This window comes from Rhodococcus sp. WB9, from assembly GCF_007558985.1.
Lineage (GTDB): Bacteria > Actinomycetota > Actinomycetes > Mycobacteriales > Mycobacteriaceae > Rhodococcus_F > Rhodococcus_F opacus.
Genome location: NZ_CP041769.1, coordinates 4,039,398 through 4,096,821 on the forward strand (window position 1 = coordinate 4,039,398; position 57,424 = coordinate 4,096,821).

The following is a 57,424-nucleotide window of genomic DNA, read 5'->3' on the forward strand; positions in this document are numbered from 1 at the left end:
TCGTCGACAAGGAATCGCGGCTCGAGGAAGGCGAGGAGACACGCGCCGAGCAGTGGGGCCGGACACTCGCCCAACAGGTCAGTTCCACTCCCGCGTAGCATATTCCGCGTCGCCCGGGCTCGTTTATCGGCCCCGTGACTGCGACCGCGTTCGCCACCCGGGAGCTGAGACCATGGCACAGACTGCGATCGATCTGCGTCGGCACGATGCGGTGATCCTCGACCTCGACGTCGTGACGACCGAGTCCGCCGGGGCCGACACCACGATGGCACTCGTCCGTCGATTGCAGAGTCTCGGGGTGGCGACAGCGATCTTCTCGTCCGATCGCGACGTTCAGCCGATGCTCGACTCCGCTGGGATCGCCGAGGTGTTTCCCGTTCGGGTCGCAGGCGCGTCGCCGGCCGACGCCGCCGATCGGCTGGGGGCGCGTCCGGGCACTGCGGTGGTCGTCACGACCTCAGGCGCAACGGCAGCCGCGGCCTGTCGTGGCGGCTTCGCTCTCGTCATCGGGGTCGCTCCCGACCGTCGCGCCGACAGGCTGAGTCGATGTGGAGCAGACGTCGTCGTCGCCGACACCTCCGAGATCCAGGTCCGCGCAGGCGATCTCCGGTTGTCCGAGATTCCGGACGCGCTGACGTCTCGGCACGAACTCACTGCCTTCCTCCGTGTCCGCCGGCCCGCTGTGTTTCTCGACTTCGACGGCACCCTCTCGGATATCGTGTCCGATCCGTCGGCGGCCGTTCTGGTCGACGGTGTGGCCGCCGAGCTGGCCCGGTTGACACGCGAATGCCCGGTGGCCGTGATCAGCGGACGCGACCTCGCGGATGTGCAGGCACGGGTCGGCATGGCGGAGATCTGGTACGCGGGCAGCCACGGCTTCGAGTTGGCGGGGCCGCAGGGGCAGTACTACGAGAACCCTGACGCTCTCGCCGCGGTACCGGTACTGCATCACGCCACCCGCGCGCTCACCGACCGCCTCCGCGACGTGCCGGGCGTGTTGATCGAGCCCAAGAAGTACACCGTCGCCGTGCACTATCGCAATGTTGCCGCCGACCGGATAGACGAGGTCGTCGCCACGGTCCGTGACGTCGCCACGTCCGGGGAGGTCCGGCTCAGAGTCACCGGTGGGCGCAAAGTAGTCGAACTCCGTCCCGACGTCGATTGGGACAAGGGACGCGCACTGAACTGGGTCCTCGAGCACATCCACGACGCGAGATCCCTGCTTCCGATCTACGTCGGTGACGATCTCACCGACGAGGACGCATTCGACGCCGTGTCGGCGACCGGGGTGGGGATCGTGGTCCGCAGCAGTGAGATCGGGGATCGACGGTCGGCGGCAAGATTCGCCGTGAACGATCCGGCTCAGGTTCGCGAACTGTTGCAGCGGCTGGGGGATCTTCTCGGCCGCGACCCCGAGACCGCGTCCGCGGCCGATGCATGGATGCTGTTCTTCGACGGTTACGAACCCGCGACCGAGAAGCTACGGGAGGCCATCTGCACTCTGGGGAACGGCTACTTCGCCACTCGCGGGTGCGCCCCCGAAGCAACCGCCGGCACCGTCCACTACCCGGGCACGTATCTCGCGGGTGTGTACAACCGCTTGAGCGACGAGCGTGGCGGGATGGCGATCGTGAACGAAAGCATGGTGAATGCACCGAATTGGCTGACGACGACCTTTCGTATCGAGGGCGGGCCGTGGTTCGACGTCGATGCCGTCGACCTGCTCGAGTACCGCCAGTACCTCAATCTGCGTCGCGCCGTGCTCACCCGCCGGTTTCGGTACCGGGACGACGCCGGGCGCACGACGTCGGTCATCCAGCGGAGATTCGTTGCCATGCACTTACCCCACGTCTGTGCGCTGCAGACGACGATCATCGCGGAGAACTGGTCCGGCTCGTTCGAATTGCGTTCGGCTCTGGATGGTTCGGTGCGCAACACCCTCGTCGAGCGGTACCGTGATCTCGCCGCCGAACATCTCGTGCTACTCCGTTCCGGCGCGCTGTCGGCGGACTCCGTCCTGCTGGCGGTGCAGACCAATCAATCGGGCATACCCGTGGCCATGGCGGCACGAACCACGCTGTCGCCCCACGACCGACACCGCGCGTCCACGTACCGTCTGCTCGACCGCGACGGCCGCATAGGCCACGACATCACGGTAGACCTCGGCGAGGGTGAGTCCGTGACGTTCGAGAAGATGGTGACAGTGTTCACGGGGCGCGATCACGCGCTGTCCGAGCCGGCCGAGGAAGCAGCACGCTGGGTGCCGTCGATCGGCGGGTTCGAGGAAGTGCTGGACGGTCATGTACTGGCCTGGGAGCACCTGTGGGACCGTATCGGCATCACCCTCGGTGATTACCAGGACGTCCTGCGCATCGCCAGGCTCCATCAGATGCAACTGCTGCAGACGGTGTCGCCGAACACTGCCGACCTGGACGTCGGTGTGCCGGCCCGAGGACTGCACGGCGAGGCGTATCGGGGTCATGTCTTCTGGGACGAATTGTTTGTTTTCCCGGTCCTGAACCTGCGGGTGCCGACCTTGACCCGGTCGTTGCTGCGCTACCGGTACCGTCGCTTGCCGGAGGCCCGCCGCGCTGCGCGGGCGGCCGGCTACCGCGGCGCGATGTTCCCGTGGCAGTCGGGTAGCGACGGCCGGGAGGAAAGCCAGCAAGTGCATCTCAACCCGCGGTCCGGTCGCTGGCTCCCGGACCCGAGTTGGCGTCAACACCACATCGGCATCGCGATCGCCTATAACGTGTGGCACTACTACCAGGTCACCGGGGATCTGGAATTTCTCAGCGATTTCGGCGCCGAGATGCTGGTAGAGATAGCCCGATTCTTCGCCGGCCTCGCCTCCTACGAGGGGACCCGCGGTCGCTACACGATCCGCGGAGTGATGGGACCGGACGAGTTTCATTCCGGCTACCCCGAGGCACCGCACGAGGGAGTCGACAACAACGCGTATACCAACGTCATGGCCGTGTGGGTGATCCTCCGGGCGATCGAGGCGCTCGATGCGATTCCGACCCCGAACCGGTCCGATCTCGTCGACTCTCTGAGCTTGGATTCCCACGAGATGGCGCGGTGGGCGGACGTGAGCCGCCGAATGTTCGTTCCTTTCCACGATCGGGTGATCAGTCAGTTCGAGGGGTACGAACAGTTGGCGGAACTGGACTGGGCCGGCTACCGGGAGCGGTACGTCGACATTCAACGGCTCGACCGCATCCTCGAGGCGGAGGGGGATGACGTCAACCGGTACCGGGCGTCGAAGCAGGCCGACGTTCTGATGCTGTTCTACCTGCTGTCCGCCGACGAACTGCGAGATCTGTTCGAGCGACTCGGATATCAGTTCGAACCGGAGGCAATACCGCGCACCATCGATTACTACATCGCCCGGACCTCGCACGGTTCGACGCTGAGCGCGGTGGTGCATTCCTGGGTGCTGGCCCGCGCCAATCGTGACAAGGCCATGGAATTCTTCGAAAAGGTGCTCGCGTCCGACATCACGGACATCCAGGGAGGTACGACTTCCGAGGGGATCCACTTGGCAGCCATGGCGGGAAGCATCGACCTGCTTCAGCGCTGTTTCACCGGACTTGAAACGCGTGGTGATCGACTCGTCTTCAGCCCGGAATGGCCGAACGCGCTCGGTGCGCTGGAGTTTCCGATCGTCTATCGCGGGCACCAGTTGTGGCTGACGATTAATGGTCGACGCGTTCAGGTCAGCGCGGGCGCCGGAAATCGACGCGCGATCGAGATCTCGTGTCGTGACCAGATAGTCCGACTGGAGCCGGGGTGCACGGTGAGTCTGGGCTAGCGGCTGCGTAGCCCGTCCGGGGCCAGCGCATCACGATGTCAACTGACCGGCCATCCCGGTGTTCGGCCGAGATCCTTCCATTCTCGGTCCCACTGACGCATCCGGTTTCGTCCGTTCATCCACCGCACCCCTGAGTACAGCAGGAGGGAGCAGACCGCCGCGGCGACCCAGACCGTCAGTGCCGCGCTCACGGCGATCGCCGCGTTCTGCACCCCTGACCGGGGTTCGTCGACCACGTTGCCGTTCGTGTCCACCCACACGGTAACGGTGTCGCCGCTATGAGTGCCGGGTGTGGTTTCCACGGCGGTCGAGCGCAGGGTGCCGTCCGGTGCAGTCCACTGAGCCGTCGCACGGTCCTGCGTTTCCGGTGAGCGGCTGGGCGCGTCGGCGACCACCACTTGTCGCGGATCATCGATGAGAACGGCTGATTGTGCATGTCTGGTCTGGAGTTCGGCATGAGACCGTTCGTTCAGGCCGGTGTACGTCACGGTTCCGAACGCCGCGGCGAACGGGACCACGATCAGGACGAATGTGATCAGGACGGCCGCGACGACGGAGTCGCACCGGTCCGTGGCTCGCATGAGCGGATTTCGGCTCCAGGGCGCCAGCCGCCACCAGCGCAGTGCCTGATCAGTGGTCATCACAGCCTCCTCGGACCGTCCTTCTGTTTCCGAGTCTTCCGCGCACGGGGAGGACAGCCTAGGGCACAAGGTCATTGGCAGGGGTTGCCCTGTCCTGCAATGTCATTCTGCGATCTGCCGGTATCGAGGCGCGGCTTCGCTGCACGCCGGATGCCACACCATGCTTCGCCGTCCTCCCGCAGAGATCGACAGGAGTGACTTTCGGCCCTGGAATCGGGCGCTCCGTTATCGCACCGTTGTGGAAGAGGCCGACGCACACATCGGAACCACCCGTCGGCGAAGGAACGAGGACCTCATGTTCGAATGTCACTCCACTGCATCGCGGCTGCGCGACGACCGTCACCGGCCCGACGACGAACCCGGTGAGTTCCTGTACCTCCACCCCATCGGGTTGGTGCTGGCGCTGTTGTCGGGAGCACTGACCGCAGGCCTGGTCGTCCTGCTCGGCGCCTGGCTCGCAACCCCGCTCGTCGGGGTCGGCGCGGCCGCGACACTCGTCGCCACCGTCGGCCTGGCCGTGGCGATGTTGATGCCCCACCGACCACGTCGGCACGGGACGCGCCCGGTCCGTCCAGCTGCTCGATGAGCACCGGGGCCCCTCCCGGCCCGCTTCTGACGCCTGCCGCTCCCGGCGTAGTCTGATCTTCCGGAGCGATCACACAGCAAGACTGGAGGTTGCGGCATGATCAACGTCTTTCTCGTGGACGATCACGAGGTCGTCCGGCGCGGAATCGCCGATCTCCTCACCGCCGACCCCGATCTGACGGTCGTCGGTGAAGCCGCGTCCTACTCGCAGGCGATGGCACGAGTGCCGGCCTTGAAACCCGACGTCGCGGTCCTCGACGTCCGCCTCCCCGATGGCAACGGAATCGAACTGTGCCGCGAACTGCATTCGTTGATGCCGGAGTTGCACTGCCTCATCCTGACCTCGTTCACGGACGACCAGGCGATGCTCGACGCGATTCTCGCCGGGGCCAGTGGATACGTCGTGAAGGACATCCGGGGTATGGAACTGACCCGGGCGGTCCACGACGTCGGGGCAGGAAAGTCGCTCCTCGACAGTCGCGCCGCCGCCGCCCTGATGGTGAAGATCCGCGCGGACGCCAGTGAGAAGGACGGAGTTTTCGGGCACCTGACCAATCAGGAACGGACGCTCCTCGCCCTGCTCGGTGAAGGGCTGACCAACCGTCAGATCGCTGCACGGATGTTCCTCGCGGAGAAAACCGTCAAGAATTACGTCTCCCGGCTGCTGACCAAGCTCGGAGTCGAACGCCGGACTCAGGCAGCGGTACTTGCCACGAAGATGCCGTCGAGACCGTCCGACACCTCACAGGCGAATCCCCGAGCCCAGTAGCGGTTCCGCCCCGGCGCGCCTCCACGACGTGGGACAATACGTGTCGTGACCCGTCAACCCGATGAGCGGGACAGCGCACCTCGTCTCGGCAGCCTCTCCGAGCTCCGGCTCCGTGAACTCCTGACCGAGGTGCAGGAACGCATCGTGCAGATCGTCGATGCCCGGGAGCACGTCGACGGACTCCTCGAGGCGATGCTCTCGGTCACGTCTGGCCTCGACCTCGACAACACGCTCCGCACCATCGTCCACGCCGCGATCAATCTCGTGGATGCCCGGTACGGTGCGCTGGGGGTGGTCAGCCCGCGCGAGGGCTTGAGTGAGTTCGTCTTCGAGGGCATCGACGAGGAGACACGCGAACGTATCGGCGACCTGCCCCGCGGTCGCGGGGTCCTCGGTTTCCTCATCACCAATCCCAAGCCGGTCCGACTGAAGGACCTCTCCCATCACGCCGCCTCGGTAGGATTCCCCGACCACCATCCGCCGATGAAAACCTTTCTCGGCGTTCCTATTCAGATCCGGGACGAAGCGTTCGGGAATCTGTATCTCACCGAGAAGGCGAACGGTGCACAGTTCACCGAGGACGACGAGGTCCTTCTCCGCGCACTCGCGGCCGCCGCCGGGATCGCGATCGAGAACGCCCGCCTGTACGAGGAGTCCCGGACGAGGCAGGCGTGGCTCGAGGCGACGCGTGAGATAGCGACCGAACTACTCGCGGGCAGCGAGACCGCCGAGGTGCTGCAGGTGATCACCGACGACGCGCTCTCCCTCACCGATGCCGACAGCGCTTTTCTCGCGGTGCCGGAGGACCCCGACATCCCATCGGACGAGGTCACCGAACTCGTGGTCACCGCGTCCGCCGGAACGGTGTCGGCTCGCATCGGCCGAACGATTCCACTCGAAGGGTCGACGTCCGGCGAAGCCTTCCGTGAGCGGACACCGCTCCGCGTCAACGCTCTAGCCTTCGATCCCGGGTTCGAGACGGGAACCCGGTTCGGTCCGGCGCTGGCGCTGCCGCTGCGTGCAACGCAATCGGTGGCCGGTGTGCTGGTGGTGCTCCGTCATGCCGACGCAGCGCCGTTCACAGAGGACCAGCTGGCGTTGATGTCGGGGTTCGCCGATCAGGCGGCCGTCGCGCTGCAGCTCGCCAACAGTCAGCGCCGAATGCACGAATTGGACGTGCTGTCCGATCGGGATCGGATCGCGCGGGATCTCCACGACCACGTCATCCAGCGGCTCTTCGCGGTCGGCCTGTCGCTCCAGAGCACTCTGCAGAGGGCGAAGTCACCCGAGGTCAAGCAGCGACTCGTGCAGTCGGTCGACGATCTTCACGATATCGTGCGTGACATCCGTACCGCGATCTTCGACCTTCACGGCGGTTCGGGTGCCGTGACCCAGTTCCGGCGGCGGTTGCACGAGATCATCGCCGAGATCACCGCGGATTCAGGGCTGCGCACGACCGTGCACATGTCCGGGCCGCTGTCGGTCATCGATGCCGTGCTCGCCGAACATGCCGAGGCGGTCCTGCGTGAGGCACTGAGCAACGCGGTGCGCCACGCAGCGGCCGGCACGGTCACCGTCAGCATCTCCGTCTACGACGATCTCGTCATCGAGGTCGCGGACGACGGCAAAGGGTTTCCGGAGGGCGTCTCCCGAAGTGGCCTGGACAATCTGGCTGCCCGAGCGCAGGAAGTCAACGGGCGCTTCACCATCGACACCACCCCCGGCGGCGGAACCACTCTCCGGTGGTCGGCTCCACTGCCCTGAGCCGGGATCGGCTCGCCCGTCCGCCGAGGTGGGGACCTTCTCCCCTACGCCGGCGTCGGAGGCACCGTAACGATGAGAGGTAGCGGCAATTTCTGCCGCGCGTTGCCCCCGAGGAGAACACCATGACCGCCCGCCGCCCGATTGTTGTCGGAACAGACGGTTCACCGTCGTCCCTCCAGGCCGTCGCGTGGGCCGCACAGGAGGCGGCGTTGCGTAATGCCCCACTGTCGGTGGTCTCGACCACGTTCGTGCCCGGCGCCTACGGTGTCCCGATCGGCATGCCGGAGAGCTTCTTCGACGACGAGGAACGCAACGGGAAGAACCGGCTGGCCGCCGCGGCGGAAATCGCCGCCCGAGCGGTACCCGGGCATTCCCTCGACATTCACACCACGCTCTGCACCGGAACGCCGGCCGGTGAACTCCTCGAAAGATCGAAATCCGCCGCGATGGTCGTCGTCGGCTCGAACCGGCAGGGAATCATCGAGCGCGGCTTCCTGGGATCGGTCAGTGCCGCGGTCGCCACCCACGCACCGTGCCCGGTGGCGGTCATCCGCGGGCTTCCCGATTCCGAGGTCACCCGACTCGAGGGGCCCGTCGTCGTGGGTGTGGACGGGTCGGCACACAGCGAGCCCGCCATTTCGATGGCGTTCGAGGAGGCCGCCCTGCGGCAGTGCGAACTGGTGGCCGTTCACGCCTGGTCCGACGTCGACCTCCCCGTGCACCACGAGGGCGGCAGCGTCTCCGGATGGAAGCAGGTCGTCACCCAGGAAACGGCCCTCCTGTCGGAGAGTCTCGCCGGCCGGGCCGAGGATTTCCCGGACGTGAAGGTTCGGACGATGGTCGTGATGGACCGACCGGTGCGCAACCTGCGCGAACAAGCCGACAACGCGCGACTTCTCGTCGTGGGCAGCCGCGGACGCGGCGGCTTCACCAGTATGTTGTTGGGATCCACGAGCAGGGCCTTGATGCACTCCGTCCGCTGCCCGATCCTCGTCGTCCGGTAGCGCCGACGGCTGTCAGTGCTCGTCGTCGACTCTCGGGGCGAGGGCGAAGTAGTCCTCTTCCTCCTGGGCGAAATGCAAACGCAGCACCGCATACAGCCCGTACAGGCAGGCGAGAAGGTCGTCACGCTGGTCCGGGCGGACTTCGCCGTGCGCCTCGACCGCGCCGAGGTGAGTTCCCAGGCGCCGGCTGAGTCGATCGATCTCCGCATGAGCCCTACTCATCGGGGCGGTGGCCTCCGCCGTTCCGAAGGCGTCCGCCAGCGCGGGATACAGTTGGGTCTCCTCGGCACGTTCATGGGGCAGGACCTGCTCTACCAGGACGGTGTGTGCTCTACGCACCGCCGCCAGTGTCTCGGTTCCGGGTTCGGCGGTCACCCGCTCTGCAGCGTCACGTATCAGCGCCAGAGCTCCCCGCAGATCGTCGTGCTCACGATCGAAACGCTGCAGCAGCAGGCCGGTTTCTCGCGTCACCGTGAGTTCGGAGGACCGGCCGCCACGAAGGGCGCGCAGGGCGTTGAGGATGACCGCCACGTCGATTCCTTCCTGCAGCAGGGCGCCGGGCGCGGGAGCGATCCAGCCGAACGCCGCGGCGATCATCGCCAGCAGCGACAGCGTCATGCCGATCCCGGCACTCTGGATCGCGATCCGCCTCGACCGTCGTGCGATCTCCATCGCGTCCGCCAACCGGGCGAGGTGATCGGTCGTCAGCACGATATCGGCAGCCTCCGAACTGGCCGTGGCTCCCCGCGCCCCCATCGCCACTCCGACCGACGCCGCCGCCAGGGCGGGGGCGTCGTTGATCCCGTCCCCCACCATGATCGTGACAGCCTTGCGCTTCTCCGCCTGAACTGCTGCCACCTTGTCCATGGGAGTGTGCTCCGCGAGCACGGCGTCGAGTCCGACGATGGATCCGATTTCGAGTGCGGGCGCCCGGCGGTCTCCGGTCAGCATGATCAGTCGGTCCAGTCCGGCTGCCCGCAATCGCCGCAATGTGCGAGGCGCGTCTCGACGAAGAGGATCCCGCAGCAGGATCGCCCCTACCAGTGCGTCGTCGATCTGTACCCAGGCCACCGCCGCGCCGTCCAGGGCCGATCGCGTCGAGACGGCCTCCGCCCAGTCCGGCAACACGCCGTGATCCGAACCGACCTTCACCGCACGACCGTTCACGATGCCGGTGACCCCGGTCCCCGCCTGCTCGCTGACATCGGTGGGCAGTGGAAGCGGACAGCCCCGTGCCCTCGCGAAGCGGACGATCGACTCGGCGAGAACATGGGGTGACAGCTGGTCGACGGCTGCGGCGAGTTGGAGTACCTCGTCGGGATTGTGGCCGGGGGCGGTTGCGACGTCGAGTCCCGATGGCCTGCCGGTCGTCAGGGTTCCCGTCTTGTCCATCACCAGGGTCCGAGCTCGCCCAAGTGTTTCCAGTGCTCCACCACCGCGGATGACGACACCGATCCGTGAGGCGCGGGACAGCCCCGACACGATGGCGACAGGGGCGGCGAGCAGCAACGGACACGGGGTCGCGACCACGAGAACTGCGACCGCGCGCACGGCGGAACCGCTCAGCCACCATGCGACGGACGACACCAGGAGGGTCAGGGGAAGGAACCAGACGGCGAAGCGGTCCGCGATCCGTACGATCGGTGCCTTGTCGGCAGCGGCCTCCTGCGCCAGTCGGACGATGCCCGAATAGGTGCTGTCCGCGGCGCTCGCGGTGGCGCGCAGCTCGATCGTCGATCCGACGTTCACCACCCCACTGCGCACCGACTCCCCGACCTGTCGCTCGACGTGGAGAGACTCCCCGGTGAGCGCGGACTCGTCGAGGACGGCCGATCGGTCGGCGACGACGACGCCGTCGACGGGGACAACCTCTCCGGAGGCGACGACCAGCAGATCGGTGGGCTCGACCTCGTCCAAGGGGACGAGGACGACGTCGTGGCCGATCCGTTTGTGTGCTCGTCGTGGTGCGTGTTCGAGGAGGGCGCGCAGATCGCGTGACGCGCGCCGCTCCGCCGCGGATTCGAGCGTGCGCCCCGTCGCGAGCATGAACCCGATGAGGGCACCTGCCAGATACTCGCCGACCGCGAGTGTTCCCGCGAGGGCGAGCACGGCGATGAGGTCGACACCAGCTGTGCGCTGAAGGAGTGACACGACGACCCAGCCCACAGCGGGCGCCAGGGACACCACCGTGCCGATCGCCCAGCACGCGTCCGCGACGCTCGGCCGACCGAGCGAAGTGGCCACCACGCCGGACACGAGCGCCACCGACGTGGCTGCGAGCAGGGTGGGTGCCAACAGCCTCGTCAGGCGCGCATTCCACGTTTCGCGGGTTCGTGTGTCGTGCATATGCCTTCCCCCGTCGAGGGCCGACGCGTGAGGACGCGTGTCTCCATAGTCGCAGCCCGGACCCGGTTCGGGCTGCGTGCGACCGTAAGAGAGGACCAAGGTCCCTTTCCCCGCAACCGTCGATGGCGCACCGTCGGAGAAGAACCCCGCCGGGCCCGTCCCCCGTGATCCGTACCGGATCGACCCGACGACCAGGAGCGCGCGCTGGCGACGCCGACGAAGACAGCTCGCGTGGACCCTCAGGAGTCGACCGACCGGCTACTGCGTGACCTCCGCACCAGACGGGATGGACTGTCACGGAGGGAAGCGGAGCGACGAACACTCGTCTACGGGACCAATGAACTGATTCGGCATCGCGGTCGCACCTGGCCCCGGCAGTTACTGCGGCAATTCACGCATCCGTTGGCGCTGCTCTTGTGGATGGCTGCCGTACTCGCCGTCTTCAGCGGCTCAGCGCCGCTGGGTGTCGCGATTGTCATCGTGATCCTGCTCAACGCCGCGTTCGCGTTCGTGCAGGAACGACACGCCGAGCAGGCGGTCGAAGCACTGGCGGCGTTTCTGCCGACCAGGGCGCGCGTCGCCCGTCAGGGAACCACGGAGACGGTCGACGTCCGGTCGCTCGTGCCGGGCGACGTGATCTTCCTGACCGAAGGCGACCGCGTGTCCGCCGATGCGCGACTCCTGTCGGGATCGCTCGAGGTCGATCTGTCGACGCTCACCGGTGAGTCCGTACCGGTTTTGATCCGATTCGACGCCGGGTCGACGACGGGACCGTTGATCGAGGCCGCGGACATCGCCTTCAGCGGCACCAATGTGGTGGGCGGCGATGCCACCGCGGTCGTGTTCGCGAGAGGAATGCACACCGAACTCGGACGCATCGCGGCTCTGTCGCAACGCGTGGGCCATGAGGAAAGCCCCCTCGAAAAGCAGGTGAAACGCGTGGCCTGGCTGATCGCTGCGGTTGCGGTGGCGATGGGTCTGGCGTTCGTCCCGCTGGGGACGCTCATGGCGGGGTTGTCGCTCGACGATTCGGTGAATTTCGCAATCGGGCTCCTGGTCGCCAACGTGCCGGAGGGCCTACTGCCGACGATCACGTTGGCTCTGGCGGTGGGCGTGCGTACTCTCGCCAGACAGGGCGCCCTGGTCAAACGTCTCTCCGCTGTGGAAACACTCGGCTCCACCAGCGTCATCTGTACCGACAAGACCGGCACCCTGACCATGAATCGGATGCGTACCACCAGGTTGTGGACCCCGGACGGGGTCGTGACGTTCGACGGTGCCGTCCCCGTTCCGGCACCGGACGCTCCGGCAGGCCGGACGGCCCGGGCGGTCGTCGCGTGCTGTGGCGCGGAGATCCGCATCTCGAGTACCGGTGCCGAATCCGGTGATCCGACGGAGGTGGCATTGCTGCACGCAGCGCTGTCCTTGGGAGCCGCGACAGAAGACGCTGACGGAAACCGGGTGTCGCAGTTCCCTTTCGACTCGGAGCTGCGCCGGATGTCCACCGTCGATCGTATCGGCGACACGCTGCACATCCATGCCAAGGGAGCACCCGAAGAGATCTTCGACCGGTGTAAGCGAATCGCCGGTCCGGCTGGTGTGGACCCGGCCTTCACCAGTTCCGATCGGGAGTTCACCGCGAATCTCGTACGCGACTGGGCTCGCGAAGGTTTGCGTGTGCTCGCCGTCGCCGAGCGCGACATCGGCGCGGGCACTCCCCCGGGACTGACGCGGGAAGGGGCGGAGAGCGATCTCACCCTCCTCGGAATCGCGGCAATGCTCGATCCTTCGCGTCCGGAGGTAGGGGTCGCGGTAGTACTCGCCGAAAATCGGGCGGATATGCTCGCGTAGTCCTGGGGCGAGTGGGAACGGTGTGGACGGGTCAGGATGAGGTATCAGATTGTGCGGTATCGGCACGGCGGATGGCACGGTAGACGGTAGAGCGTGCGACATTGAACAGCTCGGCGAGTTCGCTTGTGGTGTGCCTGCCGGCGTGGTGCAGCTCGACCAGGTGCGCTTCCTGATGAGGACTGAGTTTGGGTTTCTTGCCGCGGAGCCGGCCTTTGGCTTTCGCGATGGCCATGCCTTCTCGGGTCCTGGCCCGGGCCAGATCGGCCTCGAACTCGGCGATCATCGACAGTGTCGTGAACAAGAGTCTGCCGATCGGATCGGTCGGGTCGTAGACGGATCCATCGATGTTGAGCTTGACCTTGCGGGCGGTGAGCTCGTCGGCGATCGCGCGAGCATCGGGCACCGAGCGAGCCAGACGATCGAGTTTGCTTACGACCAGCACATCGCCTTCGCGCACCGCTGCCAGGGCCTCACGCAGCCCGGGGCGGTCCCGGTTGGTGCCGGTGAGACCGTGGTCGACGTAGATCCGTTTGGTGTCGACCCCCAGGCGGGTCAGGGTGTCGATCTGCGCGGTGAGGTCTTGCGCATCGGTGCTGCAGCGGCAGTAGCCGACCAACAGTTCGAGCACCATGCAAGTGTAGCGTTTGACCCCCCTTGACCGGGCATTTTCGCGGGCGGGTCTTACGGGAATCCGCAGGTCATGCCTGATCTGCGGAAACGCGCCGGTGCTCGGTCGCTGCGTGCGTGTGCGGTGGGGGTTCGTTATACGACACCGCCAGCAGGCCGAACCACATCGCCCGTGAATCGGTCCCGGTACTGGATGAGTTTCCGCGGAGCAGGGTCATGCTGCCAGATCTGGAGTTGGAGGTGTATCCACGGCTGCGCAGACTTAGGTGGGTAAGAATCCCAGTATTCAGTGCGGCCACGGGCGAGCACGCGGATCCGGTAGCTGCCCGGCCCCGCCGTATCCATCGGACCGATGATGCTCCCTAATAGGCCGTCGAAGCAGATCTCGTCATCCTCAGTGGTGAACGACGCCTCACCGATGTCTTCCCACTCGTCGAGCAACGAGTCTGTGATTGGAGGAGCGGCGCCTCCGGTTGCGGCGACGGTCACGCGAATCAAGCCGCGCCCGCCCGTATGGATGACCACACGGCCGGGGCCACCGTTGACAAACCACGGTTCTTGGTTGAACCACTCCGTACCGAGAAGATCGCTATCGAACTCTGGCCGAAGGATCAGCGTGTTGTAGTCGACGTCGATCTCGAAGTCCATTGGCGCCAGCAATGTTCCCCCCGCCCGCGTTGTCGTATCCCGCATCGTTACACAGTGTGGCAAATAGGGCGGCGACCTGACCTTGAAGTCTTCGTCCTCATTACCGCATACCGATCCGCTTGCAGAACGACGGTCGACTGCCGCCCGACACGCGCTGGAACGCCACTTCGTCCCGGTGCAGGTTCGGGCAATAGATCCTCTTCCTCTTGCCCGACGACGTCACTACCGGGAGAGTCACGACGATGAGTGTTCCCGATCGTACCGAGCTCGATCGGCTCTTCATGCTGTGGAAAAACAGATTGTGGACTGCGTTTGGTGTCTCTGAAAACGAGGCAGCGAGCGGACGGGAGCTCTATCGCTTCAGGGTCACCGGGATCGATCGGCTCGACGAGAACTCTCTGGAGATCCACATCGTATTCGCGCCTGATGCCGTCTACGGCATTGAGCACGTGCCCGCCTCGAAGGCTGGCATTGTGATCGAGCTGTACTCACATGGCGAGGTGAACGCTCCACCCGGGATGGAGCATCTGCTGACCGAATTCATCACGTCCGGCGGGATCCACCCCGCCAACCTCGTAGGCACGGATGCCGACGGCAATCCTCGGGTCTTCTGGGACACAGCAGGATAGGAACAGCAGGCGAGTGTCCGTGCCGGGCACTCGTACATCTGATCATGGTGACAGATGCCACCAGACCAAGGGTGACCCGTTCCGTATGTGGATCGATGACCGGTCACTGATGGTGACCCGGTCGAGGACAGTCCGGTTATCTTTCGCGGTAGTACGGCTGGCCATTGACACGCTTGCGGGGAAGCCACGCCGCCAAGGTGCGGCCGAGGGTGGTGACGAGTCGTTCGCCAAACACGCACAGCGTGGGCTCCCACGGATGGCCGAAGGTTCCTTCGGTGAAGTCTTCCCGCAGGAAGATGTAGTAGTCGCCGTTCGGATAGACGGACACACGCCACTCCGAGTCCTCAGTAGCGGCGTGCTCCGCGGCGTCGAACCAGTACCCGGGATGCTGCCAGTCGAGAACGACGAACCGCGGATCGTCGGCGAACTCAGCAACGAAACACCGCAGCGCCTCGGCGTTGACCGCATCGAACCGCGCCCGCCAGGAAGCAATGGTGTCGGCGGTGTTGGTGAGATCGAAGGTTACCGATGGCGTCGGCTCTGCGATCGCCGGCCATGATTCGGGTTTCGTGCCCGGGCGAAACCCGAATCTTTCCTCGAACTCAGCCCAATAACGATCACGGTCGGGCAGGTCGGTCCAAGCCGGAGGCAAGGGAGAGCCGAAGTCGCGGGTGTATCGCATCCGAGCCGCACCTCCGTTCGTTCCTGGGCCTGACGATGCCACACCGGGTTTGTGCAGGATGAACGAACTTCAAGACTCCATGAGGAGAACCTCCACCAGCCTTCCCGATGGCGGATCCCCCATCGGTCGGCCGGACGCCGGTTGCCGACGGACATTATTCCTTGCCGAAGAAGTCCTGACGTGCGGCGTCGATGAGTTCGGGGTAGTCCATGCCGTAGGTTTTCGCGGCGTGCCAGAACGCTTCGATCGCTGATTCGAGTGGTGTGGCTTCCGGGTACATGCTGCGCGAGTAGGCGCGCAGTGCCTCGTATTGCTGGACGAGTTCACGGCTGGCGGGGAGACCGGAGACGATGCGGCGGGTGATCCGCGGGTCCTGATCGAGTCGGTTGCGGGCGGCGAAGCTGGCGATGAAGTCCTCGTTGACCGGTTTTCCGGCGTCCATCTCAGTGAGGACGTCTCGGAGCCAGTCGATGTCGGCGATTCCGGCGCGTTCGAAGGCGCGGTGGACGCACCAGCGGGCGAAGGCACGCTGCCGGTCGGGGGTTGCGGCGTCGATGCGGTCGATCAGGGGGCGGTCGAGGCCGGCGACGTAGCGGCTGGAGAACACTGCTTCGAGTGTGGGGGTGAGCGGCGTGCCGCCGAACTCGTTCAGGTGGGCGCGTACGGCGTTGGCTTCGGGGCCCTTGGGCGGCACTTTGACGACATCGCCTGAGTCGTTGCGGATGTAGACGTAGTCACGGGAGAGGCTGGATTCGTCGACCTGGGTCTGTAGTGACCATGCCCGGTCGGTCTTGTGGAGGGTGTGGACCGAGTTGTCGGCGGTGTGGGTGGGCCAGAGTTGGACGAGGTAGTCCTCGCAGGGTTCGGTGACGTCTTCGCCGTATCGGGTGTCGCGGCCGCGGGCATGTGCCCGCACCGTGTATCGGCCGGCGGGGACCGGTGTGAGGGTGGTGCTTTCGGTGCCGTCGAGCGTGGTCACCACGATGTCCGAGGTGGTGGTGATCGCGGCTTCTTCGATCACCTCCCACTCCTGCGTGCCCTCCGTCTCGGGGGCATGCTCGAGCAGGTCGAGGGCCAGACGAGCGGGGCCGTAGGTGATTCCGGTGAAGAACGAGACGAAACCGGCGCCGACCTCGATCAGGGTGCCCTCGTCTACCGGGTTCAGGGTTTCGGCGCCGGGTTCACCGAGGGCAAACTGATGATGATCAACTCGCACGAGCTCCCACTGCGTCACCACATCAGGCTAAACGCAACATCCGTAGTATTCGTTCGTTCGTTCGACGATCCCCAGCCGGAACGCGCGCCAACCGCTGCGGGCAGTGCTGGGCGCCGATCTCCTCTCGGTGAGGGGAGCGCTATTGCGTTTCCGGACTCTCACACGCACTGATATGCGGTCCGGGTACTTGGACTTGGATCTGGGAGGTTGGCGAGAACGGTCAAGATGCCGCAGACGTAGGCGCGGGATAGCTTCCATTCGTTGTTGGAACGCACGAAGGGGATTGGTCCGACCGGGTAAGGGGCCATGCGATCAAGGCGGCCCTGCCCAGTCGCGTTGATCATGTCTGGGCCGACAGGTTCCACGGTGGTGAACTGGATGTATTGGGGCATGGGCAGCGCGCCCCAGGCCCGCGCGATCCGCAGGGTCTGATCGCTGGGACCATCGAGAAGTCGCGCGCGGTCCTCCTCGCGTATCGAGTAGTTGGTGGTGGCGTTGTACAGGGCGGTCAGTTGATCGGGGGTAGGCACGAGATCGGTGATCGGCGCCGGCGGCGGTGCGAACTGTGTGGATTGGACGAAGACTGTCGGATCGCGCGATTCGGTGTCATCAGCGGACGAGCAGGAGCAGGTCGCGGTTGCGATCGCGACAAGAGCGCAGGCACCTATCGCAGTCTTCCTCACCCTCATGACCTAGGTATCGCGCCGAGTCCACGCAGCGTGACAACCCGTGCCGCACCGACTCCCTCGAGGCATCTCCCTCAGCGGTCGGGTGCCGGTCATCGATCCTCTAACGGGAGAGCGACCGGACTGAGGATTCCGACAAGTTCGTGAGAATCAGTCACTGACTCGATGTTGAGAACCCGCAGGTCGGATGCACAGAGAAGCGACACGAGCAGTGGAACCAAGTTGTTCCTTTTTGTTCTCGCGATCGGTGTCAGTTTCTCGTTTCCGTTTCAGTTGCCTGTCTGTGGCATGTCGGTTTCTCGATTTCGTGCCAGTTCGAGCGGAACTATTTAGGTGCCGAGGAGCGGTAATGCCCAGGTCAGATACGTGCAGGAGACCGGTGCTCCTGTCGCGACGACGGTCGCTGCCGTGGATTGGCATCGAGTAGTTCGCGGGCGGCCGGTGCGGCGCGTGCATAGTCGTCACCATCGGCGACCACTATGCGCGACCTCCACCACCCGCTCGCGCAGCTCCACCGCGACGACACCGCGCTCGGCCGCCCGGCGTTCGTCCGAGGCGAGTTTGCGGCACTCGACCGAGCACCACTTCCGCGGCCGGGAGCCGTGCCGATGAGCAGCGGTAGACGGGGCTGTATGCGATCCTGCCTCTATGTCACAGACCTCCCCGCCACCGTCCGGACTGCTGACACAGCCCCTTCCCCGCACCATGCGTGCCGTCGTCATCACCGGTCACGGAGGCCTTGATGTGATCGAGGAGCGTGAGGTGCCCGTGCCTCGCCCTGGGCCGGGCGAGGTCTTGGTCCGGGTCCACGCGGCAGGGTGCAACAACACCGATCTTTGGACCCGCGAGGGCTCCTACGGGGCGGCAGAGGATCCGGACGTCAGGACGGGATGGCTCGGTCCGCTCGACTTCCCACGCATCCAGGGAGCCGACGTGGCCGGCAGGGTGGTGGCTTCCGGTGATGGGGCAGCCGCCGGACCGATCGGGGCGCGGGTGCTGGTGGACCCGGCCGAGTACGACGGCCCGGGACCAGACGCACGCCCGGCCGACGTGCTCGGGAGCGAGCGGAACGGGGGGTTCGCCGAGTACGTCGTGGTGCCGAGCACACGAGCCCACTCCGTCGACGAGTCGCCCCTCACAGACGTGGAACTGGCCGCCCTCCCCATTGCCTATGGCACCGCGCTGGGCATGCTCGACCGCGGAGCCGTCTCGGAGGGTCACACTGTGCTCATCACGGGCGCCTCGGGCGGCGTCGGGCTGGCTGCGGTCCAGTTGGCCCACTCCCGCGGGGCTCGGGTCGTCGCAGTGTGCAGCGGCGACAAGGGGGAGGCTGTCCGCAGCGCCGGCGCCGACGCCGTGGTGGACCGGAGAGGGGGTCAGGTGCTTGCCGACGCAGCCGGCGCAGCACCGGAGGGATACGACGCGGTTGTCGACGTCGTTGCCGGCGCAGTCCTCGGCCCCGGCCTCAGTTTGCTAAGGACAGGGGGACGCTGGGTGGTCGCCGGTGCCCTCGGCGGGTGGGCTGTCGACATCGATGTGCGAAAGCTCTACCTCGCCAATCTCTCTCTGGTGGGCTCGACCATGCACACGCCACGGATCTTCGACCACCTGGTGGAAATCGCGCGGCGGGGCGAGGTCAGACCCGTCGTCGCAGCAACCTTTCCCCTCGGGAAGGTACGCGAAGCCCAGGCACAACTCGCCCAGCGTCGGCATGTCGGAAAGCTGATCGTCGTCCCTTGACCCCGAATCCTTCCGCGACCTCGGCCCCCGACGAAGTGACTCCGCCTCGTCGGCGCCGCTTGCGTAGTTCCGCGACTGCTACCGATTCGGCCGATGCCAGGTTGGCTTCACCGGTGACGGTCACCGTGGCGGCGAAGGTTTCCGGCACGTCCGTCCATCAATCCGGCGATCCGTCCGTCACGAAGGAACCACCAGAGTTCGGACGGATGGCACTGGCCGGAATCGCTGCCGACGGCGTGTCTGAGTTCGAAGTGAGGTCGTCGCTCAATACAGACGCCGGAGATGTCGGAGCCCACGGATCGTCTTTGCGGTGCTCCGCGCGCGGTGGAGAGAGAAACTGCATCCAAGCGTGCGGCCCGAGGGCCCGAGCTGACGAGCCCCTGCCGGGTGAGGCGTTATCGGGTAGACGTCGGGCAAGACGGTAGGGCCATTTTGATCGACCCCTCGCGGAGCGGTACCTAACCATTTGCATGCGCTCTTGTGTTGCGCCGCGCGTTGACATGGCGAGGAGTTGCCTGAGATCGCTTCGCATAGGGATCGTCTTATGGCATGCAGTCCGCACCGATCGGTTACATCGCCGGATTCCGCGCCAGCTTGGGTCGTAGTGACGGCGCTCGCTGAAATTCCCCGGTAACGCTCACTGAAATTCCCCACCCGTGTGGCTTCGCCAACGAGGGCGGGTCTCCCTCGATGCTGATGGTCTCTGACCACACATCAGCCAGTCGAAGGAGACCCGCGTTCACATGCTGACATGGGAGGACGATGTGGAAGTACATGCCCTACGTAAACGAGGTTGGTCGATCTCGGCGATCGCCCGCCACACCGGAAGGGACCGCAAGACCGTCCGGGCCTACCTGAACGACGAGCGCACCCCTGGCGTGCGTAAACGCCGCGAACCGGACCCGTTCGAACCGTTCGTCGACTACGTCACCTGCCGGTTGTCCGAGGACCCGCATCTGTGGGCTCGCACCCTGTGCGACGAGCTCGAAGAGCTCGGATATCGGCTGTCGTATCCGACGCTGACCCGGCAGATCCGTGACCGCGGACTGCGCCCGGTGTGCGAGGCCTGCGCGACCGCCACCGACCGGGCGAACGCGATCATCGCCCATCCTGCCGGCGAGGAAACTCAGTGGGACTGGGTCGACCTGCCGAATCCACCCGCCTCCTGGGGCTGGGGCGGGATGGCGCACCTGCTGGTCGGCTCCCTGGCGCATTCGGGGCGCTGGCGCGGGATCCTGGCGCCGGCGATGACCCAGCCGCACCTCGTCGACGGCCTCGACCGGGTCAGCCGACGGCTCGGCGGTGTGACGAGGGTATGGCGGTTCGATCGGATGGCCACCGTCTGCCATCCGGAGTCGGGTCGGGTGACGGCGAGCTTCGCCGGCGTCGCGAAGCACTACGGGGTCGCGGTGGCTATTTGCCCACCCAAAGCAGGGAACCGCAAAGGGGTGGTCGAGAAGGCCAATCACACTGCCGCCCAACGCTGGTGGCGCACCCTGCCCGACGATGTCACCGTCGAACAGGCCCAGCGACGAGTGGACGAGTTCTGCCGGCTGCGGGGCGATACCCGGATGCGGGCCACCGCCGACGGCAAGGCCTCGGTGGCGACCGTCGCCGCCACCGAACCGCTCACGGCGCTGCCGGCCACGCCGTATCCGGCGATTCTCACCGAACCCCGGATCGCATCCCGGCAGGCGCTGGTGTCCTACCGCGGCAACCGGTACTCGGTGCCCCCGGAGCTCGCGTCGGCGCAGGTCACCGTCACCCAGGTCCTCGGATCGGAGGTGATCGACATCGTCACCACCGCGCAGATCACCATCGCCCGCCACCGCCTCGCCCCGGACGGCGCCGGGGTGGTCGTCCGCGACCACGGCCATGTCTACGCGCTCGAGCAGGCGGCCATGGCCGCCGCCGGCTCAGTCGGTCGCCCGCACCGCCGCAAGGAACGGATCCCACCCGGGCCCGCCGCGATCGCGGCCGCGGAAGCACTGCGTCGGGGCACCAGCGAGTCGAACGTGACGACCTTGGGCGCAGCCGAGACATCCAAGATGCCAACGCCATCGACCGTTATCGACCTGTCCACCTACGAGCGGGCCGCCCGCGGAAGGAACACCCTGACATGAATACCACTCCTGCCGCCGATGCGGTTCCGGCGCCGAACACCCCCGCGGCGGCCAGCCTCTACCAACGCCTACGCGGTCATCTGGCGGTGCTCAAGCTGCACGACGCCGCCGAAGCGTTGCCGGCGGTCCTCGACCGCGCCCAGAAGACCAACCTGTCGATGACCGCCACCCTCGAAGAACTCCTCGCCATCGAAGTCGATGCGACCGAGGCCCGCCGTTTGGCCGGACGGCTGCGGTTCGCGTGCCTGCCGACCCCGGCATCGCTCGAGGACTTCGACTACGACGCCGCCCCGAGCCTGGACCGGAAGTTGATCGCCGAGCTCGGCACCTGCCGCTACCTCGAGAGCGCCACGAATATCCTGCTCATCGGCCCGCCGGGGGTCGGAAAGACGCACCTGTCGGTGGGGTTGGCGCGGGCCGCGGTGCACGCCGGGTACCGCACTTACTTCACCACCGCCGCCGACCTCGCCGCCCGCTGTCACCGGGCGGCGATCGAGGGCCGGTGGGCGACGACGATGCGGTTCTTCGCCGGCCCCACCCTCCTGATAATTGATGAACTGGGCTATCTCCCGTTGCCCGGCGAGGCGGCGTCTGCGTTGTTTCAGGTTGTGGCGCAGCGATATCTGAAAACTTCGATCATCGTAAACACGAACCGCAGCGTGGGTGAATGGGGTGAGGTCCTCGGCGACACCACCGTCGCCGCGGCCATGCTCGACCGGCTGCTGCACCGGTCCGTCGTGCTCAACCTCGACGGCGACTCCTACCGTCTCCGCGACCACCACGCCCGCGCCGAAAACCTCCGCAAAGCCACCACCGCACCCCGGCAACCGCTACAGTAAACACCGCTCACAGGTGGGGAATTTCGCCGAGCAGAAGTGGGGAATTTCGCTGAGCCTCGTCAGTAGTCGGGCAAGACGGTGGGGGCCATTTGATCGACCCCTTGCGGAGCGGTACCTAGCCATTTTGTGTTGCGCCGCCCGGTGACATGGCGTTGCCCGAGATCTCCCCCGCTAACGGATCGGCGAAAGGGACCACACTCAGGCCAACGAACGAGTCCAACTGACTGACTCGAACAGATCCCGCATGCTGTGTTCCTGGCTTTCACGGGTGCCGGGATCGGACAGTAGGTCAGAACAGGGTGTCGCGGACCCGCAGCGGCCGGTAGCCGGTGGGGCCGAGCTGGGCGAGTTCGCCCTCGATGTCGACGTCGATGGAGCCGAAGAAGTTGATGTTCGCGCTGTGCGCCGGCGAGATATGGGCCAGAACCTCGTCATCGACACGCCGTCCCGCGGTGCGCATCGAGGCCACCGCAAGCCCGTAGTACTCGGTCGTCCAGGCCACCACGGCGTTGGTGACCAGCGTCAGGCACCAGGCCTGCTCGGTCTGCTGTTCGAGGTGACGGGCACGGACGGCGCCCTCGTGCGCGTAGAGCAGATCCCGCTTCAAGGCGTGCAACGACTCACCCTTGTTCAGCTGACGCGAGATCCTGCGGCGATACGCCGGATCGGACAAATACCGGGCGGCGTAGATCGTACGACGCAGCGCCCCATACTCTTTCAGCGCCGCGGCAAGGGTGTTCTGCCGGCCCGACGCGGAAAGCTTCCCGACCAGCAGCGACGCGCTCGCGTGCCGAACTTCAACGACCCGGCCAACCGCAGCAAATCGTCCCAGTGCCCGGCGACCAACTCGGTGTTCACTCGGCGGGTCAGCAGCGGCCCGACGAGCGGAGAATCCGACTCCACCCGCGATTTCGGGCCCGCCCGGTAGAGGGTGATAGCCGATGATCGCCAGGTTCGCCGCCCGCAACGTCTCCTCCCGCACGTACCACTCGGCGGTCCAGGACAGCACGTCGTAGGAGATGCCGCAGGCGTCGGCCATCCGCGTCAAACCGAGATTGGTCGAGTGGGCGAGCAGCACCGCGATCAGGTTCCGCTTCAACTCCGAGGAGCGGGCACCCGGTCGCTCGCCGAGGTCCCGCAGTAGCCGCGTCGCCCTCACGTGTGTATTTGCGAGGCAATGTATTCGACGATGTCCTCCACGGTCACCAGTGTCGCGTAGTCGGATTCCGGGATATCGACGCCGAACACGGCATGCAGGCGCACGAGGAAGTTCAGCCAGTCCATCGAATCCAGATCGACCTGATCGCGTAACGGCACATCCGAGGACAGTTCCTCGTCCTCGATCTCCGGTGCGATCTCCCGCAATGCGCGTATGACTCTCGAGTCGATCGTCTCGCTGTTCATCTGTCGTCCTCACCACGTGTCCGGCTGTTGGAGCAGTTCGTTGATTCTGGTCAGGAACTGTGCGCCCCGTGTTCCGTCGCTGGCACGGTGATCGGCGGCGAGGGTAGCTGTCACGACGGTCGCGACCTGCAGGTCTCCGTCGAACACCCAGGGGCGTTCACTGGGCCTCCCGAAACCCACCAACGCCACCTGAGGCGGATAGATCACACCGAAAACCGAGGTGACCCCACGTTCCCCGAGGTTCGTCACGGTCAACGTCGGGTCCGACATCTCGGAACTGCGCAGCGAACCGGCACGGGCCCGGGTCACCAGATCGCCGAGTTCCACCATCAGCTGGGAGAGGGGTTTGTCGGCGGTGTCGTGGACCGCGGGAGCGACCAGACCTCCGTCTCTCAGAGAGATCGCCACCCCGAGGTGGATGTGGGGTGCCGGCCGGAACTCGCCGTCCAGCCAGAACCCGTTGAGGTCCGGGAACTGCCGGGCAGCGAGCGCCACCGCCTTGAGTTGCACAGCGGCGAGGAGGACTCGTTCGGTGATCGGGCGGGCGGCATTTTCGGTGCGCAACCAGTCCGTCGCCGTCCGCAGTGGAATCTCGTCCATCAGGTAGTAGTGCGGGATCTCCCGCTTGGAGCGGCTCATGGAAGCAGCGATCGCGCGACGCATATCGCGGGTCTTGGCCTCGGCCTTGGCCGGTCCAGGCTCGATGCTGTGGGCTGCCGCGCGCTGAACGTCGTCGAGCGTGACCGCAGCACCGGCGCCTGTCCCGGTGACACCGGCGAGATCGATCCCTGTCCTTTCCGCTTCCCGGCGCGCCCTGGGTGAGACCTTGCGCCGTGGTGCCGGTGCTGGTTCCGGTGCGGTGGCGACCGTGGTGGTGCCGGGCACCGCATCGGCAGACGGTAGCTCGGGCGGTGGTGATTCTCCGGGACTCGACAGCGTTGCCAACGGGGTTCCGACCGACACGGTCGTTCCGGGCTCGACGAGCAACCGGTGAACGGTGCCGCTCTGCCAGATCTCCACGTCCACGGCCGCTTTCACGGTGTCGACCGTCGCTATCGCCTGACCGCGCTCCACCTCGTCACCGGGTTTGACCAACCAGTCCGTCAACGTTCCCTCATCCATGTCGGCGCCCAGGGAAGGCAGCGTGAAATCAAACATGGCTATGCCTCGTTCCTACCGATCGCCGATCACATTCCACGCCGTGGACACAATGGTCTCGACCTGAGGAAGGGTCGCGTATTCGAGATGCTTGGCGTACGGGACCGGGACCTCGGCGCTGCACACGCGGCGAGGTGGCGCGTCGAGCTCGTAGAATTCGCGCTCGACGATCTGCGCCATCACTTCCGCTGCGAGACTGCCGGTGCGCCAGCCCTCGTCGACCACGACGGCACGGTGTGTCTTCCGGACCGACGCGGCGATGGTGTCGGTGTCGAGGGGGCGCAGCACCCGAAGGTCGACGACCTCGGCGGCGATTCCCTTCTCTGCCAGTACGTCGGCGGCGGCGAGGGCTTTGGGCAGCGAACCGCCGTACGTGATCAGGCTGATGTGGTTTCCCTCCCGGCGTACCGCTGCCGAGTCGATGTCGACCGGGACGGGCCCCTCGAGGTCTTCCGACGAGTTGTACAGCTGGGTGTGTTCGAAGATGATCACCGGATCGGGGTCCGCGAGGGCCGGTAGGAGCATGCCGCGCGCGTCCGCCACTGTCGCGGGCGCCAGGACCCGGATTCCGGGGATGTGGGCGTACCAGTTCTCGAGGCTGTGCGAATGCTGCGCGGCGAGTTGCCTGCCTGCGCCGGTCGCCATGCGCACCACCACGGGGACGGAGAATTGTCCGCCCGACATGTGCCGGAGCGACGCTGCGGTGTTTACGATCTGGTCGAGCGCGAGCAGGCTGAAGTTGACGGTCATCACCTCGATGATCGGGCGCATCCCGCCCACGGCCGCCCCGATCCCCACTCCCACGAAACCCAACTCCGAGAGCGGGGTGTCGCGGATCCGCTCGTCCCCGAATTCGGCGAGCAGGCCCTTGGACACCGCGTACGTGCCGCCGTAGCGTCCGACATCCTCACCCATGAGGAACACCCGCGGATCGGCGTGCATCGCCTCACGGATCGCTTCCCGCACCGCGTCCCGGTAGCTGATCTTCACGACGCCTCCTCTGTTCGCGCCGGCGTGAGCACGTCGCGCAGGAGGTCCCCGGGCGCCTCCCAGGTGCCTGCCTCGGCGAAGTTCACCGCGGCATCGACCTCCGACATGACGCGGTCGTCGATGCGGAGGAACTCCTCCTCCGAGAACAGCCCGAGCGCTTTGAGCCGCGCCGAGAAGGTGTGAATCGGACCCCTCTCCTTCCAGGACTCCACTTCCGCCTTGTCGCGATACAGTTCCGGGTCGAACATCGAATGGGCACGAAATCGGTACGTCTGGAATTCGATGAAGAAGGGGCCGCCGGTCGTGCGGACGTGCGCGGCGCCGGAGCGGGCCGCGTGCAGGGTGGCAATCACATCCATGCCGTCCGCCTTGAGCGTCGGGACGTCGAACGACGCGGCTTTGACGCACAGATCCGTTTGAGATTCCGAGCGGGACAAGGCCGTGCCCATGGCGTACAGGTTGTTTTCGCAGCAGAACAGCACCGGCAACTGCCACAGCGATGCGAGATTCATGGTCTCGTGAAAGGCGCCCTCCGCCATCGCGCCCTCGCCGAAGAAGCAGGCCGTCACTCGGCGCTTACCCTGCATCTTGTCGGCCAACGCCAGACCGGCCGCGAGTGGCAGACCGCCGGCGACGATCGCATTGCCCCCGTAGAACCGGGTGGCGGCATCGAACAGATGCATCGATCCGCCTCGCCCCCTCGAACAGCCTTCGCGTTTCCCGAACATCTCGGCCATGATCGAGTTCATCGGGACACCGTGCACCAGCGCGTGGCCGTGCTCGCGGTAGGTCGCGACCACCGCATCGCCCGGAGACAGGGCATGCAAGGCCCCGACCGCGACCGCTTCCTCCCCCACATACAGATGCAGGAACCCGCGGATCTTCTGGGCGCCGTACAGCTCTGCAGCCTTCTCCTCGAAGCGTCGAATGCGCAGCATGTCCGTCAGCAACTCGACCGCGAACGCCTTGTCGTAGGGAAAGTCCGAGGCAGTCATCCGCCCACCTCCAAAGTCGATGTGTCCCCCTCCGGCAGACCCAGTTCGCGTGCCTTGAGCAGCCTGCGCATGATCTTGCCGCTACGTGTGTGCGGGAGAACCTCCACGAACTCGATCTCCTTGGGGGCGACCGAGGCGCCGAGTTTCTTGCGGGAGTACCCGAGAAGTTCACGGCGCAGGGCGTCGTCCGCGTTCCAGCCCGTCTTCACGGACACGAAGGCTTTGACCACGGCACCCACGATCGGATCCGGCTTGCCGATGACTCCCGCTTCGGCGACCGCGGGATGCTCCATGAGGACGTTCTCCACCTCGAACGGACCGATGAGGTGACCCGCCGATTTGATGACGTCGTCGGCCCGACCCACGAACCAGTAATAGCCGTCCGCGTCGCGCTTGGCCAAGTCGCCGGTCAGGTACCAGTCGCCCGCGAAGGCGCGCCGGTACCGGTCGTCATTGTGCAGGTACCCGCGGAACATCGAGGGCCAGCCTCGGCGTATCGCGAGTTCCCCCTCCACATTCGGTATTTCGACGGTTTCGATGCCGCCGTCCCCTGTGCGTCGGACGATGGCGGCGTCGATGCCCGGGAGGGGTCGTCCCATCGATCCGGGTTTGATGGCGAAACCGGGTGTGTTGGCGATCATGATGCCGCCCGTTTCGGTTTGCCACCAGTTGTCGTGGATGGGCCGACCGAGCACGTCTCGTCCCCACAGAACGGCGTCGGGGTTGAGTGGTTCGCCGACACTGGCGATGAGCCGCAGGTGGGGGTAGGAGTATTTGTGCGCCAACTCCGGCCCGGACTTCATCAGCATGCGGATCGCGGTCGGCGCGGTGTACCAGACCGTGACGGCCTGCTCCTCGAGGATGCGGTACCACCGTTCGGCATCGAATTCGTTGCTGTCGACGATTGACGTCACGCCGTGCAGCAACGGTGTGATCACCCCGTACGACGTGCCGGTGACCCAGCCAGGATCCGCCGTGCACCAGAATACGTCCGCTGGATGCAGGTCCAGGGCGAACAACCCGGTCGCATAATGGGTGGCCACGGCGCCGTGGACATGGACCGCGCCCTTCGGGGTACCGGTCGTTCCGCTGGTGAAATGTAGCAGGGCAACATCGTCGGCGCAGGTCGGGGTGATATCGCAGTCCCCGTCGGCGTCCACCATCATGCTGTGGAAGTCGAGCGTGTCCGGAACGTCGGTGATCGAACCGGCATCCCCCACCACCAGCACGTGGCGCAAGGACGGCACCGAGTCGCGGATCTTCTCCACCCGCCGCCGATACAGCTGCTCGGTGGTCACCAGGACTTGGGCGTCGCCGAGCCGAAGTCTCGTGGCCAACGGCTCGGGGCCGAAGGCGGAGAACAACGGGGAGACCACGCTTCCGTTGCGCAACGCCCCGAGGATGCTGACGTACAGCTCCGGGATGCGACCGGTGAACACGAAGACGGGGTCGCCCTTCCCCACGCCGAGTCCGCGCAGCACGGCGGTGAACTTGCGGACTCGGTGCGCGAAGTCACCGAAGGTGACCTCGGTGACGGGTAGCTCGCCGGCGCGCTTGTTCGGACCCACGAACCGGAACGCGACCTTGTCCCGCTGCGGCCCACAGTCGTGGCGGTCGACCGCGTAATACGCGATGTTGCAGCCACCGGGGGCCGGCCCGAGTCGACGCTCGATGGCAGACCACGAAAACCGGGACTTTTCACCGTCGTAGTCGGTGAAGTTCGGTGCCACCCCACTGGTGGGCGGCGATGTGGGAGTGATGCTCATGGCCGCTGACACAATCCGCGTCCGCATGCAGCCGCGTCCTCTGTGGCTGCCAGCTCGAACAATTGGTGCGCCAAGTCGGTCAATGCACGAGCGGCGGCCATCTCGCGGCTGACGTGTACTGTGCCGTGTCGAGAGTGGCAGCCGGCCTCTCCCCGTCCCTCGAGGAGGGTCTTGTCGTGTGTACGCAGGCGCGCCCTGGCCTGGGAACGGGTCGGCTCCGCGTCGGGTTCGTATATCTCGATCTCCACAGGCCACATAGTCGCGGGCAGCGGTCTGGTCACCGCCGCTCCGGGCCCCTGCACATCGCGCCCGTGCCACTGGTCCGTCATGGCCACTCCTGTTCGATTGCTGTGTGGTGACGCTCGGTAACGGGGCCCGGTCCCCCGGATCGGTGGGCCCCGATCACTCGGTTGCGCGGTGTGGGATCACAACGCTCGGACGGCGACCGTTCAGGATGCCGTTCGAGTGCCGTGACGAGCCGTTGCCGGGCAATTCGCTCGGCCAGTTCCGGTATGTCGGCGATCGGCACCCCCGCGAGATCCGAAATGCTGCCCGCGACTATCCGGGCAATCGCCTCCCGCGTGAAACTCCCCCCGAACTCGGGAATCAGCCGCTCCACCACCGGGGCCTGCGCGTGCACCATCGACGTGGTCTCCGTGTCACTGTTCGTGCTGGTCATTGCGTTTCGAGGATCCTTCGATGCCGGGTGGGCGTCCGTGGTTTCCTTCAGCATCGCGAACCCACCGACACCGGCAATAGAGGCGAAGGACCGTAGTCGAGGACCAAAGGCTCTGACGCCGCGTCCGCCTCCCACGCTTGAATGAATTCCGACGGCCGACGACGGAGGTGACGGTGCATGAAAGCCCGGATGCCACGCGCGGTCACCACGGGTGTCGTCGTGCGCTCCCTTCGACCCACCGACCGAGACGACGTGCAGTCCCTGCACGAGCGGATGGACCAGCACGACGCGTACCTGAGGTTCTTCGGCGCCCGTCCGACGCATCTCGGGGATCTGGCCGCGTCATTGTGCCGGCAAGACCCCGGGCATTGCGCACTGGGTGCCTACATCGGTGGCGTCCTGGTAGGAGTCGCGAACTACGTGAGCCCGGTACACCAGTTGGACAACGACTCCCCGTTGGTCGAATTCGCGCTGGTGGTCGATCACAATTACCAATCGCACGGAATCGGAACGATGCTGCTGACCCGGCTCGTCGACGCAGCGAGGGCACACGGTATCGGGCGGATGACGGCGGAGGTGCTGGCGCAGAACACCGTGATGCTCGAGGTGATCCGAGAGCGGGGGTGGGCGCACGCGCTGCGTCGTGACGGGACCACGCTTCACCTCGACCTCGACCTCGATGAGGACGCGCAGGCTGACGGACCTTCGGCGCTGCCCCGGCCCGTCGTGATGTGACGCACCATCATGTCGGCGACCGAGAGAACTCCGAGGTGTTCGCCACCGCAGGCAATCGGTGGCCTCGAGGTGGACGGAGTCGAGACGCACACGGCCTATGTCGTCATGGTCGGTGATGTCGTCTTCAAGGCGAAGAAGCCGATCCGGACGGCGTTCGCCGACTTCGGCACCGCCGAAAGGCGTCGCGCGGCCTGTGAGCGTGAAGTGACATTGAACCGCAGGCTGTGCCCCGACGTGTATCTCGGAGTCGCCGATTTGACGGACCCGGCGGGAGGACCGACCGAAGCGCTGGTCAAGATGCGCCGGATGCCGTCGGACCGACGACTGACCCGGCTGCTCGGCGGGGGCGGTGACGCCACCGCACACGTGGATGCGATCGCCGCCGTCGTCGCCCGATTCCATGCCGGAGCGGACCAGTCCGCGGACATCGATCGCGACGCCATGCCCGGCGCGGTGGCCGCGCGGTGGTGCGCCAACGTCTCCGAGGTGACGAGTTACCGGTGCGATGTCCTCCCGGCTGCGGACGTCGACGAGGTGGAGCGACGGGCCCTCAGGTATCTGAAGGGGCGGAAACAGCTGTTCGAGAACCGCATTCGGGAAGGCCGGACAGTCGATGGTCACGGCGATCTTCTGGCGGACGACATCTTCTGCCTCGACGATGGGCCGCGCATTCTCGACTGTCTCGACTTCGACGACCACCTACGCCACGTCGACGGTATCGACGACGCGGCATGCCTTGCCATGGATCTCGAGTACCTCGGACGCGAGGACCTCGGGTTGCGGTTCCTCGATCGATATTGCGCCGCGGCACACGACCAGCCCCCGACATCGTTGCGGCATCACTACATCGCCTATCGGGCGTTCGTCCGCGCGAAGGTGGCCTGTTTGCGGTACACGCAGGGTTCCCGCGTTGCCCGCGAGGATGCCCGGGCGCACTGCCGCCTGGCCTTGCGGCATCTGCGCGCCGGAACCGTGCGAATGGCTCTGGTCGGTGGACTGCCCGGCACCGGAAAGTCGACGCTGTCACGCGGATTGGCTGATGTCACCGGATCCGTCGTCATCTCCAGCGACCGCGTCCGCAAGGAACTCGCCGGCCTCGATCCGCATTCCGGTCAGGTTGCCGGATTCGGTGAGGGCCTGTACAGCGGCACCATGACCGACCGCACCTACGCCGAGGTGCTGCGCCGCGCTCGCGACCACCTCACGGCGGGAAGGTCGGTCGTGCTGGATGCGTCGTGGACCCAACCGATGCTCCGGGAGCGCGCTGCGCTCGTCGCTTCCTGCACCCACAGCGATCTCGTCGAACTCGAATGCAGGGCACCACGCGCCGTGGCGATCGCGAGAATCGGGAGCCGTCCAACCGGCGACTCGGACGCCACCCCCGTCGTGTACGACGCGATGGCCGCGAGTGCCACGGCGTGGACGTCGACCACCGCGGTCGACACGGACACGGCCGCCGGGGACAGCGTGCAGACGGCGGAGCGGATCTGGCATTCCACGTCGGGGTGGCGAGATGAGTAGTCACAGCTACCGTTCGCCGGTAACCGCCCGGCGTGCCCGACGACAGGAGAGCCCATGCCCGACATCGTGACGTTGACGATGAATCCTGCGCTCGACATCACCACGAGCACGAATCGGGTGGTGCCGACCGACAAGGTGCGCTGCGGCGCACCTCGCCGCGATCCCGGCGGCGGCGGACTGAACGTGGCCCGGGTACTGCACGTTCTCGGAACTCCCGCGACGGCGGTGTTTCCTTCGGGCGGCCATACCGGCCGGGCCCTCGAGGATCTCGTGGCCACCGAGGGTGTCGGGATTCGGAGCCTGACGATCCGCGGTTCCACACGGGAGAGCCTGACGATCAACGAGAACGAGACGGGTCTGCAGTACCGTTTCGTCCTGCCGGGACCGACAGTGACCGCAAGGGAACAGGTGGCCTGTCTCGACCTGGTCATCGAGGTCGCGTCGGGCGCCGACTATGTGGTGGTGAGCGGAAGTCTGCCACCGGGTGTGCCCGCCGATTTCTACCAGCAGGTGGCAGACGTCGTCGGCGACCTCGGGGCGCGAGTCATCGTCGATACGTCCGGTCCGGCTCTGAGACAACTTCGGGGTGGTGTGTTTCTCGTCAAACCGAGCATTCGCGAACTCCGGGACTGGACGGGGCGGGAGTTGTCGGCGATCGACGACCAGGTGGCTGCGGCTCGGGAAGTCATCGACCAAGGGATCTCCCAGGTCGTCGTCCTCTCGCTCGGTGCCGATGGCGCTCTGCTGGTCACGCGGGACCGCGACGAGTATTTCCCGTCGGTCCAGGTCCCGGTGGTCAGCGGTGTCGGTGCGGGCGACAGCATGGTCGCCGGTGTCGTGTGCGGCCTGGCACAGGGTCGTTCGTTGAGCGACTCGGTGCGGTACGGGATCGCCGCGGGGGCCGCCATGCTGCAGACACCGGGCACCGCCCTGTGCCGGCGACCCGACGTCGAGCGGTTCTATCAACTGCTCACCGACGGATCCGCCGCGGGCACCATCGTCGGATAGTCAGGCGTGAGCGAGATGGAGACCGGCCGCGCTCAGTTCCGCGTAGTTCGGATCGCATCGTGAACCATCCAGCGCGAGTTGACAGTACACGGCGTCATAAGCTCGTGGGTCACCTGTCGAGGCCATGGGACGGGTGCGGCGCTCCAGCATGGTGGCGCCGGGCCATCTCGACTGGATCGCCTCGGCGAGCTGCGCCCCGTCGATATCGGCGACGATGAGCGGACCGCCCTCCCCCACCACGACCACCTGACGGGCGTCGGGCAGCTGCCACACGGCGACCGGCAGCACCGTGTCGGTGCCACCGGGACCGTGCACGGTGACGGAGTCGCCGGTGCTGCTGATCAGTGTCGCGACGGGTTCGCTCATCGGGTTCCTCCTCGCCGGTCCCCATCCGCGGACGTTCGCAGGTCTGACCTCGCTCGGTCGAGCAGGATCCTGCGTTCCGCAGCCGCGATGTTGTGGCGCGTAATGGCGGCGACGTCCGGTGCCACGGACACCGAGGTGATGCCGTTGCGTACGAGATGTTCCGCCAGAGCGGGGTTGGTCGACACTGCCTGCCCGCACAGGGAGGTGGTGAGCCCGGCACGTGTGGCGCGCTCGATGATGACGTCGATGGCGTCGAGTACGGCGGGGTCCATGGTGTCGAACAGATCCCGGCAGATCTCGGAATCCCGATCGACTCCCAGCACGAGTTGGGTGAGGTCGTTGGTACCGATGGAGACGCCATCGATGCCGAGGGCCGCGTACTCCGGAATCCAGTACGCGACGGAGGGGACCTCCGCCATGATCCATCGGTGCATGCGGCGATCCGCGCCCAGTGGATGGGAGTCGAGGTCGTCAAGGCACTGAGCGAGCTCCCACCGGGTGCGGACGAACGGGATCATCAGATGCACGTTCGGGTAGCGCTTCCTGACGGTGAACAGCACGTCGAGATCGAGGCGGAACAGTTCGGGTTCGCGCACGTAGCGGAAGCAGCCGCGGTAGCCGATCATCGGGTTGTCTTCGTGAGGCTCCACGTCGCCACCGGAAAGGTTGGCGAATTCGTTGGTGCGTAGATCGATCGCCCGGTAGATGACGGGGCGCGGCGTGAACGCGGCGGCGATGCGTTCGACCGCCGCCGCCATCTCGGCCACGTACTCGTCGCGGCGTCCCTGCGCGATCATCGCTGCCGGGTGTGTCCCACCCAGCGCGTCCATGATCATGAACTCGGCGCGCAGCAACCCCACTCCGTCGACGTCGGAAGCGGCCACACGGTCGGCGGCGTCCGGTGTGGCGAGGTTGACGTACACGGAGGTGGCCGTCGCCTCCGGTGCGGACCCCGTACTGGTCCGCTCCGTCGCCGGTCGCGGTGCGGAAACGGCGACCTTCGCCGACGACTCCGGTGCAGAGGCGGATACCGATCCGTCGTAGACCACCCCCGAATCACCGTCGACCGTGACGATCGCCCCCTCCACGAGTTCGGTGGTGGCGGTCCGGGTACCGACGACCACGGGACGTCCCAGCTCGCGACCGACGATGGCGGCGTGACAGGTGATCCCGCCGCCGTCCGTGACGATTGCCACCGCACGGCGCAGCACGGGAAGCCAGTCGGGGCGTGTCATGGGTGCGACGAGTATCTCTCCGTCGGACAACCGGTGGGCGTCGGACACGGACCGCAGGATGCGGACGCGGCCGGTCGCCGTTCCGGGGCCTGCGCCGAGCCCGTGGACGAGGGGCTTGCTCGTCGATTCGCGGTGTTCCTCCGTGCGAGCCCGGGGCTGTCCCAGAGTCGTGATGGGGCGCGTCTGGACGATCCACAACCGATTTGCGGCGAACGCGAATTCGAGGTCCTGGGGGGCGTGATAATGGTCTTCGACAGCGACGGCGAGCAACGCCAATCGTTCGAGTTGCTGGTCGGTGAGAACGCGTCGGCCTCGTGCCGTGGCGGGAATCTCTACTGAGTGCTCCCCTTCGTCATCCGCGGTGATGGAGAAGGACTGTGACCCGATGTGGGCGTCGATCACTGCGAATCCCGACTTCGCCACCACATAGGTGTCCGGCTCCACCTGGCCTCCCACCACGACCTCGCCAAGTCCGGTCGCGGCTTCGACGACGATGCGATCGCGTGCACCGGTTCTGGGATCTGCGGTGAAGACCACACCCGACTGGTCGGCGTCCACCATCAACTGGACGACGACCGCGATCGACGGCTCGTCGGTCACTCCCTGAACGCTGCGGTAGGTGAGTGCGCGCTCGGACCACAGCGACGCCCAGCATTTGCCGATTGCCTCGATCAGCGCGTCGTCACCGGACACGCCGACGAAGCTGTCGTGGATACCTGCGAACGAGGTGTCGGCGGCGTCTTCGGCGGGGGCGGACGAGCGGACCGCGACCCTCGGCGCCCCCGCGCCGAGCTCACGATACGCAGCGAGAATTTCCGCCCGCAGGGCAGCGGGCATCGGAACGCCGAGTACGGTCGACCGCAACTCGTGCGACGCTGCGGTGAGGGTGTTGTCGTCGGTCCCGGCTTTCGGCAACCCGTGTTCCCGAAGGGTGTCGCGCACTCCCGCCTCGTCCATCGCCCCCAGGTAGCCTTCCGCGGTGACGGCAAATCCTGGTGGGACCGGATAGCGGGCGCGCGTCAGCTCACCGAGATTGGCCGCCTTGCCCCCTACCGATGGTGCGTCCGCCAATCCGAGTTGATCGATCGGCTTGACCCAGCGGTGTTCGACCACCGTCTGTTGCACGTTCATGAGGTCTCCTCGTCGTCATGGTCCAGCGAACACCGTCGTCTTCGGACCGCACAGGGTCCAAAGTCACCGCCACTTCGCGCGGGGCCGAAATACCCTGTCGAACTCCGGTCTGCGGCTCGATGATGGGACGTAACCTCGACCGACAGGAGGTACCGTCGTGGCGCGCTCGGCCGTCATCCGGCAGTCCCTCGGTGGTGCGGTGTTGATTGCGACGCACGTGATCCTGACGAAACCGCTGCGCCGGCGGCGTACGACGTGGGGCGCGACCGCAGCGGAGGCGGCGGCAGCGCTGCCGGGAGACGAGCTGATCCCCCACCCCGCATGGTGCTACACGCACGCCGTCACGGTCGACGCGCCGCCGGAAGTGGTGTGGCCCTGGATTGTCCAGCTGGGTCAGGGCCGCGGCGGCTTCTACAGTTACGTCGGACTCGAGAACCTCATCGGTTGTCGCGTGCGTAACACCGACAAGGTACTTCGGGACTACCAGAACCTGGACACCGGCGACGAAGTGCGGCTGCACCCGAAAGCGCCCCCGCTGACTGTCGCGTCGGTGGAACCGAATGCACGCCTGGTCCTCCATGCCCGCGACCCCCGCACCGGCGACGCCTCCATCTGGGCGTTTCATCTTCTTCGCGACCAGGCTGGGCGCACTCGGTTGATCGAGCGGGGCTGCAGTTCCTGCGGCCCCGGACTCGTCAGCCGTCTCTTCTTCGGGCCTCTGCTGATGGAGCCGATCGGCTTCGTCATGAGCCGGAAGATGCTTCTCACGATCCGGGCCCTCGCATCGGCCGCCGGCACCGAAGCCGCACGGCCGACCTGAAGCGAACACTCGCCGCACCCATCTGGAGGATAACCTCGTGAGAACAGGTGCAAACCCGGCATCTCCCGGCACGGATCGCAGCACTCCACTTCCGCCGCCCATCTCCCTCGGTGGCGCCGCGACGAGCGACAGCGACAGTGTCCTTCGCGACGTGGCTTCTTCATTTCACGGATTGACCTCGGCCGACGCCGAGCGGCGGCTGGGTCTGTGTGGACCGAACACCGTGCGAACCTTTCGCGTCAACGCACTCGCCGTCCTCGGACGCCAACTTCGCAGCGCCCTGCTGCTCCTGCTCGCGGCAACGGCCGTCGCGTCCTACTTACTGGGCGACCACAACGATGCCGTCATCATCGGAACGATTCTGGCGGCGAGTGTCGGGGTGGGGTTCGCCAACGAATATCGCGCCGAACGCACAACGGCGGCACTCCATTCGCGCATGCGGCACACCGCGGTGGTTCTCCGAGACGGCACCCCGAGCCGGGTGGACGTCATCACCCTGGTGCCGGGTGACGTGGTGCGACTCGTGCTCGGCGAGGTCGTTCCCGCCGATCTGAGGCTCCTGAACGCGGTGAACCTCGAGTGCGACGAGAGCGTACTCACCGGCGAGTCCGAACCGGCCGCGAAGTCGACTGCTCCCGTCCCGGCCTCACGCTCCCTGGCGGACTGGTCGAACTGCGCGTTCATGGGGACCGTCGTGCACGTCGGGACGGGTACCGGGGTGGTCGTCGCCACCGGGGTCGACGCCGAATTCGGTCGCATCGCAGTGGGACTCGGTGAGCGTGAGCCGGAAACCGAGTTCCAGACGGGTCTGCGGCGGTTCTCCGTCCTCCTGCTTCAGGTCGCGGTCGCCCTGACCACGATGATCATGGTCATCAATCTGTCGTTGCACCGCTCGCTCATCGACTCGCTGCTGTTCTCGCTCGCGATCGCGGTGGGGGTGACCCCACAACTGCTCCCCGCTGTGGTGAGCACGGCGCTCGCCGAGGGGTCCCGCCGGCTCGCCAAGCGGAAGGTGCTGGTCAAACGGCTGGTGTGCATCGAGGATCTCGGTGATATCGATGTTCTCGTCACCGACAAGACCGGCACCCTCACCGATGGCCGGGTCAGCTTCGTCGCTGCCCTGGATTCACGCGGCGCCCCGTGCCCGGACGCCCTTCTGCACGGGCTGCTCGCCACCGAGGTCGAGGAGACCGGAACCGGCCATCTGGGTACGAACCCCTTGGACACCGCACTCTGGGCGGCTGCAGGGGCCGCCGGGTCCGTGGCCGACGCGTACACGAGGGTAGCGAGCTGTCCTTTCGACCACCAGCGGCGGATGTCGTCGACACTGGTGTGTGCACCGAGCGGTCGGCGAATGGTCGTCGTGAAGGGCGCACCGGAAAGCGTGCTCGACCGTTGTGTGGCCCTCGATTCCTCCGCGCAGGTCACGCTGAACACCCTTTTCGCCGAGGGAAGTCGCGTCGTCGCCGTCGCGACCAGGGGTGCGGACGAGGACGACCGGCTCGACGTCGATCACGAGAACGCGCTGACCCTCACGGGTTTCCTGGTGTTCCTGGACCGCCCCAAGGCCTCCGCCGCAGCGTCATTGCGGCGGCTCGCCGAACTGGGTATCACCGTGAAGGTGGCGACGGGTGACAACCCGCGGGTGGCCGAGAAGATCTGCGGAGAACTTGGTGTGGTGTCCGGCGGCAGCGTGACAGGTCCGGAATTGGACGCTCTCGACGAGAAGGCGTTCAGTGCGACCGCCGCGCGGAGCACAGTGTTCGCCCGAGTCTCCCCGGAACAGAAGGCGCGCCTCGTCGCCACCCTGCGCACGCACGGTCGGGCAGTGGGCTTCGTCGGTGACGGCGTGAACGATGCGCTGGCCCTGCACGCCGCGGACGTCGGCATCTCGGTCGATTCCGCCACCGACGTGGCCAAGGACGCCGCGGACGTGATCCTGCTCGAGAAGGACCTCGGGGTGCTCGCCGACGGCGTCGTGGAAGGGCGCCGCACCTTCACCAACACCATCAAGTACGTCCTGATGAGCACATCGAGCAACTTCGGAAACATGTTCAGCGCTGCCGCAGCCTCTGCTGTGCTGAAGTTCTTGCCGATGCTGCCGGGGCAGATCCTTCTCAACAATCTGCTGTACGACACGAGCCAACTCGCAATCCCCAGCGATCGTGTCGATCCGGAGCAGTTGCACGCGCCGTCACATTGGGACATAGCGTTCATCCGACGTTTCATGTTGTTCTTCGGGCCGATCAGTTCACTGTTCGATTTCGTGACCTTCGCGATCATGCTGGGTGTGTTCCACGCCGGCCCGGAGTTGTTCCGCACCGGGTGGTTCGTCGAGTCGCTCGCCACTCAGACACTGATCGTCTTCGCGATCCGGACGCGGCGAATCCCCTTTCTGCGCAGCCGCCCGAGTCCGGGTCTGGTGGCGACCGTCGCCGGGGTCCTCGCCGCCGGTATCGCGGTTCCCCTGTCGCCCTGGGCCACGAGTCTTGGATTCGTTGCTCTTCCGGTCGGGTTCTTCCTCGTCCTGGTCGCCCTGGTTGCCGGGTATCTGGTGTTGATCGAATTCGGGAAGCGGATCTTCTACTCCGAGCCGATTCGGCACGCACCGCCGCCGCGATGGCGCGACCATCGGCACCGCGTACATCGGCGCGCAGCACGGTTCAGCTCGGCCGGTCCTGTCACCGCTGCTACGGGCTCCCCGTCGGGCATCGACCGCACACGTGACGAGTGAGCGCGACCGGGTCGGACCCCGGGCGGACCGCAGGCGGACCGCGGACGCTGCCGGAAACAGAGGCCTTTTGATCCTTGTCGCCGAGTCTGCCGCCGGACGAGCATCGAGAGCAGGCCGCCTACCCAGAACCGGCGACACCGATGACGGAGAGTCCCACCATGACCGAAGACAACGCGCTGGTCCTCGTCGCCGGCTATCAGGACCTCGACCGTGCACGTGACGACTTCGACGCGCTCACCGCTCAGGTGCGCGGCAAGCAGATCACCCTTCGGGGTGCAGTCCTGGTAACGAAGGACCCGGACGGGAACCTCACCATGATCGACACGGGCGACCATCTGGGCCGTAAAGGCGCCGGCTGGGGTGCAGGCGTCGGCCTGGTGGTGGGGTTGTTCGCCCCGCCGATGCTGGCTGCAGCCGCCGTCGGCGCCGGTGCCGGCGCGCTGGCAGGCAAGTTCGCCTCACACCGCATAACGAGCGGCCTCGAGACCAAGATCGGTGAGGCGCTGGCCTCCGGGACGTGCGTGGTGATCGCGGTCCTGCCGTCGGGCAGCCGGCTTCCGGTGGAGCAGGCGCTCGGCGGCGCCCCCCTGAAGTCGGTCGCGGAATTGGATGGTTCGAGCCTGAGGGACCTCGAGGCGTCCCTGGCCGCGGCAATGGGGAAGTTCGATCCGGACCGCACGCGGCTACCGATCCCCAACCGAACCTTCGGGGGCACCATTGGCCGCACGGTGCAGGACTCCGTACCGGATTGGACGATCGTGCCCGGGCCGAAGCCACCGGACGGTGCTCCGAACGTGCTGATCGTGCTGATCGACGACGCCGGTTTCGGTGGCCCGGACACCTTCGGCGGTGCGATCCGCACCCCCACCTTGAGCCGGGTTCAGCAACAGGGATTGACCTACAACCGCTTTCACGTGACCGCGGTGTGCTCGCCCACCCGGGCGGGGCTTCTCACCGGCCGCAACCACCACCGCGTGGGATTCGGCTCGATTGCCGAGTACCCGGGCCCCTTCCCCGGATATACGGCCGTGCGGCCGAGAAGCTGCACCGCACTCCCCCGGATTCTCAGCGAGAACGGGTACGTGACCGGCGGGTTCGGCAAGTGGCATCTCACCCCGGACAACGTGCAGGGAGCCGCCGGACCCTTCGACAACTGGCCGCAGGGGTGGGGCTTCGACCACTGGTGGGGATTCCTCAGTGGTGCGGCCGGACAATACGATCCGATCGTCACCCAGGACAACTCGGTCCTCGGCGTCCCCGAGGGCAAAGACGGTCACGGCTACTACTTCCCCGACGACCTCACCGACAAGGCGGTGGAGTGGCTCCACGGTGTCCAGGCTCAGGACCCACAGAAACCGTGGTTCATGTACTACTCCACCGGGTGCAGCCACGCCCCGCACCATGTGGCCAAGGAATGGGCGGACAAATACAAGGGGCAATTCGACGACGGCTGGGACACCTACCGCGAGAAGACGCTCGAGCGTCAGAAGGTGCTCGGTATCGTTCCCGCGGACACCGAACTGACCGAGCGACCGGACCTCTTTCCGGCCTGGGATACGTTGTCCGACTCCCAGAAGAAGCTCTATGCCCGACAGATGGAGGTGTTCGCCGGGTACTCCGAGAACGCCGACTGGAACGTCGGGCGGCTGCTCGACTCGATCGAGGACATGGGCGACCTCGACAACACGCTCGTCCTCTATATCTGGGGTGACAACGGTGCCAGCATGGAAGGCACGATCACCGGCTCCTTCAACGAGATGACCTTCCTCAACGGGGTGGTACTCGACGCCGAACACCAGTTGAAGCTGATCGACGAATACGGTGGGATCGAGGCGCTCGGCGGCGACCACACCGCTCCGCACTTCGCCGCCGCCTGGGCGCACGCGAACAACACCCCGTTCCAGTGGGGCAAGCAGATGGCCAGCCACCTCGGCGGCGACCGCGACCCGATGGTGATCGCGTGGCCGAACCGGATCACCCCCGACTCACAGGTGCGGGGGCAGTTCACCCACTGCATCGACATCGCCCCCACCGTGCTCGCCGCGATAGGGCTACCCGAACCGACCACCGTCGACGGGATCGACCAGGAACCCATGGACGGAACGAGCTTTCTCCCCACATTCGCCGACGCCGACGCCCCCGAACAGCACACGGTGCAGTACTTCGAGATGTTCGGCAGCCGCGCGATCTATCAGGACGGCTGGTGGGCGTGCACCCGCCTGGACAAGGCCCCCTGGGACTTCTCCCCGGAGACCATCAAACGGTTCGCACCGGGTGTCTACAACCCGGACGACGATGTCTGGGAGCTCTACTACCTGCCCGACGACTTCTCCCAGGCCCACAACGTCGCCGCCGATCACCCCGACAGACTGGAGGAGCTGAAGCAGCTGTGGTGGCGTGAGGCGGAACGCAACCGGGCTCTCCCCCTGCTCGGGGGGATGTCGATCTTCTTCGGCCTGCTGCCGCCGATGCCGACGACCACCCGGTTCACCTTCAAGGGCGACGTCCAGAACGTGCAGCGCGGCATGGTCCCTCGTGTGGCGGGACGCTCGTACGCCATCGAAGCGAACCTTCACGTACCCGAGGAGGGCGCCGAGGGTGTCATCGTTGCCAACGCCGACTTCATCGGCGGCTTCGCACTGTGGGTCGACGGCACCGGCATACTCCACCACACGTATTCCTTCCTCGGTGTGGAGACCTACAGGCAGGCGTCCGAGCAGAAGATTCCGACCGGTGATGTCACCGTGAAGATGCTGTTCGAGACCGACGAGCCCAAACCGGGCAGCGGTGGTCACGTGTCCTTGTGGGCGAACGACGAACTGATCGGGGAAGGTGACATGCCCCGGACGGTGCCCGTGGCCTTCAGTTCGTACGCGGGAATGGACGTGGGCCGCGACAACGGCCTGGTCGTCGACCGCGATTACGAGGACAAGGCCCCGTACCGGTTCACTGGGAAAGTCCACGAGGTCGTGTTCGATCTCCAACCGGCACACCACGAGGCCGAACTCGCGCTGCACGAGCACGCGGCGATGCAGGGTGTCGGGCACGGCGCGGCCGGCTGACCCGACGATGCCTTTGCCCGGGCGACGATGCCGTTGCCCGGGCTCAGGGGTGTTCGCTGTGGCTCAGGGGTGTTCGCTGTACAGGGCGGCGCCGGCGGTGACCCCTGCACCCACGGCGATGATCAGGACACGGTTCCCGGCCGGGATACCACCCGTCCGGCGGTCCAGGGCCGCCACGAGGGACGCGGTATGCATCCGTTCGTCGTCCGCGACCACGATCCGTGGCACGGGGACGCCCAGGTGCTCGGCGAGCGTCGCGCGGAACTTCCGCCGGGCGGGAGCGGCCACGATCAGATCGACGTCGGCGAGGTCGAGGGAGGATGCCTCCAGGCATTCCCGTGCCGCCTGCGCTCCGGCGGTCGCGAATCGCTCGTCCATCGAATCCGATTCCCGGAACCGCAGTACGTTCCGGGCGTCCTCGAGTCCGACTGTGGCGCAGAAACTTTCACCGGCATCGTAGCGATTCACCCAATGGACGGGGCCCAGGCCGAATTCGTCGTCGGTCCAGCGGCAGAGAATGGCTCCACCCGTGGGCGCGAACGGAAAGTGCTCGCTCATCCCACGTCCGGGATCGGCGTCACTGGCAACCACCAGCGCCCAGTTGATCGTGTGCGACCGCAGGAATCCGTCGACGATCTGCAGACCGTTGAGAGCCCCACAGGATCCGTTGGCGGCATCGAAGGAAAAGGTCCCGTGCGTGTCGTCGTGGGGGTCCTCCGGGTGGGCACCGATATCATCCTGGATGAGCGCCGCGAGGGCGGGCTCTCCCAGATTCCGGTCGCGGTACAACCCGACGTTGACGAGCAGATCCAGGTCGTCGGCATTCCGACCGGCCCGTTCGAGGCAGGTCTGGGCGGCCGACACCGCGAGATGCAATGCACTGTGGCGGGTACGCCAGCCGCCTCGTGTGACGTCGAGCCGATCAATGACTGTGCCCATAGCGTGCCACCAATTCCTCGTCCAGGGTCAACAGAACGACGCCGATCTCCAAACCCGATGCGAGGGCGATCAACGCCACGGTCTCACCCGCTCGGATGCGGCCTGCTTCGAGTTCCTCGACGAGCGCGACGGTGTGGGTCGTCGAGGCCGTATTTCCGTAGCGGTCGACGGTGATGACCGCGTCGTGCCGTGGAGAATCGCCCAGTGTGGCGGTCACCTCGGCCATCCCTTTGCGGATCGCCCGCGCCGAGGTTTGGTGTGTGATCACGTGATCGATGTCGTGGAGGGAGATCCCGGCGGCGTCGAGCACCTCGTGCAACAACAGCGGGGTGTCCGCGATCGCCGCCCGCTGGATCCCCCGCGAATTGGTGAACATCCGGGCGCCGGGGTCGCCACCCTTCGGGTACGCGAGACAGAGCCGACTGTAGTCGGCGACGGTGGTGAATCCGGCCAAACCGATCCCGGCCGATCCGGCGGGGGCACGTTCGAGGAGCAGCGCGGCCCCGGCGTCGCCGAGCGTGAGGGACGCAAGCTCCTTGCTCATGATGTTCCGGATGTGCTGGGCAGCATTCTGTCCGAGCTGCGAAATGTACTCACCACTGACGACAAGTGCCCGTTCGACGATTCCCTGACGGATCCAGTTGTTCATCACCGTCACACCGGTCAACATGCCGGCGCACGCGTTCGAGAGATCGAAGGTCATCGCCCCCTGCGCGCCGATCGCCTGGGCGACCGCACTACTCATCGTCGGTTCCAGCCATTGGGTGAGACCGCCGTGAAACTTGGTGATGCTGCAACTGACCACCACGTCGATCGACCCGGCGTCCCGGTTCGACCGTTCCAGGCAATCCAGTGCCGCCGAGATCGCCAGTGTGTAGGAGTCCTCGTCCCCCACTGACACCCGGCGCTCGCGGATCCCGGTGAGCCGCTCGAGGTCGATGTGAGTCGAGTGACGGGTGGTCGACATCAGGTCCGTGGTCGTGAGATGTGTCGCGGGTAGATGCCGGCCGGCCCCGGCGAGACGCGTAGCGAACGGCATTCGCAGGTCGCCGTTCTCGGTCTCCATGACCAGCCAACGCTTGACCATTCTTTCCACCTCCGTGCTCACTCCACAATCGCGCACCGGCGATCTCGTCACCAGGGCATTTGGACCCTTCCGGGGGATCGTTCGAACCAGCAACCGAGGAATGCGACGAGGTGAGGTCCTAGGACCCTTGTCCGGTGACAGCGGCACGCCGACGCTGAGGGACGAGGAGAGGAGTCGTCATGCAGGCACGACACGTCATGAGCAGCCCGGTCACCACGGTGGACCGATCCACCTCGGTGGACGAATGCCTTCGGTTGGTCGGAAGTTCGGGCTTCACGGTGCTTCCGGTCGTCGACGAGCGGAAGCATCTCGTGGGCATCGTGTCCGAGGGTGATCTCCTCCGTGCACGATTCCGTGAGCTGGGCGGGGCCGATTCGCAGCCGGACGAGATGACCGCAGGCGACGTGATGGCCAGTCCCGTGGTGGCGATGACGGCCGACGCGGAGGTCAGCGAACTCGCATCCGCCATGCTTCGATCTCGGCTCCGCGGCATCCCCATCGTCCACGACCACGACATCCTCGGGATCGTCACCCGTCCCGATCTCATCGCCGTCCTCACGACCGACGACGCTCAGGTCGCGAAGGAAGTGCAGCACCGACTCGACGTCTACGGTGGAGCCGGCCGATGGCGCGTAGACGTTGCCCACGGCTCCGCCTCGATCTTCGGCGTCACGCCTCACGACCCGGAACGAAATGTCATCGCCGCCCTGGCCGACACCGTGCCGGGCATCGCCGAGGTGCACTTCCCGCCCGAATCGACATCTCCCGGTGGGAGGTAGCAATGCAGGCAAGATATCTCGAAGCCCGAGACCTGAGATGGCCATGGGTCGCCGCCGCCACCGTCGTGGGCCTCGCGGCATTGTCGGTGACGTCTCCCCTGACCGTCCTCGGGGGCGCAGCAGCGATCGTCTTCATCGGACTCGGCATCTTCCGCAATCCACACCACCGTGTCGTCGGCGCCGCGACCGTGTCGGTCGGTGTCGGACTGATGGTCCCGGGATTGCCCGCCCTACTTCTCAACGGTGTGAACTCGCTGTGAGCGGCCGCCCCGCGATCCGAAGAGGGCTGTGTGACCTCTCGAGACGGTCACGCGGCGGTGGCACATTCTCGACCAGGCCTGCACGACCGAACAGAGACGAGGAATCGACATGCCGACAGATTCACCGATCGTCGTAGGTGTGGACGGATCGGCGCAATCGCTCGACGCCGTGCGCTGGGCAGCCGACGCGGCCGTCCACCACCGAGCCCCGCTACTTCTGGTGTCCTCCCTCCTGAAGGCGCCCGGCACGTTCGGCGACGCCGTCAACCTGTCCGCAGGCGCATTCACCGGCGTCGAGTACGGGGGTACCCAGCGGCTCGCCACGGCCGCCGAACTCGCCCGGCGGAGCGTGCCCGGCAACCATCTCACCCTCCGGACGGCGCTACGTCACGGCTCGGCCGCGACGGTCCTGCTCGACGCCGCGAACTCGGCTCGCATGCTTGTCGTCGGTTCCCGTGGCCTCGGAGAGTTCACCGGCGGCCTGGTGGGATCGGTCAGCTCCGCGGTCGCTAGTCATGCAGCGTGCCCGGTGGCGGTGATCCGCGGAATGCCCGAGACGGATGCGCCGCCATTGGACGGTCCGGTGGTGGTCGGTGTCGACGGTTCGCCGAACAGCGAACCGGCCATCGCGGCTGCCTTCGAGGAAGCCTCTCTGCGCGGCGTCGATCTCGTGGCGGTGCACGCGTGGAGCGACTTCAGCCTGTTGACCGTTACCCCCGCCGATCTCAGCGACAACGATCTTCCCTGGTCGGCAATCGAAACCGCCGAACAGGCCGTCCTGTCGGAGAGCCTCGCCGGATGGAAGGACAAGTATCCGGACGTGTCCGTCCGCAAAGTTGTCGTCCGAGATCGACCGGTTCACCACCTGCTCCAGCAAGCACGGGAATCGCAGTTGGTGGTGACAGGCAGCCGGGGGCGTGGTGGTTTCGCCTCACTGTTGCTCGGTTCGACCAGCCGGGCGCTTCTGCACTCCATCACCTGCCCGCTGCTGATCGTCCGCCGTTGATGTAGGTCGATGCGTCCACTGGCCAGAACGACGCGTCGGCCCTGCCGCCTGTCGGCGCCCGATTGCAACGCCGTTTGCCGAAAGGAAGGAGCTGTCATGCAAGCGCAACAGATCATGAGCAGCCCGGTCACCACTGTGACTCGCTCGACCCCGGTCGACGAATGCCTCCGCATCATTGCGAGTTCGGGGTTCACCGTCCTGCCGGTCGTCGACGAGTCGCAGCATCTGGTGGGCATCGTCTCCGAGGGCGATCTGCTCCGCGAAAAGTTCGCTACGCTGCCCAGAGCCGATGTCACAGCGGCCGACACGATGACCAGCCCAGTCGTCGCTATGACAGCGGACACCGACGTCAGCGACCTCGCGTCTGCGATGCTGCGCTCAGGTCTGCGCGGGATCCCCATCGTCCACGAACACGATGTCATCGGAATCGTCACCCGGCGTGATCTTCTCGAGATCCTGACGATGGACGACACGAACATAGCGAGGGAAGTGCAACACCGCCTCGATGTGTATGCGGGATCGCGGCGGTGGACGGTGCGGATCGCAGACGGCAAGGTGACGATCGCCGGGCTCGCGCTCGACGATCCGGAACGGAGGGTAGTGACTGCCCTCGCCGAGACCGTGCCGGGCGTCGCAGACGTTCAGCTCACCCAGTCCTGATCGAGATCAGGACTTTCGGGGGCGGGTTCGGAGAGTCCGCTGCTCGATGTGCGGTTTCCCGGCAATGGCGTCTTGGAGCGCGGAAATGCGCCGCCGCTCGTGACTGTCCTCCTCGCTCTTCGCAGCGGCCGTCACCACATGCGCGTCCGGGCCGGGGAACACGAGCGCCTCGTGATCGTCCCGTATCCACCTGACAAGGTACGGCGGTGCGCCGTCGGCGCGGCGAACCTCGACGATGTGCCCGACCTCGTCCGGGCTGTCGACGACCGTGCCTTTCACCACCAGCCAGTCCCCTGGTTCTGCATGCATGTCGATCTCCATTCGTCGCGATCCGACACGGGCGACCCGTGCGTGTGCCGTAGTTCGATCGTCGTGGTCCGTGCGATTTCCGTGACGTTGCTGTCGAGGCGGGTAGTGGGGGCCGGTCCCCTTCAGAGTCCACTCGTCTCGGGTGGTGACGGTAGGGCCGAGGGTCCTCGGTTCGGACTCCGCCACACCTGTCACCACCCGCTCCGCAGATCGGCGAGGTCAGTCCGGCGGATCGTCGACATGAGTGTCGACAGTCGCGGCCACAACTTCGCCGAAGTACGTGCTCGACGAGGCACGGCAGGCGATGTCGCTCTGAGCCCGAAAGTGCGAGACAAGGGTCTGGCCGCCGACGGCAGTCCGCGGATTGAGGACCGTCGGCCCTACTGGCTTCACCCGATGACGAGTGGACTCGAAGACGCCAGCAACCACTTCCGAATCCTCTGGAGTCAACCATGAGCATTCTGTCCCCCCGTCGCCCACACCAGGCCCTGCTCCCGTCCCTGCCGGACTGGTCCGACCTCATGGCCAGATTCGAGGCGATGCCCCCCTGGACCTCCCTCGAAGGCCACATGATCCGCGTCGAGGAACACCTCGACAAGGGCCGCTACACCCTGCGCGCCGAACTCCCCGGAGTCGACCCCGCGAAAGACGTCGACATCAGCGTCCGCGACGGACAAATGACGATCAAAGCCGAACGCACCGAACAACACAAGGAAGGCGCCCGATCCGAATTCCACTACGGCAGCTTCTACCGATCCATGCCCCTGCCCACCGGCGCCAAGGAAGACGAGATCGACGCCACCTACACCGACGGCATCCTGACTGTCACGATGCCGGTCACCGAATCCCCGACACCGGAAAAACACGTCGAAATCACGAAAACCACCCCCACCGGCGAAAAGACGACCTGACCGCCGGTTCGAACCCACCCGTGGCCCATCGAGGACAGCATGCCCAAGACGATCATCCCCGTCATCGGAGCCCTGTGGCTTGTCCTCGCCGCGATCGGCGCCTGGAGCACCATCGCCTTCGCGATCGCCGCGCCCGCCGCCGTCCTCCTGGGCACGTACTTGCCGGCCAGTGCCGTCACCGGCTCCGACGGCCACTGAAGCCTCAGCGCGGACCATCGAAACAATTGTTTGCAACCATTTTGGAGATCACCACCATGTCCACAGCACGTGACATCATGCACACCGGTGCGACCTGCATCGGCGAACACGACACCCTCACCACCGCCGCGCAACGCATGCGCGAGCTCGACGTCGGGGCGCTGCCGATCTGCGGAGACGACGACCGCCTCCACGGCATCATCACCGACCGGGACATCGTCCTCAAATGCGTCGCCGCCGGCACAGATCCCAACACGATGACCGCCGGTGATCTCGCACAGGGCAGCACCTACCACGTCGATTCCAGCGCGAGCGTCGAACAGGTCGTCACCGTCATGGAAGAACATCAGGTCCGCCGCCTGCCCGTCCTCGACGACCACCGGCTCGTCGGCATGATCAGTGAAGCCGACATCGCCCGCCACCTCCCCGAACACGTTGTCGGCGCGTTCGTCGAAGCCATCTGCGCACCGAAAGCCCTCCCCAGCCACTGAAACCCACCACGATGAGGAGGCCCCACAACAGCCCACGCCGTGGCAATCGGTCTCTACCTGCCCTCCGGTCGGATTTCGTTGCCGCCGGGGGTGTCGGCGGCCCCGACCATCTGATCGACTCGCTCGTGGAAGATCCGCCAGCGTCGCTCGTTCTCGTGCGTGAGCACGGCGCTGTGAGCCGAGAGATCCGCGGCATAATCGAGCATTTCCGAGGCCGAGAACAGATACCGCGGAACGACACGGTGCGCAGTGAGGTCCGCACGCAGGGCGGCCGGGGTGAAGTCGACCCGCCCGAGGATCGCGACCGCGCGGTCGAGGTTGCGGGCGATGAGTTCGGCCATCGACGCGCACTGCCAGTCGTTGCTCACGATACGGTGCCGTTCGGCCAGCAGATCCGCAAGTTCCGGGTAGCTCAGCAATGCCTCCAACATGTCCCATGCCGCCGACATCGCCGACGCCAGCCACTGCCCGATCGCCCGGTTCGCCTCCCCTGACGCGCTGAGATCACGTTTCAGATTCGTGATCTCCGCGGGCTCGCCACCGCCCTCCATGAACAGGATCCCGAGCGTCTCGGTGGCGCGATCATCGTTGAGGTCGGAAGCTCCCGCGAACGGGCTGAGGGACGTCTCACCGGACGGTGCGACCACCGACCACCGTTCGGCCAATGCCTTCAATGCCCGTGAGGTGCGTTGCAACCGGATCACGTCGTGAAATGGTGATTCGGAATAGAACTTCTCGTGTTCCCGGTGAAACCGTGCGAGGTTGCGCACCGTGAGCAGCAGCTGGTCTCGCTCCGTCTGCATCGTTCGAGCGTGGCACAGCGCGACGAGATATCGCCGGCGAATCGGCGAACTCTCGCATCGTCCGGGGCAATACTCCTCGCGAGTGGATCAATCCCGGTGCCGTGACGCCTCGAGTGACCGCAGCGTCTGTTCCATTCCGGAGGCGACCACGTCGACCTCGGGGCATACGGCACCGTCACCGACAACCGTGATCGTGAACTGCCCCGCATAGGAGAACGCGCCGGCGCCCACCGCGATGTTTCCCATCAGGGCCACTACCGGGACGATCTCGCGCACGGCGGCCCCGAAGAGGTAGAGGGGGACGGGCGGGCCGGGCACGTCGGCGACGTACGTGTTCATCATTCGTTGCCGAGACAGCAGAGTCAGGGCAATCCACCGGACGGTCCGGCCGCCGACCACGGCCCCCCGGCGCGGACGGACACCCCGCTTACGGGTGGCGGTGTCGGCGGCTATCGACACCAGTCGGCGGACGGGATCGTCGATCCAGAGCGGGAGCGGCACGATCATCTGCCCAAGCAGATTCCCGCGCGCCGGCCCCGGCCGCTCCCGGTGCAGCGACACGGGCACGACCGCACGCAACTCGAGGTTGTCGACCGGTTCCCCTCGACTGCGTAACAGGTCACGCAGGCCACCGGCGAAGACGGCAAGCAGCACATCGTTGACCTTCACACCGTACCGATCGGAGATCCCCCGCATCGTTGCGAGTTCGGTTCGTACGACAGCGAACTCACGAGCAGCACCGATCGGCCGATTCAGGCTGCATCGCGGCGCCCGTCCCCCGGAGACCATCTCCCGCACCGATGCCCACGCACGCCGGGTACGACACACGATCGTCGCCGGCCGTGTACACGCCGCCAGCATACGAGCCGCCGCGGCCCGGCGACGCCGGAGGTTGTCGACGATCAGCTCGTTCGCCGCCGGCACCGGGGCCGGCATCCACGGCTCGACCCGAGGAGCCGGACCGTCGGGCGCAGAGTCGAACAGTGCACCGAGCATCGCCACCCCGGCCGGGCCGTCGGCGATCACGTGGTGGACCCGGACGTAGACCGCGGTCCGGCCGCCCGCCAGGCCGGGTACGAACCACATCTTCCACAGCGGCCGGGAGCGGTCGAGCGGACGCCGACGCAACTCCTCGACCACCTCGAGTAGCCGCGCCTCGTCAGCGTGATGCACCGGCGGGACGGCACACACGTGGTCTCGAACATCGAAGGCTGCCGCATCCACCCACAGTGGCCGTCCCAGACCCCACCGAGGCACGTAGACCACCTGCCGCAGACGCGGCGCCCGAGGCAACCGCGCCTCGATCGATGTCCGGACGTCCCCGAGTAGAATCCGCCCGTCCGTGTCGACGAGGTCACAGGCGTCGAGCAGGGCCACGAGACCGATGTCCTGCGACCACCCGGCCACGTCCGGCCACAGAGTCATCACGTCCTGTGCGGTCAACCGCTCCATGAGCCTCACCCCATCAGTGCAGGAACGTCGATCCCGGACCGACCACGACTACCACGGCCTCGCGAGGTGTCGTCCTTCCACCAGTGTCGATCCGGGAGTGCGCGGGAAAATAGGGTCACAGGTCAACGCCACGGGCGAACCCGGGTTCGACACGATGCCAGCCGAACGATTCGAAAACCGTCTCCCGCGGCAGCCCCGTCGACGTCCCGGCATTGGCCCGTGCCGGACCTGTCGATGGAACACAGTCGTCACTCGATGACCATCGGCCCTAATCGTGAACTCCCAACCGGCGAACACTGAAGACGGAATGCCCCGGGCCGTCAGAGCAACTCGGGCAGGCGGTCGAGGAGACGACAATGCAGCCTACTGTCCCCGATGACGATCTCATTCGGATCGCCGTCGGCCTTGCCTGCCGAGCGCCGTCGGTACACAACACTCAACCGTGGCGGTGGCGCTATGACGGTGGTGTGCTCGATTTGTCTGCCGATTCCCACCGCCGACTCGCCTCGGCGGACCCGTCGGAGCGGCAACTGGTGGTCAGCTGTGGAGCGGCCCTGCATCATCTGGGCACCGCATTGACCGCGCTGGGCTGGTTGGCCGACATACGCCGCGTACCCGACCAAGCGAGCCCGTCCAGTGTCGCCCAGATCCGGTTCCACCATTACACCCGAAGCCCGCAGTCGCACGATCTCGATCTGCTTTCCGCGATTCGCCGCCGCTATTCGGATCGGGGCCCGTTCGATCCGGTCGATCCGAATACACTGTCACCGGCCTCGCTGAAGGACATGGTTCGCGGGCACGGCGTTGACCTGACGGTATTGCCGCACAGCGCCCGACCAGTGCTTGCGGCCGCCACCGAACTCACCGCCGCCTCCCGGCGGCTCGACCCCACCTACCAAACCGAACTCTACTGGTGGGCAGGACATTCCCTCCCCGAGGACGGAATCCCGACAGAGGCACTCGCCACCGCGGACAATCAGGCCCGCGTCGACATCGGGCGCCGATTCCCCATCGGCTCCGACAGCGGTTCCATCCTCCATCCCGACCAAGCGACGGTGCTCGTCCTCAGCACCGACGGCGACGACCGTGGAGCGTGGGTGCGCACCGGCGAAGCGCTATCGGCCGTACTGCTCGAAGCCACGGCCACCGGACACGCAACATGCCCGCTGACCCACATGACCGAGTTGCCGCAAAGTCGAAAAATGATTGGCAGCCTGCTGCCGGACTCGGGTGTACCGCAAGTCCTGATTCGAATCGGTTCGACCGGCACGCAGGTTCCTCCACGACAGACACCCCGCCGCCCGATCGAGTCGGTTCTCACCATCGTCCCGCGACCCGGTCACCGTTGCTGACCGGCTTGGCGCAGAGATCGCAGGGGGACCGTTCTGGGACGCAGTTCGGGGCAGGAGGGCGACTCCCACACCGCGCCCGGGCCGTACCCCCGAACCCGGGCAGTGCCGGGGCGTGGACCCGCATCCAGAGGCGGGCCGAATCAGTGACTTATTGCCCTGTGCAGCGGGGACCCCTGCACGTAATCCTTGCAGAGGGTGGTGGAGCACCGTATCCCCGATAACCGTCGGTGGCCGGCGGCCCCACCCGTCCACGCGCCGATCTGAAAGATGCCGTCCTGGGCGATGAGCAGTAGCCGATTACCGAACTTCCGGCGCCGCCCGAGGGCCGACGCGACCATCGGACGACCATCGGGCACCGGATCACCGTGTGTGGCGGCCAGCGCCGCCGTCCTCGTGTCGGGCTGTGTCGCGCTCGCCGCGGTGCTGATCCGACCCACCCGCGGTGGTGCCTCGCGCACCGCCCCGACCCGGAGGCCCGAACATATGAGCAACCATCCGATACACCGGCTCGATCAACTCCTGCCACCCCTGCGATCGATCAGTAGCGCGGAGATCAAGACCCGCATCGACGCGATGCTCGCCGCCTCCGGCACCCCACGACGGTCGGAGCCGAGAGACGACAGACGACGCCGGAATCCGGCGACCGCGGAGGACTACCTCGAGCAACTTCCCGCCCTCGTGTTGCTGCGACGGCTACCGGTGCCCGCTCTCGCGGTGGACAGGCATGGTGTGATCTCGCATGCGAATTGGGCGCTGGAGCGGATGCTGGGTTACGGCGAGGGCGGGCTCGGTGATGGTTCGGTCGCGGATTTCGTCGATCCGCAGTCGTCGCCGAACGATGCCGAGGCGGTGGCCATCCTGCACGACTTCGCCGGGAAGGTGATCGAACTCGCGCATCAGGACGGATTCGTCGTTCGTGCACTGGTGAGCAGGTCGGTACTGCTCAGGCACGACGATCCGATCACGCTCGTGTGCTTCGAAGACGTCACCGAACGATTGTGGGACGGCGGTCGGGCTCGCGCATTCGAGTGAACGCCGGTGCACCTGGGACACCTCGCGCGAGCTCGACGGCTGCTGGTACGCCACACCGCCGCCACTACGAGCAACTCACCCGCGGCCTGGAGGTGACGGGAGACCCTACCGGCCCGCCTGCCCTCCGATGTTCACTCGAATCGTGAGAGCCGTGCGATACAGGCAAGGGCACCGGACCCGGATGCTCGGAGCGAGTGCATCAGAGTCTGGATTTCGTCGCTGCCTCGGACAGGGCAGCGTCGTGTCGTTCGACACCCGTGCGCCTCGGCCGGAAGCCAGATCGAATACGAGGAGCCTCGCATGGCGAATCACGTGAACCTCACTTTTCACGGTGCTGCGAAGACAGTGACCGGCTCATGCATGGAGATCGAGTCGGAGGGCAGGCGCATCCTGGTGGACTGCGGCCTGTTTCAGGGATCGCGCACCCTCGAGACCTTGAACTACGGTGCCTTCACCTTCGCGCCGGACACGATTGATGCAGTCGTTCTCACCCACGCGCATATCGATCATTGCGGCCTGCTACCCAAGTTGGTGGCGCAAGGCTTCGAAGGGCCGATCTTCTGCACCGACCAAACCTCCGACCTGCTGCAATACATGCTCGCCGACGCCGGGCGTATCCAGGAGTTCGAGGCGCAACACCGAAACCGACGACGCGATCGTGCCGGAGAGGCGACAATTACCCCGCTCTACACCGAACACGATGGGCTCACGGCGTGGCGACAGACCCGTCCCGTGCCGTTGGAGGAATGGTTCGAGCCCGCTACAGGTTTTCGATCGCGGCTGTGGAATGCCGGTCATATTCTGGGCGCAACATCGGTGGAGGTCGACGCCGGGGGCGTGCGCCTGCTCTGTTCCGGTGATCTCGGTCCTCAGTACAAGGCGTTTCACGCCGATCCGGAGGGTCCATCGGGGTTGGACTACGTCATCTGTGAATCGACGTACGGCAGCCGAACCCGTGTGCGACTGAGCATCGACCAGCGGCGTGACCTGCTGGAAGAGGAGATCAACAAGGCCATTTCGCGTGGTGGAAATCTCGTGATCCCTGCCTTCGCGTTGGAACGAACGCAGGAACTGCTGCTCGACATTGCGTATCTCGCCGACGCGAACCGCATCCCCAACGTTCCGGTCTTCGTCGACTCACCGCTGGCCAACCGGGCGACCAGCGTATTCGCCAGGCATGCAGGCGAGCTCGAGGATCTCGGGGGCAAGGACATCTTCCACCATCCCTCGATCCACTATGTCGATGATGCTTCCGTCTCGATGCGGATCAACAGCATGTCGGGGGTCATCATCATTGCGGCTTCGGGGATGTGCGAGGCGGGACGCATCCGCCATCACCTCGCACACAATCTGCATCGCCGGGATTCGACGATCTTGTTCGTCGGATTCCAGGCCCAAGGCTCGCTGGGACGCGTCATCCTCGAAGGCGCACGGCAAGTGAAAATTTCGGGCACCGACGTCAATGTGCGAGCGCATATTCGGCGGCTCGACAGCTATTCCGCCCACGCAGATCAGGCCGAACTGCTGGACTGGATCAAGGAGCGGAAGCCTATCTCGGGCAGCCTGTTCCTGACCCACGGCGAACCGGGGGCAATCTCGGCGCTGACCGAACTGGCGTCGGAAGACGACCCTTCCCTCTCGATCGTCACCCCGAACATCGGGGAAAGCTACCAACTGCAGTGCGGCACCCCCGCGAAGCTGATCGGCACCGCCCGCACAGATGCTGCGCAACTGATCGGGCGCGACTGGCAGAACGACTACGCCGACTTCGCGGTGAGCCTCAAGCGTCAACTTGCCCAGATCCCGGATCCAGTGAATCGCCAGAAGGCCGTCGCGGACATGCGCAAAGTTCTGGAACGGTACGGAATGTGATGACCTTCTCCTCTACGGCGCCATCACGGCAGCGGCGACGATGGTGGGGACTCGATGATCCGCGCGAACCCGAGGAGACATCATGACCACCCGCCGCCCGATCGTCGCCGGAGTAGACGGATCGGAGTCGTCCCTCCAGGCCGTGTCGTGGGCGGCGCACGAAGCCGCATTGCGGAATGCTCCGCTGACCTTGGTGACCACCATGTTCGTCCCCGGCGCCTACGGTATGCCGGTCGGGGTGCCTGCCAGCTTTTTCGAGGAGGAGGAACTCGAATGCAAGTCGCGGCTCGTCCGGGCCGAGGAGGTGGCCGTCCGGGCCGTACCGGGGCACACCCTCGAGATCGACACGGCGTTCTGCATGGGCGCTCCCTCCGGTGAGCTGGTCGAGCGGTCGAAGTCTGCACTGATGGTGGTTGTCGGCGCGAACCGACACGGAATCATCGACCGTACCGTGCTGGGATCGGTCAGTGCGGCGGTCGTGACTCATGCGCACGCGCCCGTCGCTGTCGTGCGAGACCTGCCGCACACCGAGATCAACGACGTCGCAGGGCCCGTCGTGGTCGGTGTCGACGGTTCGGCGAACAGTGAGCCGGCGATCTCGGCGGCGTTCGAAGAGGCCGCATTGCGTCAGGTCGAACTTGTTGCGGTACACGCCTGGTCGGATGTCGAGCTGCACGCCCCGTTCCCCAGTGACGTCGACTGGACGCAGGTCGAAAGCCGCGAGGGGGCGATACTGTCGGAGAGCCTGGCCGGTCGCGCCGAGGACTTCCCCGACGTGCAGGTCCGGCCGGTCGTGGTCATGGACCAACCTGCTCGGAATCTGCGCGAGCAGGCCGAGCGGGCGCAACTCCTGGTGGTCGGGAGCCGTGGGCGAGGTGGATTCGCGAGCATGCTGCTGGGCTCGACCAGCAGAGCCCTGCTACACACGGTCACGTGTCCCCTACTCATCGTCCGTTCAGCGCTCCCGAGTTCCGCGACGTAGGCCTGTCGGTGTCGGCGCGGGCCGACGGCAGTGGTCGGACGACCTGGCAGGCGAAGCACGGGACCAGCGCGCCACCACCCGGGGCGAAACTGGAGGGATCACAAGGATTCTGGAAGAAAGTGGTGCCGATGACCGGAAGGCAGAGACGTACCGATACAGCTTGCTTCACTCCGCGATGGACGAATTGCTGGAGGGAACACGCGCCGTGACCCGCCTCTTGGGAACAATGGGAGGCGAGGCGGTCAGCGCAATACCTGAGCCCGTCGCGGTGCCGGTGACCCGAATGCTGGAGTCGCTTCAGCAGTTGGTCGAGCTGGCCCCACCGTTGGTCGCGGAGTTCGACGTCCTGGTCGAGGAATTACACGCCCAGCGGTTGACAGTGCAGGCATTGCAGGCAGAACTGTCGGCTTTCGACCATCAGATGGAACTGATCGAGCAGGCACTGGCGCCCCTGCAGAGCTGGACCCATCAATGGTCCCGTCTGCGTCAATCGCTGATCCGGACACCACACGCGGATGCACCGCAACCCGGCTTGCCGGAGAGCTGAGCACGGCCGATGTTCGGAGCCTGCGGCCGGACGAGCAAGTACGTTCAGAGACTGCCTTTTCGGATGCCTCGGGCCGCGGTTCCTTCGTGCGGAATGCCGGGGAGTTCGGCGCGCAGGGTGTAGCGGCCCTTGTCGAGGTGTTCCTCGACGCGGATCATGTGGCCTTCGAGGGAGGTCCAGGGGGGCATTCGGGTTCTATCGTTGCGTACTGCGGCGCAGGGGGTGACAGCGTGGACGGGAGGTATGTGGTGAACCATTCGCGGGCCAGTACTGCAGCCCGTTCGAGGGTGCCGGGTTCTTCGAACAGGTGGGTGGCACCGGGCACGATCTCGATCCGGCACGTGCCCGGGATCACGGCCTGCGCGCGGCGATTGAGGTCGAGGACGGCTTCATCGCGGGAGCCGACAATCAACAGCGTGGGGGTTCGGACCTCGGTCAGACGCTCACCGGCGAGGTCGGCTCGGCCACCGCGGGAGACGATCGCCTTGATATCGACGTGGGAGTCGGTGCCCGCGCGCAGTGCTGCTGCGGCGCCCGTGCTGGCCCCGAAGTAGCCGATCGGCAGACCGACGGTGTCCGATCGTGTCCCGAGCCACCGGGTGGCCGCGACGAGCCGCTCGGCGAGGAGGTCGATGTCGAATACCAGCGTGCGGTCGCCTTCTTCTGCGGCGGTGAGTAGGTCGAACAGGAGGGTGGCAAGTCCGGCCCGGTTCAGGATCTGGGCGACGTAGCGGTTGCGAGGGCTGTGGCGGCTGCTGCCGCTGCCGTGGGCGAACACGACTATCCCGATGGCGTTTTCCGGAACGACGAGGTGCCCGGCAAGCCGGACCCGGCCCACGTCGACCTCGATGTCGTCGCGAATCGGCGGATCGTCACCGGTGTCCGGTGACGTGGCGGCGGGTTCTCCGAAGCCGCTGCGTGCACACTGCAATAGTTCGGTCACGTCTTCGTCGGTGGTCTGGGAAAACTCGTAGTATCCCTGTCCGACAGCGGAGAATCCTTTCGGGGTCTGCATGCACACGACCTCGTCGGCGTCCTCGGCGAGGTCGTCGATCCGGCGCGGCGACCCTATCGGGACTGCGATGACGACCCGCGCGGCACCCTGTGCGCGCGCGACCTGGCACGCGGCCCGCGCGGTCGCACCGGTCGCCACGCCGTCGTCGACGATCAACGCAA

Annotated in this window: 53 protein-coding genes and 2 pseudogenes (2 of these 55 only partly in view); 30 read left to right on the forward strand and 25 right to left on the reverse strand. The window is 66.1% G+C overall.

Going from position 1 to position 57,424, the window contains the following annotated elements; genetic code table 11:
• Together FND50_RS18700 and otsB are read left to right on the forward strand one after the other, a co-directional pair.
• A protein-coding gene (locus tag FND50_RS18700) for a flavodoxin domain-containing protein (RefSeq protein WP_144286663.1) crosses the window boundary here: on the forward strand, positions 1–98 show its final stretch. It extends 436 nt beyond the left edge of the window; only the last 98 of its 534 coding nucleotides appear in the window; the start codon falls outside the window, past its left edge; its stop codon occupies positions 96–98.
• A 74-nt stretch (positions 99–172) separates the two neighbouring features.
• Entirely contained in the window at positions 173–3,814 is a 3,642-nt protein-coding gene (gene otsB / locus FND50_RS18705) for a trehalose-phosphatase (protein WP_144286664.1), read from the forward strand.
• Positions 3,815–3,852: 38 nt separating this feature from the next.
• Here otsB and FND50_RS18710 read toward each other — a convergent pair whose 3' ends face one another.
• The gene (locus FND50_RS18710) at positions 3,853–4,455 is read right to left on the reverse strand and encodes a hypothetical protein (RefSeq protein ID WP_043793847.1); all 603 of its coding nucleotides are present in this window, start codon (positions 4,453–4,455) and stop codon (positions 3,853–3,855) included.
• 295 nt (positions 4,456–4,750) lie between these two features.
• On the opposite strand from FND50_RS18710, the gene FND50_RS18715 reads away from it, so the two are divergent.
• The 4 genes from FND50_RS18715 (at position 4,751) to FND50_RS18730 (ending at position 8,577) form a co-directional block, all read left to right on the forward strand.
• Entirely contained in the window at positions 4,751–5,041 is a 291-nt protein-coding gene (locus tag FND50_RS18715) for a hypothetical protein (RefSeq protein ID WP_144286665.1), read from the forward strand.
• A gap of 96 nt (positions 5,042–5,137) precedes the next feature.
• Entirely contained in the window at positions 5,138–5,809 is a 672-nt protein-coding gene (locus FND50_RS18720; RefSeq protein WP_144286666.1) for a response regulator transcription factor, read from the forward strand.
• A 45-nt stretch (positions 5,810–5,854) separates the two neighbouring features.
• Positions 5,855–7,573: a GAF domain-containing sensor histidine kinase gene (locus tag FND50_RS18725; RefSeq protein WP_144286667.1), complete on the forward strand. Its 1,719-nt coding sequence runs from the start codon at positions 5,855–5,857 to the stop codon at positions 7,571–7,573.
• 122 nt (positions 7,574–7,695) lie between these two features.
• Positions 7,696–8,577 carry a universal stress protein gene (locus tag FND50_RS18730; RefSeq protein WP_007298868.1) on the forward strand — a complete coding sequence of 294 codons (882 nt, stop codon included), beginning with the start codon at positions 7,696–7,698 and terminating at the stop codon, positions 8,575–8,577.
• Positions 8,578–8,589: 12 nt separating this feature from the next.
• Here the strand turns inward: FND50_RS18730 and FND50_RS18735 are convergent, their stop codons facing one another.
• Positions 8,590–10,923, reverse strand: a complete 2,334-nt coding sequence (locus tag FND50_RS18735; protein WP_144286668.1) for a heavy metal translocating P-type ATPase — start codon at positions 10,921–10,923, stop codon at positions 8,590–8,592.
• Positions 10,924–11,154: 231 nt separating this feature from the next.
• Here FND50_RS18735 and FND50_RS36825 point away from each other — a divergent pair.
• Positions 11,155–11,298 (forward strand): annotated as a pseudogene (locus FND50_RS36825) (cation-transporting P-type ATPase); the annotation flags it as partial.
• 45 nt (positions 11,299–11,343) lie between these two features.
• Complete coding sequence (locus tag FND50_RS18740) at positions 11,344–12,774, forward strand: HAD-IC family P-type ATPase (protein WP_260851043.1); 1,431 nt, start codon at positions 11,344–11,346, stop codon at positions 12,772–12,774.
• A gap of 31 nt (positions 12,775–12,805) precedes the next feature.
• On the opposite strand, the gene FND50_RS18745 is transcribed toward FND50_RS18740, so the two are convergent.
• The 3 genes from FND50_RS18745 to FND50_RS36170 all read right to left on the reverse strand — a co-directional run bounded on the left by FND50_RS18745 (position 12,806) and on the right by FND50_RS36170 (position 14,287).
• Positions 12,806–13,393 (reverse strand): recombinase family protein, encoded by a 588-nt coding sequence (locus tag FND50_RS18745; RefSeq protein ID WP_222105610.1) that lies wholly within the window; start codon positions 13,391–13,393, stop codon positions 12,806–12,808.
• Positions 13,394–13,536: 143 nt separating this feature from the next.
• Positions 13,537–14,049 (reverse strand): hypothetical protein, encoded by a 513-nt coding sequence (locus tag FND50_RS18750; RefSeq protein ID WP_144286669.1) that lies wholly within the window; start codon positions 14,047–14,049, stop codon positions 13,537–13,539.
• A gap of 100 nt (positions 14,050–14,149) precedes the next feature.
• Positions 14,150–14,287, reverse strand: coding sequence for a hypothetical protein (locus tag FND50_RS36170; protein ID WP_186301080.1), 138 nt, complete (start codon positions 14,285–14,287; stop codon positions 14,150–14,152).
• 4 nt (positions 14,288–14,291) lie between these two features.
• Between FND50_RS36170 and FND50_RS18755 the strand changes: the two genes are divergently transcribed.
• Positions 14,292–14,678: a hypothetical protein gene (locus tag FND50_RS18755; RefSeq protein WP_144286670.1), complete on the forward strand. Its 387-nt coding sequence runs from the start codon at positions 14,292–14,294 to the stop codon at positions 14,676–14,678.
• Positions 14,679–14,814: 136 nt separating this feature from the next.
• On the opposite strand, the gene FND50_RS18760 is transcribed toward FND50_RS18755, so the two are convergent.
• From FND50_RS18760 to FND50_RS18770, 3 genes are all read right to left on the reverse strand, one after another.
• Positions 14,815–15,360 (reverse strand): DUF2716 domain-containing protein, encoded by a 546-nt coding sequence (locus tag FND50_RS18760; protein WP_144286671.1) that lies wholly within the window; start codon positions 15,358–15,360, stop codon positions 14,815–14,817.
• 154 nt (positions 15,361–15,514) lie between these two features.
• Complete coding sequence (locus FND50_RS18765; protein ID WP_144286672.1) at positions 15,515–16,594, reverse strand: hypothetical protein; 1,080 nt, start codon at positions 16,592–16,594, stop codon at positions 15,515–15,517.
• A 140-nt stretch (positions 16,595–16,734) separates the two neighbouring features.
• On the reverse strand, positions 16,735–17,265 hold the full coding sequence (locus FND50_RS18770) for a hypothetical protein (RefSeq protein WP_144286673.1): 531 nt from the start codon (positions 17,263–17,265) through the stop codon (positions 16,735–16,737).
• A 645-nt stretch (positions 17,266–17,910) separates the two neighbouring features.
• Here FND50_RS18770 and FND50_RS18780 point away from each other — a divergent pair.
• The 3 genes from FND50_RS18780 (at position 17,911) to istB (ending at position 21,964) form a co-directional block, all read left to right on the forward strand.
• Entirely contained in the window at positions 17,911–19,002 is a 1,092-nt protein-coding gene (locus tag FND50_RS18780; protein WP_144286674.1) for an alcohol dehydrogenase family protein, read from the forward strand.
• Between the two features lie 743 nt (positions 19,003–19,745).
• Positions 19,746–21,125 carry a Mu transposase domain-containing protein gene (locus FND50_RS18790; RefSeq protein ID WP_144286676.1) on the forward strand — a complete coding sequence of 460 codons (1,380 nt, stop codon included), beginning with the start codon at positions 19,746–19,748 and terminating at the stop codon, positions 21,123–21,125.
• Positions 21,122–21,964, forward strand: a complete 843-nt coding sequence (gene istB / locus FND50_RS18795; RefSeq protein WP_144286677.1) for an IS21-like element helper ATPase IstB — start codon at positions 21,122–21,124, stop codon at positions 21,962–21,964. The genes FND50_RS18790 and istB overlap by 4 nt, the downstream gene beginning before the upstream one ends.
• Before the next feature lie 289 nt (positions 21,965–22,253).
• On the opposite strand, the pseudogene FND50_RS37810 reads toward istB, so the two are convergent.
• The 8 genes and pseudogenes from FND50_RS37810 to FND50_RS18835 form a co-directional block, all read right to left on the reverse strand.
• Positions 22,254–23,075, reverse strand: a pseudogene (locus tag FND50_RS37810) (Tn3 family transposase); the annotation flags it as partial.
• A gap of 44 nt (positions 23,076–23,119) precedes the next feature.
• Entirely contained in the window at positions 23,120–23,368 is a 249-nt protein-coding gene (locus FND50_RS18805; protein ID WP_144286678.1) for an acyl carrier protein, read from the reverse strand.
• 9 nt (positions 23,369–23,377) lie between these two features.
• Positions 23,378–24,526 (reverse strand): dihydrolipoamide acetyltransferase family protein, encoded by a 1,149-nt coding sequence (locus tag FND50_RS18810; RefSeq protein ID WP_144286679.1) that lies wholly within the window; start codon positions 24,524–24,526, stop codon positions 23,378–23,380.
• Between the two features lie 15 nt (positions 24,527–24,541).
• Entirely contained in the window at positions 24,542–25,516 is a 975-nt protein-coding gene (locus FND50_RS18815) for an alpha-ketoacid dehydrogenase subunit beta (RefSeq protein ID WP_144286680.1), read from the reverse strand.
• Positions 25,513–26,511, reverse strand: a complete 999-nt coding sequence (gene pdhA / locus FND50_RS18820) for a pyruvate dehydrogenase (acetyl-transferring) E1 component subunit alpha (RefSeq protein WP_144286681.1) — start codon at positions 26,509–26,511, stop codon at positions 25,513–25,515. The genes FND50_RS18815 and pdhA overlap by 4 nt, the downstream gene beginning before the upstream one ends.
• Complete coding sequence (gene acsA / locus FND50_RS18825; protein ID WP_144286682.1) at positions 26,508–28,277, reverse strand: acetate--CoA ligase; 1,770 nt, start codon at positions 28,275–28,277, stop codon at positions 26,508–26,510. The genes pdhA and acsA overlap by 4 nt, the downstream gene beginning before the upstream one ends.
• The gene (locus tag FND50_RS18830; protein WP_186301081.1) at positions 28,274–28,606 is read right to left on the reverse strand and encodes a dsRBD fold-containing protein; all 333 of its coding nucleotides are present in this window, start codon (positions 28,604–28,606) and stop codon (positions 28,274–28,276) included. The genes acsA and FND50_RS18830 overlap by 4 nt, the downstream gene beginning before the upstream one ends.
• On the reverse strand, positions 28,603–28,956 hold the full coding sequence (locus tag FND50_RS18835) for a three-helix bundle dimerization domain-containing protein (RefSeq protein WP_144286684.1): 354 nt from the start codon (positions 28,954–28,956) through the stop codon (positions 28,603–28,605). The genes FND50_RS18830 and FND50_RS18835 overlap by 4 nt, the downstream gene beginning before the upstream one ends.
• A gap of 177 nt (positions 28,957–29,133) precedes the next feature.
• Between FND50_RS18835 and FND50_RS18840 the strand changes: the two genes are divergently transcribed.
• The 3 genes from FND50_RS18840 to FND50_RS18850 are packed head-to-tail and all read left to right on the forward strand — an operon-like array spanning position 29,134 to position 32,220.
• On the forward strand, positions 29,134–29,691 hold the full coding sequence (locus FND50_RS18840) for a GNAT family N-acetyltransferase (protein WP_054245545.1): 558 nt from the start codon (positions 29,134–29,136) through the stop codon (positions 29,689–29,691).
• A 9-nt stretch (positions 29,692–29,700) separates the two neighbouring features.
• A complete protein-coding gene (locus FND50_RS18845) occupies positions 29,701–31,212 on the forward strand; it encodes a bifunctional aminoglycoside phosphotransferase/ATP-binding protein (protein WP_144286685.1) in 1,512 nt (503 codons plus the stop codon).
• A gap of 54 nt (positions 31,213–31,266) precedes the next feature.
• Positions 31,267–32,220 carry a 1-phosphofructokinase family hexose kinase gene (locus tag FND50_RS18850; protein WP_144286686.1) on the forward strand — a complete coding sequence of 318 codons (954 nt, stop codon included), beginning with the start codon at positions 31,267–31,269 and terminating at the stop codon, positions 32,218–32,220.
• Here FND50_RS18850 and FND50_RS18855 read toward each other — a convergent pair whose 3' ends face one another.
• On the reverse strand, positions 32,221–32,586 hold the full coding sequence (locus FND50_RS18855; protein WP_144286687.1) for a hypothetical protein: 366 nt from the start codon (positions 32,584–32,586) through the stop codon (positions 32,221–32,223).
• Positions 32,583–34,952 carry a phosphoenolpyruvate synthase gene (gene ppsA, locus FND50_RS18860; RefSeq protein WP_144286688.1) on the reverse strand — a complete coding sequence of 790 codons (2,370 nt, stop codon included), beginning with the start codon at positions 34,950–34,952 and terminating at the stop codon, positions 32,583–32,585. Before ppsA ends, FND50_RS18855 begins: the two co-directional genes overlap by 4 nt.
• Positions 34,953–35,109: 157 nt before the next feature.
• Here ppsA and FND50_RS18865 point away from each other — a divergent pair, with 157 nt between their 5' ends.
• The 3 genes from FND50_RS18865 to FND50_RS18875 all read left to right on the forward strand — a co-directional run bounded on the left by FND50_RS18865 (position 35,110) and on the right by FND50_RS18875 (position 41,568).
• Positions 35,110–35,772 carry a hypothetical protein gene (locus FND50_RS18865; protein WP_144286689.1) on the forward strand — a complete coding sequence of 221 codons (663 nt, stop codon included), beginning with the start codon at positions 35,110–35,112 and terminating at the stop codon, positions 35,770–35,772.
• Between the two features lie 100 nt (positions 35,773–35,872).
• Positions 35,873–38,506: a magnesium-translocating P-type ATPase gene (gene mgtA, locus FND50_RS18870; RefSeq protein WP_260851047.1), complete on the forward strand. Its 2,634-nt coding sequence runs from the start codon at positions 35,873–35,875 to the stop codon at positions 38,504–38,506.
• Between the two features lie 158 nt (positions 38,507–38,664).
• Positions 38,665–41,568 (forward strand): arylsulfatase, encoded by a 2,904-nt coding sequence (locus tag FND50_RS18875; protein ID WP_144286691.1) that lies wholly within the window; start codon positions 38,665–38,667, stop codon positions 41,566–41,568.
• A gap of 63 nt (positions 41,569–41,631) precedes the next feature.
• On the opposite strand, the gene FND50_RS18880 is transcribed toward FND50_RS18875, so the two are convergent.
• Positions 41,632–42,507, reverse strand: coding sequence for a 3-oxoacyl-ACP synthase III family protein (locus tag FND50_RS18880; RefSeq protein WP_144286692.1), 876 nt, complete (start codon positions 42,505–42,507; stop codon positions 41,632–41,634).
• Entirely contained in the window at positions 42,491–43,594 is a 1,104-nt protein-coding gene (locus FND50_RS18885; protein ID WP_005261659.1) for a 3-oxoacyl-ACP synthase III family protein, read from the reverse strand. The genes FND50_RS18880 and FND50_RS18885 overlap by 17 nt, the downstream gene beginning before the upstream one ends.
• Positions 43,595–43,773: 179 nt before the next feature.
• Here FND50_RS18885 and FND50_RS18890 point away from each other — a divergent pair, with 179 nt between their 5' ends.
• The 4 genes from FND50_RS18890 to FND50_RS18905 all read left to right on the forward strand — a co-directional run bounded on the left by FND50_RS18890 (position 43,774) and on the right by FND50_RS18905 (position 46,299).
• Positions 43,774–44,373, forward strand: coding sequence for an HPP family protein (locus FND50_RS18890; RefSeq protein ID WP_144286693.1), 600 nt, complete (start codon positions 43,774–43,776; stop codon positions 44,371–44,373).
• A gap of 2 nt (positions 44,374–44,375) precedes the next feature.
• Positions 44,376–44,633 (forward strand): hypothetical protein, encoded by a 258-nt coding sequence (locus tag FND50_RS18895; protein WP_144286694.1) that lies wholly within the window; start codon positions 44,376–44,378, stop codon positions 44,631–44,633.
• Positions 44,634–44,742: 109 nt separating this feature from the next.
• Positions 44,743–45,639 carry a universal stress protein gene (locus tag FND50_RS18900; RefSeq protein WP_144286695.1) on the forward strand — a complete coding sequence of 299 codons (897 nt, stop codon included), beginning with the start codon at positions 44,743–44,745 and terminating at the stop codon, positions 45,637–45,639.
• Positions 45,640–45,735: 96 nt separating this feature from the next.
• Entirely contained in the window at positions 45,736–46,299 is a 564-nt protein-coding gene (locus FND50_RS18905; RefSeq protein ID WP_144286696.1) for a CBS domain-containing protein, read from the forward strand.
• Positions 46,300–46,305: 6 nt separating this feature from the next.
• Here the strand turns inward: FND50_RS18905 and FND50_RS18910 are convergent, their stop codons facing one another.
• On the reverse strand, positions 46,306–46,620 hold the full coding sequence (locus tag FND50_RS18910) for a DUF1918 domain-containing protein (RefSeq protein ID WP_007298889.1): 315 nt from the start codon (positions 46,618–46,620) through the stop codon (positions 46,306–46,308).
• 440 nt (positions 46,621–47,060) lie between these two features.
• Here FND50_RS18910 and FND50_RS18915 point away from each other — a divergent pair, with 440 nt between their 5' ends.
• From FND50_RS18915 to FND50_RS18920, 3 genes are read left to right on the forward strand one after another with little or no spacing between them, the layout of a single operon-like run.
• Complete coding sequence (locus FND50_RS18915; protein WP_144286697.1) at positions 47,061–47,519, forward strand: Hsp20/alpha crystallin family protein; 459 nt, start codon at positions 47,061–47,063, stop codon at positions 47,517–47,519.
• A gap of 39 nt (positions 47,520–47,558) precedes the next feature.
• Positions 47,559–47,717, forward strand: coding sequence for a hypothetical protein (locus tag FND50_RS36175; RefSeq protein ID WP_186301082.1), 159 nt, complete (start codon positions 47,559–47,561; stop codon positions 47,715–47,717).
• A 56-nt stretch (positions 47,718–47,773) separates the two neighbouring features.
• Complete coding sequence (locus tag FND50_RS18920) at positions 47,774–48,208, forward strand: CBS domain-containing protein (RefSeq protein WP_144286698.1); 435 nt, start codon at positions 47,774–47,776, stop codon at positions 48,206–48,208.
• Between the two features lie 53 nt (positions 48,209–48,261).
• Here the strand turns inward: FND50_RS18920 and FND50_RS18925 are convergent, their stop codons facing one another.
• Together FND50_RS18925 and FND50_RS18930 are read right to left on the reverse strand one after the other, a co-directional pair.
• A complete protein-coding gene (locus tag FND50_RS18925) occupies positions 48,262–49,011 on the reverse strand; it encodes a hypothetical protein (protein ID WP_144286699.1) in 750 nt (249 codons plus the stop codon).
• A gap of 87 nt (positions 49,012–49,098) precedes the next feature.
• Complete coding sequence (locus tag FND50_RS18930) at positions 49,099–50,463, reverse strand: wax ester/triacylglycerol synthase family O-acyltransferase (RefSeq protein WP_144286700.1); 1,365 nt, start codon at positions 50,461–50,463, stop codon at positions 49,099–49,101.
• 356 nt (positions 50,464–50,819) lie between these two features.
• On the opposite strand from FND50_RS18930, the gene FND50_RS18935 reads away from it, so the two are divergent.
• From FND50_RS18935 to FND50_RS18960, 5 genes are all read left to right on the forward strand, one after another.
• Positions 50,820–51,815 carry an Acg family FMN-binding oxidoreductase gene (locus tag FND50_RS18935; protein ID WP_144286701.1) on the forward strand — a complete coding sequence of 332 codons (996 nt, stop codon included), beginning with the start codon at positions 50,820–50,822 and terminating at the stop codon, positions 51,813–51,815.
• A gap of 483 nt (positions 51,816–52,298) precedes the next feature.
• A complete protein-coding gene (locus tag FND50_RS18945; RefSeq protein ID WP_144286702.1) occupies positions 52,299–52,847 on the forward strand; it encodes a PAS domain S-box protein in 549 nt (182 codons plus the stop codon).
• Positions 52,848–53,147: 300 nt separating this feature from the next.
• Positions 53,148–54,719 (forward strand): MBL fold metallo-hydrolase, encoded by a 1,572-nt coding sequence (locus FND50_RS18950; RefSeq protein WP_144286703.1) that lies wholly within the window; start codon positions 53,148–53,150, stop codon positions 54,717–54,719.
• Positions 54,720–54,801: 82 nt separating this feature from the next.
• Positions 54,802–55,701, forward strand: coding sequence for a universal stress protein (locus FND50_RS18955; RefSeq protein WP_144286704.1), 900 nt, complete (start codon positions 54,802–54,804; stop codon positions 55,699–55,701).
• A 205-nt stretch (positions 55,702–55,906) separates the two neighbouring features.
• A complete protein-coding gene (locus FND50_RS18960; RefSeq protein WP_260850493.1) occupies positions 55,907–56,248 on the forward strand; it encodes a hypothetical protein in 342 nt (113 codons plus the stop codon).
• Between the two features lie 44 nt (positions 56,249–56,292).
• Here the strand turns inward: FND50_RS18960 and FND50_RS18965 are convergent, their stop codons facing one another.
• Together FND50_RS18965 and FND50_RS18970 are read right to left on the reverse strand one after the other, a co-directional pair.
• A complete protein-coding gene (locus tag FND50_RS18965) occupies positions 56,293–56,436 on the reverse strand; it encodes a hypothetical protein (protein ID WP_260850494.1) in 144 nt (47 codons plus the stop codon).
• A protein-coding gene (locus FND50_RS18970) for an alpha/beta family hydrolase (protein ID WP_186301083.1) crosses the window boundary here: on the reverse strand, positions 56,403–57,424 show its 3' portion. It continues 370 nt past the right edge of the window; only the last 1,022 of its 1,392 coding nucleotides appear in the window; its start codon lies off the right edge, out of view; its stop codon occupies positions 56,403–56,405. The genes FND50_RS18965 and FND50_RS18970 overlap by 34 nt, the downstream gene beginning before the upstream one ends.

Coding starts and splice junctions, on each gene's coding strand:
- otsB (WP_144286664.1), top strand. CDS start 173: ATGGCACAGACTGCGATCGATCTGCGTCGGCACGATGCGGTGATCCTC.
- FND50_RS18710 (WP_043793847.1), bottom strand. CDS start 4,455: ATGACCACTGATCAGGCACTGCGCTGGTGGCGGCTGGCGCCCTGGAGC.
- FND50_RS18715 (WP_144286665.1), top strand. CDS start 4,751: ATGTTCGAATGTCACTCCACTGCATCGCGGCTGCGCGACGACCGTCAC.
- FND50_RS18720 (WP_144286666.1), top strand. CDS start 5,138: ATGATCAACGTCTTTCTCGTGGACGATCACGAGGTCGTCCGGCGCGGA.
- FND50_RS18730 (WP_007298868.1), top strand. CDS start 7,696: ATGACCGCCCGCCGCCCGATTGTTGTCGGAACAGACGGTTCACCGTCG.
- FND50_RS18735 (WP_144286668.1), bottom strand. CDS start 10,923: ATGCACGACACACGAACCCGCGAAACGTGGAATGCGCGCCTGACGAGG.
- FND50_RS18740 (WP_260851043.1), top strand. CDS start 11,344: ATGGCTGCCGTACTCGCCGTCTTCAGCGGCTCAGCGCCGCTGGGTGTC.
- FND50_RS18750 (WP_144286669.1), bottom strand. CDS start 14,049: ATGGACTTCGAGATCGACGTCGACTACAACACGCTGATCCTTCGGCCA.
- FND50_RS18755 (WP_144286670.1), top strand. CDS start 14,292: ATGAGTGTTCCCGATCGTACCGAGCTCGATCGGCTCTTCATGCTGTGG.
- FND50_RS18760 (WP_144286671.1), bottom strand. CDS start 15,360: ATGCGATACACCCGCGACTTCGGCTCTCCCTTGCCTCCGGCTTGGACC.
- FND50_RS18770 (WP_144286673.1), bottom strand. CDS start 17,265: ATGAGGGTGAGGAAGACTGCGATAGGTGCCTGCGCTCTTGTCGCGATC.
- FND50_RS18780 (WP_144286674.1), top strand. CDS start 17,911: ATGTCACAGACCTCCCCGCCACCGTCCGGACTGCTGACACAGCCCCTT.
- FND50_RS18790 (WP_144286676.1), top strand. CDS start 19,746: ATGCTGACATGGGAGGACGATGTGGAAGTACATGCCCTACGTAAACGA.
- istB (WP_144286677.1), top strand. CDS start 21,122: ATGAATACCACTCCTGCCGCCGATGCGGTTCCGGCGCCGAACACCCCC.
- FND50_RS18805 (WP_144286678.1), bottom strand. CDS start 23,368: ATGAACAGCGAGACGATCGACTCGAGAGTCATACGCGCATTGCGGGAG.
- FND50_RS18810 (WP_144286679.1), bottom strand. CDS start 24,526: ATGTTTGATTTCACGCTGCCTTCCCTGGGCGCCGACATGGATGAGGGA.
- pdhA (WP_144286681.1), bottom strand. CDS start 26,511: ATGACTGCCTCGGACTTTCCCTACGACAAGGCGTTCGCGGTCGAGTTG.
- acsA (WP_144286682.1), bottom strand. CDS start 28,277: ATGAGCATCACTCCCACATCGCCGCCCACCAGTGGGGTGGCACCGAAC.
- FND50_RS18830 (WP_186301081.1), bottom strand. CDS start 28,606: ATGACGGACCAGTGGCACGGGCGCGATGTGCAGGGGCCCGGAGCGGCG.
- FND50_RS18835 (WP_144286684.1), bottom strand. CDS start 28,956: ATGACCAGCACGAACAGTGACACGGAGACCACGTCGATGGTGCACGCG.
- FND50_RS18840 (WP_054245545.1), top strand. CDS start 29,134: ATGAAAGCCCGGATGCCACGCGCGGTCACCACGGGTGTCGTCGTGCGC.
- FND50_RS18845 (WP_144286685.1), top strand. CDS start 29,701: ATGTCGGCGACCGAGAGAACTCCGAGGTGTTCGCCACCGCAGGCAATC.
- FND50_RS18850 (WP_144286686.1), top strand. CDS start 31,267: ATGCCCGACATCGTGACGTTGACGATGAATCCTGCGCTCGACATCACC.
- FND50_RS18855 (WP_144286687.1), bottom strand. CDS start 32,586: ATGAGCGAACCCGTCGCGACACTGATCAGCAGCACCGGCGACTCCGTC.
- ppsA (WP_144286688.1), bottom strand. CDS start 34,952: ATGAACGTGCAACAGACGGTGGTCGAACACCGCTGGGTCAAGCCGATC.
- FND50_RS18875 (WP_144286691.1), top strand. CDS start 38,665: ATGACCGAAGACAACGCGCTGGTCCTCGTCGCCGGCTATCAGGACCTC.
- FND50_RS18880 (WP_144286692.1), bottom strand. CDS start 42,507: ATGGGCACAGTCATTGATCGGCTCGACGTCACACGAGGCGGCTGGCGT.
- FND50_RS18885 (WP_005261659.1), bottom strand. CDS start 43,594: ATGGTCAAGCGTTGGCTGGTCATGGAGACCGAGAACGGCGACCTGCGA.
- FND50_RS18890 (WP_144286693.1), top strand. CDS start 43,774: ATGCAGGCACGACACGTCATGAGCAGCCCGGTCACCACGGTGGACCGA.
- FND50_RS18895 (WP_144286694.1), top strand. CDS start 44,376: ATGCAGGCAAGATATCTCGAAGCCCGAGACCTGAGATGGCCATGGGTC.
- FND50_RS18900 (WP_144286695.1), top strand. CDS start 44,743: ATGCCGACAGATTCACCGATCGTCGTAGGTGTGGACGGATCGGCGCAA.
- FND50_RS18905 (WP_144286696.1), top strand. CDS start 45,736: ATGCAAGCGCAACAGATCATGAGCAGCCCGGTCACCACTGTGACTCGC.
- FND50_RS18910 (WP_007298889.1), bottom strand. CDS start 46,620: ATGGAGATCGACATGCATGCAGAACCAGGGGACTGGCTGGTGGTGAAA.
- FND50_RS18915 (WP_144286697.1), top strand. CDS start 47,061: ATGAGCATTCTGTCCCCCCGTCGCCCACACCAGGCCCTGCTCCCGTCC.
- FND50_RS36175 (WP_186301082.1), top strand. CDS start 47,559: ATGCCCAAGACGATCATCCCCGTCATCGGAGCCCTGTGGCTTGTCCTC.
- FND50_RS18920 (WP_144286698.1), top strand. CDS start 47,774: ATGTCCACAGCACGTGACATCATGCACACCGGTGCGACCTGCATCGGC.
- FND50_RS18925 (WP_144286699.1), bottom strand. CDS start 49,011: ATGCAGACGGAGCGAGACCAGCTGCTGCTCACGGTGCGCAACCTCGCA.
- FND50_RS18930 (WP_144286700.1), bottom strand. CDS start 50,463: ATGGAGCGGTTGACCGCACAGGACGTGATGACTCTGTGGCCGGACGTG.
- FND50_RS18935 (WP_144286701.1), top strand. CDS start 50,820: ATGCAGCCTACTGTCCCCGATGACGATCTCATTCGGATCGCCGTCGGC.
- FND50_RS18945 (WP_144286702.1), top strand. CDS start 52,299: ATGAGCAACCATCCGATACACCGGCTCGATCAACTCCTGCCACCCCTG.
- FND50_RS18950 (WP_144286703.1), top strand. CDS start 53,148: ATGGCGAATCACGTGAACCTCACTTTTCACGGTGCTGCGAAGACAGTG.
- FND50_RS18955 (WP_144286704.1), top strand. CDS start 54,802: ATGACCACCCGCCGCCCGATCGTCGCCGGAGTAGACGGATCGGAGTCG.
- FND50_RS18965 (WP_260850494.1), bottom strand. CDS start 56,436: ATGCCCCCCTGGACCTCCCTCGAAGGCCACATGATCCGCGTCGAGGAA.